This is a genomic window from Mammaliicoccus fleurettii (genome assembly GCF_003970575.1).
GTDB classification, from domain to species: Bacteria; Bacillota; Bacilli; order Staphylococcales; family Staphylococcaceae; genus Mammaliicoccus; species Mammaliicoccus fleurettii.
Window position 1 is genome coordinate 1 of sequence record NZ_RXWZ01000157.1, and the last position, 57671, is coordinate 57671.

52 protein-coding genes, 2 pseudogenes and 1 riboswitch (1 of these 55 running past the window's edge) are annotated in these 57671 nt (G+C 32.6%); of the genes and pseudogenes, 33 read left to right on the forward strand and 21 right to left on the reverse strand.

What is annotated here, in order from left to right; all coding sequences use genetic code 11:
- Positions 1-108 precede the first annotated feature (108 nt).
- Complete coding sequence (locus CD129_RS10775; RefSeq protein ID WP_107509753.1) at positions 109-1008, reverse strand: Mph(C) family macrolide 2'-phosphotransferase; 900 nt, start codon at positions 1006-1008, stop codon at positions 109-111.
- Between the two features lie 40 nt (positions 1009-1048).
- On the reverse strand, positions 1049-1651 hold the full coding sequence (locus CD129_RS10780) for a DJ-1/PfpI family protein (RefSeq protein WP_107509752.1): 603 nt from the start codon (positions 1649-1651) through the stop codon (positions 1049-1051).
- A gap of 241 nt (positions 1652-1892) precedes the next feature.
- On the opposite strand from CD129_RS10780, the gene CD129_RS10785 reads away from it, so the two are divergent.
- From CD129_RS10785 to CD129_RS10795, 3 genes are read left to right on the forward strand one after another with little or no spacing between them, the layout of a single operon-like run.
- On the forward strand, positions 1893-2264 hold the full coding sequence (locus CD129_RS10785) for a GntR family transcriptional regulator (RefSeq protein ID WP_115337780.1): 372 nt from the start codon (positions 1893-1895) through the stop codon (positions 2262-2264).
- Positions 2251-3132, forward strand: a complete 882-nt coding sequence (locus CD129_RS10790) for an ATP-binding cassette domain-containing protein (RefSeq protein ID WP_115337779.1) — start codon at positions 2251-2253, stop codon at positions 3130-3132. Before CD129_RS10785 ends, CD129_RS10790 begins: the two co-directional genes overlap by 14 nt.
- On the forward strand, positions 3125-3808 hold the full coding sequence (locus tag CD129_RS10795; protein ID WP_115337778.1) for a hypothetical protein: 684 nt from the start codon (positions 3125-3127) through the stop codon (positions 3806-3808). The genes CD129_RS10790 and CD129_RS10795 overlap by 8 nt, the downstream gene beginning before the upstream one ends.
- A 316-nt stretch (positions 3809-4124) precedes the next feature.
- Here the strand turns inward: CD129_RS10795 and CD129_RS10800 are convergent, their stop codons facing one another.
- Entirely contained in the window at positions 4125-4940 is an 816-nt protein-coding gene (locus tag CD129_RS10800) for a MerR family transcriptional regulator (RefSeq protein ID WP_107509748.1), read from the reverse strand.
- 153 nt (positions 4941-5093) lie between these two features.
- Here CD129_RS10800 and norA point away from each other — a divergent pair, with 153 nt between their 5' ends.
- Positions 5094-6242, forward strand: a complete 1149-nt coding sequence (norA, locus tag CD129_RS10805; RefSeq protein WP_107509747.1) for a multidrug efflux MFS transporter NorA — start codon at positions 5094-5096, stop codon at positions 6240-6242.
- Between the two features lie 437 nt (positions 6243-6679).
- Here the strand turns inward: norA and CD129_RS10810 are convergent, their stop codons facing one another.
- Both CD129_RS10810 and CD129_RS10815 read right to left on the reverse strand, forming a co-directional pair.
- A complete protein-coding gene (locus CD129_RS10810) occupies positions 6680-7822 on the reverse strand; it encodes an aminotransferase class I/II-fold pyridoxal phosphate-dependent enzyme (RefSeq protein WP_115337777.1) in 1143 nt (380 codons plus the stop codon).
- Between the two features lies 1 nt (position 7823).
- Positions 7824-8720 carry a PLP-dependent cysteine synthase family protein gene (locus tag CD129_RS10815; RefSeq protein ID WP_107509745.1) on the reverse strand — a complete coding sequence of 299 codons (897 nt, stop codon included), beginning with the start codon at positions 8718-8720 and terminating at the stop codon, positions 7824-7826.
- Positions 8721-9249: 529 nt separating this feature from the next.
- Between CD129_RS10815 and CD129_RS10820 the strand changes: the two genes are divergently transcribed.
- The 4 genes and pseudogenes from CD129_RS10820 to mhqD all read left to right on the forward strand — a co-directional run bounded on the left by CD129_RS10820 (position 9250) and on the right by mhqD (position 11968).
- Entirely contained in the window at positions 9250-9681 is a 432-nt protein-coding gene (locus CD129_RS10820; RefSeq protein ID WP_078358527.1) for a MarR family winged helix-turn-helix transcriptional regulator, read from the forward strand.
- An 84-nt stretch (positions 9682-9765) separates the two neighbouring features.
- Positions 9766-10725 (forward strand): ring-cleaving dioxygenase MhqE, encoded by a 960-nt coding sequence (gene mhqE, locus CD129_RS10825; RefSeq protein WP_115337776.1) that lies wholly within the window; start codon positions 9766-9768, stop codon positions 10723-10725.
- A gap of 26 nt (positions 10726-10751) precedes the next feature.
- Entirely contained in the window at positions 10752-11360 is a 609-nt protein-coding gene (locus tag CD129_RS10830) for a flavin reductase family protein (RefSeq protein ID WP_115337775.1), read from the forward strand.
- 17 nt (positions 11361-11377) lie between these two features.
- Positions 11378-11968: pseudogene (gene mhqD / locus CD129_RS10835) on the forward strand (methylhydroquinone degradation carboxylesterase MhqD).
- A 119-nt stretch (positions 11969-12087) separates the two neighbouring features.
- Here the strand turns inward: mhqD and CD129_RS10840 are convergent.
- Complete coding sequence (locus CD129_RS10840; protein WP_115337774.1) at positions 12088-13371, reverse strand: YhgE/Pip domain-containing protein; 1284 nt, start codon at positions 13369-13371, stop codon at positions 12088-12090.
- Positions 13372-13526: 155 nt separating this feature from the next.
- Between CD129_RS10840 and CD129_RS10845 the strand changes: the two genes are divergently transcribed.
- On the forward strand, positions 13527-14144 hold the full coding sequence (locus CD129_RS10845) for a TetR/AcrR family transcriptional regulator (protein ID WP_115337773.1): 618 nt from the start codon (positions 13527-13529) through the stop codon (positions 14142-14144).
- A gap of 261 nt (positions 14145-14405) precedes the next feature.
- Here the strand turns inward: CD129_RS10845 and merA are convergent, their stop codons facing one another.
- On the reverse strand, positions 14406-15728 hold the full coding sequence (gene merA / locus CD129_RS10850; protein WP_115337772.1) for a hypothiocyanous acid reductase MerA: 1323 nt from the start codon (positions 15726-15728) through the stop codon (positions 14406-14408).
- Between the two features lie 283 nt (positions 15729-16011).
- On the opposite strand from merA, the gene CD129_RS10855 reads away from it, so the two are divergent.
- Positions 16012-17430: an MFS transporter gene (locus CD129_RS10855; RefSeq protein WP_115337771.1), complete on the forward strand. Its 1419-nt coding sequence runs from the start codon at positions 16012-16014 to the stop codon at positions 17428-17430.
- Between the two features lie 458 nt (positions 17431-17888).
- Here CD129_RS10855 and CD129_RS10860 read toward each other — a convergent pair whose 3' ends face one another.
- The 4 genes from CD129_RS10860 to CD129_RS10875 form a co-directional block, all read right to left on the reverse strand.
- Positions 17889-19298 carry a DHA2 family efflux MFS transporter permease subunit gene (locus CD129_RS10860; RefSeq protein WP_115337770.1) on the reverse strand — a complete coding sequence of 470 codons (1410 nt, stop codon included), beginning with the start codon at positions 19296-19298 and terminating at the stop codon, positions 17889-17891.
- 308 nt (positions 19299-19606) lie between these two features.
- Complete coding sequence (locus CD129_RS10865) at positions 19607-20593, reverse strand: zinc-binding dehydrogenase (protein ID WP_107509738.1); 987 nt, start codon at positions 20591-20593, stop codon at positions 19607-19609.
- Between the two features lie 176 nt (positions 20594-20769).
- Positions 20770-21213, reverse strand: coding sequence for a MarR family winged helix-turn-helix transcriptional regulator (locus tag CD129_RS10870; RefSeq protein WP_115337769.1), 444 nt, complete (start codon positions 21211-21213; stop codon positions 20770-20772).
- 9 nt (positions 21214-21222) lie between these two features.
- Positions 21223-22008: an arylamine N-acetyltransferase family protein gene (locus CD129_RS10875; protein WP_107509736.1), complete on the reverse strand. Its 786-nt coding sequence runs from the start codon at positions 22006-22008 to the stop codon at positions 21223-21225.
- A gap of 111 nt (positions 22009-22119) precedes the next feature.
- Here CD129_RS10875 and CD129_RS10880 point away from each other — a divergent pair, with 111 nt between their 5' ends.
- The 4 genes from CD129_RS10880 (at position 22120) to CD129_RS10895 (ending at position 25399) form a co-directional block, all read left to right on the forward strand.
- Positions 22120-22935: a metallophosphoesterase gene (locus CD129_RS10880; protein ID WP_078358437.1), complete on the forward strand. Its 816-nt coding sequence runs from the start codon at positions 22120-22122 to the stop codon at positions 22933-22935.
- Positions 22936-22957: 22 nt separating this feature from the next.
- Positions 22958-23428 (forward strand): DUF3995 domain-containing protein, encoded by a 471-nt coding sequence (locus CD129_RS10885; RefSeq protein WP_238418539.1) that lies wholly within the window; start codon positions 22958-22960, stop codon positions 23426-23428.
- A 246-nt stretch (positions 23429-23674) separates the two neighbouring features.
- Positions 23675-24724 carry an ABC transporter permease gene (locus tag CD129_RS10890; RefSeq protein ID WP_115337768.1) on the forward strand — a complete coding sequence of 350 codons (1050 nt, stop codon included), beginning with the start codon at positions 23675-23677 and terminating at the stop codon, positions 24722-24724.
- A 12-nt stretch (positions 24725-24736) separates the two neighbouring features.
- Positions 24737-25399: an ABC transporter ATP-binding protein gene (locus CD129_RS10895; RefSeq protein ID WP_078358426.1), complete on the forward strand. Its 663-nt coding sequence runs from the start codon at positions 24737-24739 to the stop codon at positions 25397-25399.
- A gap of 68 nt (positions 25400-25467) precedes the next feature.
- On the opposite strand, the gene CD129_RS10900 is transcribed toward CD129_RS10895, so the two are convergent.
- A complete protein-coding gene (locus CD129_RS10900) occupies positions 25468-26409 on the reverse strand; it encodes a nucleoside hydrolase (protein WP_115337767.1) in 942 nt (313 codons plus the stop codon).
- Between the two features lie 180 nt (positions 26410-26589).
- Here CD129_RS10900 and adcA point away from each other — a divergent pair, with 180 nt between their 5' ends.
- Positions 26590-28131: a zinc ABC transporter substrate-binding lipoprotein AdcA gene (adcA, locus tag CD129_RS10905; RefSeq protein ID WP_115337766.1), complete on the forward strand. Its 1542-nt coding sequence runs from the start codon at positions 26590-26592 to the stop codon at positions 28129-28131.
- 84 nt (positions 28132-28215) lie between these two features.
- Here adcA and CD129_RS10910 read toward each other — a convergent pair whose 3' ends face one another.
- Positions 28216-29145 carry an ABC transporter substrate-binding protein gene (locus CD129_RS10910; protein WP_115337765.1) on the reverse strand — a complete coding sequence of 310 codons (930 nt, stop codon included), beginning with the start codon at positions 29143-29145 and terminating at the stop codon, positions 28216-28218.
- Between the two features lie 154 nt (positions 29146-29299).
- On the opposite strand from CD129_RS10910, the gene CD129_RS10915 reads away from it, so the two are divergent.
- From CD129_RS10915 to celB, 7 genes are all read left to right on the forward strand, one after another.
- Positions 29300-30214, forward strand: coding sequence for a DUF7916 family protein (locus CD129_RS10915; protein WP_115337764.1), 915 nt, complete (start codon positions 29300-29302; stop codon positions 30212-30214).
- Positions 30215-30720: 506 nt separating this feature from the next.
- The gene (locus CD129_RS10920; protein WP_115337763.1) at positions 30721-32151 is read left to right on the forward strand and encodes a 6-phospho-beta-glucosidase; all 1431 of its coding nucleotides are present in this window, start codon (positions 30721-30723) and stop codon (positions 32149-32151) included.
- Positions 32152-32169: 18 nt separating this feature from the next.
- On the forward strand, positions 32170-32496 hold the full coding sequence (locus CD129_RS10925; protein ID WP_115337762.1) for a PTS cellobiose transporter subunit IIB: 327 nt from the start codon (positions 32170-32172) through the stop codon (positions 32494-32496).
- A gap of 27 nt (positions 32497-32523) precedes the next feature.
- The gene (locus tag CD129_RS10930) at positions 32524-34512 is read left to right on the forward strand and encodes a BglG family transcription antiterminator (protein ID WP_078358433.1); all 1989 of its coding nucleotides are present in this window, start codon (positions 32524-32526) and stop codon (positions 34510-34512) included.
- 13 nt (positions 34513-34525) lie between these two features.
- Positions 34526-34849, forward strand: a complete 324-nt coding sequence (locus tag CD129_RS10935) for a PTS cellobiose transporter subunit IIA (RefSeq protein ID WP_115337761.1) — start codon at positions 34526-34528, stop codon at positions 34847-34849.
- 14 nt (positions 34850-34863) lie between these two features.
- Positions 34864-35367 (forward strand): hypothetical protein, encoded by a 504-nt coding sequence (locus CD129_RS10940; RefSeq protein WP_078358435.1) that lies wholly within the window; start codon positions 34864-34866, stop codon positions 35365-35367.
- Between the two features lie 22 nt (positions 35368-35389).
- Entirely contained in the window at positions 35390-36745 is a 1356-nt protein-coding gene (gene celB, locus CD129_RS10945) for a PTS cellobiose transporter subunit IIC (protein ID WP_115337760.1), read from the forward strand.
- Positions 36746-37157: 412 nt separating this feature from the next.
- On the opposite strand, the gene phnE (CD129_RS10950) is transcribed toward celB, so the two are convergent.
- The 4 genes from phnE (CD129_RS10950) to CD129_RS10965 form a co-directional block, all read right to left on the reverse strand.
- On the reverse strand, positions 37158-37967 hold the full coding sequence (gene phnE / locus CD129_RS10950) for a phosphonate ABC transporter, permease protein PhnE (protein ID WP_115337759.1): 810 nt from the start codon (positions 37965-37967) through the stop codon (positions 37158-37160).
- Entirely contained in the window at positions 37964-38761 is a 798-nt protein-coding gene (gene phnE / locus CD129_RS10955) for a phosphonate ABC transporter, permease protein PhnE (protein WP_107536725.1), read from the reverse strand. Before phnE (CD129_RS10955) ends, phnE (CD129_RS10950) begins: the two co-directional genes overlap by 4 nt.
- Positions 38761-39534, reverse strand: coding sequence for a phosphonate ABC transporter ATP-binding protein (phnC, locus tag CD129_RS10960; RefSeq protein WP_016913048.1), 774 nt, complete (start codon positions 39532-39534; stop codon positions 38761-38763). The genes phnE (CD129_RS10955) and phnC overlap by 1 nt, the downstream gene beginning before the upstream one ends.
- 83 nt (positions 39535-39617) lie before the next feature.
- Positions 39618-40574 (reverse strand): phosphate/phosphite/phosphonate ABC transporter substrate-binding protein, encoded by a 957-nt coding sequence (locus CD129_RS10965; RefSeq protein ID WP_107557374.1) that lies wholly within the window; start codon positions 40572-40574, stop codon positions 39618-39620.
- A 221-nt stretch (positions 40575-40795) separates the two neighbouring features.
- Between CD129_RS10965 and CD129_RS10970 the strand changes: the two genes are divergently transcribed.
- Positions 40796-42334, forward strand: a complete 1539-nt coding sequence (locus tag CD129_RS10970) for a DNA-binding protein (RefSeq protein ID WP_115337758.1) — start codon at positions 40796-40798, stop codon at positions 42332-42334.
- Positions 42335-42581: 247 nt separating this feature from the next.
- Here CD129_RS10970 and CD129_RS10975 read toward each other — a convergent pair whose 3' ends face one another.
- The 3 genes from CD129_RS10975 to CD129_RS10985 form a co-directional block, all read right to left on the reverse strand.
- Positions 42582-43478, reverse strand: a complete 897-nt coding sequence (locus tag CD129_RS10975) for an IS3 family transposase (RefSeq protein ID WP_115337757.1) — start codon at positions 43476-43478, stop codon at positions 42582-42584.
- The gene (locus CD129_RS10980) at positions 43454-43990 is read right to left on the reverse strand and encodes a helix-turn-helix domain-containing protein (RefSeq protein ID WP_103323507.1); all 537 of its coding nucleotides are present in this window, start codon (positions 43988-43990) and stop codon (positions 43454-43456) included. Before CD129_RS10980 ends, CD129_RS10975 begins: the two co-directional genes overlap by 25 nt.
- A 617-nt stretch (positions 43991-44607) precedes the next feature.
- Positions 44608-46146 (reverse strand): bifunctional metallophosphatase/5'-nucleotidase, encoded by a 1539-nt coding sequence (locus tag CD129_RS10985; RefSeq protein ID WP_107536723.1) that lies wholly within the window; start codon positions 46144-46146, stop codon positions 44608-44610.
- A gap of 243 nt (positions 46147-46389) precedes the next feature.
- Between CD129_RS10985 and CD129_RS10990 the strand changes: the two genes are divergently transcribed.
- From CD129_RS10990 to CD129_RS11000, 3 genes are all read left to right on the forward strand, one after another.
- Positions 46390-48114 carry an ABC transporter ATP-binding protein gene (locus tag CD129_RS10990; protein WP_169925668.1) on the forward strand — a complete coding sequence of 575 codons (1725 nt, stop codon included), beginning with the start codon at positions 46390-46392 and terminating at the stop codon, positions 48112-48114.
- Positions 48115-48247: 133 nt separating this feature from the next.
- Positions 48248-48628 carry an RrF2 family transcriptional regulator gene (locus CD129_RS10995; RefSeq protein WP_016912659.1) on the forward strand — a complete coding sequence of 127 codons (381 nt, stop codon included), beginning with the start codon at positions 48248-48250 and terminating at the stop codon, positions 48626-48628.
- A gap of 70 nt (positions 48629-48698) precedes the next feature.
- Positions 48699-49592, forward strand: a complete 894-nt coding sequence (locus CD129_RS11000; protein ID WP_103322168.1) for an NAD(P)/FAD-dependent oxidoreductase — start codon at positions 48699-48701, stop codon at positions 49590-49592.
- 127 nt (positions 49593-49719) lie between these two features.
- On the opposite strand, the gene CD129_RS11005 is transcribed toward CD129_RS11000, so the two are convergent.
- Positions 49720-49935: a hypothetical protein gene (locus CD129_RS11005; RefSeq protein ID WP_016912662.1), complete on the reverse strand. Its 216-nt coding sequence runs from the start codon at positions 49933-49935 to the stop codon at positions 49720-49722.
- 74 nt (positions 49936-50009) lie between these two features.
- Positions 50010-50109: riboswitch (SAM riboswitch) on the reverse strand.
- Positions 50110-50237: 128 nt separating this feature from the next.
- Between CD129_RS11005 and CD129_RS11010 the strand changes: the two genes are divergently transcribed.
- The 7 genes and pseudogenes from CD129_RS11010 to CD129_RS11040 all read left to right on the forward strand — a co-directional run.
- Positions 50238-50897 carry a PepSY domain-containing protein gene (locus tag CD129_RS11010; RefSeq protein ID WP_103322166.1) on the forward strand — a complete coding sequence of 220 codons (660 nt, stop codon included), beginning with the start codon at positions 50238-50240 and terminating at the stop codon, positions 50895-50897.
- 682 nt (positions 50898-51579) lie between these two features.
- Positions 51580-52431, forward strand: a pseudogene (efeO, locus tag CD129_RS11015) (iron uptake system protein EfeO).
- A gap of 6 nt (positions 52432-52437) precedes the next feature.
- Positions 52438-53676: an iron uptake transporter deferrochelatase/peroxidase subunit gene (gene efeB / locus CD129_RS11020; RefSeq protein WP_103323575.1), complete on the forward strand. Its 1239-nt coding sequence runs from the start codon at positions 52438-52440 to the stop codon at positions 53674-53676.
- A complete protein-coding gene (locus CD129_RS11025; RefSeq protein WP_115337756.1) occupies positions 53651-55354 on the forward strand; it encodes an FTR1 family iron permease in 1704 nt (567 codons plus the stop codon). Before efeB ends, CD129_RS11025 begins: the two co-directional genes overlap by 26 nt.
- 532 nt (positions 55355-55886) lie before the next feature.
- A complete protein-coding gene (locus CD129_RS11030) occupies positions 55887-56747 on the forward strand; it encodes an ABC transporter ATP-binding protein (RefSeq protein WP_115337755.1) in 861 nt (286 codons plus the stop codon).
- A 6-nt stretch (positions 56748-56753) separates the two neighbouring features.
- Positions 56754-57485, forward strand: a complete 732-nt coding sequence (locus CD129_RS11035) for an ABC transporter permease (protein WP_115337754.1) — start codon at positions 56754-56756, stop codon at positions 57483-57485.
- Positions 57485-57671, forward strand: the 5' portion of a protein-coding gene (locus CD129_RS11040; RefSeq protein WP_115337753.1) for a sensor histidine kinase. The gene runs 920 nt beyond the window's last position; 187 of the gene's 1107 nt are visible here — the first part of the coding sequence; its start codon is at positions 57485-57487; its stop codon lies beyond the right edge, outside the window. Before CD129_RS11035 ends, CD129_RS11040 begins: the two co-directional genes overlap by 1 nt.

Below are 57671 nucleotides of genomic sequence, written 5' to 3' on the forward strand. Positions count from 1 at the left end.
AAATGGCCGAATCCATAGCTTAGCTATGAATTCGACCAAAAATCCATTTTTATTATTTAGTTGTCTACTTGACAGGGTACAGTTCAGATAGGCTTTGTTTTTTTACCTTTATTCTTCCACACCTAATTCTTTCTTTGCCATACTTTCATAAGCCGCTTCTCCGGACTCTATTGCAAATTCTGCGATAAATAGTGGGAAGACTGCATTGAGTTCTATGACATGCTCTTTCATTCTTGGCCATGTGTTTCCTCCTGCTTTTTTATAAGCAGTTATGATTTGTTCTAAACCTTCTTCACCGAATACGCGATGATGTCCCATGAAATCCATTGATGGATCAGAATGGGTTGCTTCTGTCCAGTCTATAAGTCCTGTTACGTTTGCTTCGCTATCTACCATTATATGTCCTGGGTGTAAATCACCATGTATCATTGTTGCATGTTCTGGCCAGAGCTCGTCATTGTCTATCCATCTTTGCCACCTGTTCCATATTTCAATTGATACACCATACGTCTCTTTGACTTTATGCATTCTATTTTGAAAGTCTCTTTTTATTTCGTGTATAGTTTTTGTAGAGATGTGTTTATTAGTTATTATATCTTCTGGTATACCATGTAAATCAACAAGTATTTCAGCTAATGTGTTTACAAAATTATCGGGAATGGGTTTGTGCTCAATTTCCCAAACATAATTCTGTATTTCAGGATCGATTGTTGCTACGGGTATACCTTGAAGCATTGGATATGCGATAAGGTCTTCTTCATGTACTTTCCATTTTGGTACTTCAAATGATACATGTTCTTGTAGAAAGTCTACAATTTGTTTTTCAGAATGGGTACGTTTATATACATCTGCACGTCTTGGTATTCGCAATACCCATTTTTGTCCATGTTCGTCTTCACCAAAAGCAACTTGAAAATCTAACCCTGATTCATTCAAAGAAATTGTTTCTGATTGAATATTTAGACCGTATTGTTTTGAGATTTTCACAATATCATTTAGATGAGTCATATGATTAGCTCCTTTTATTTCCCTTACTCACTCCACAAATTTACCCAATTTCTCCGTATTTCAATTTATACGCTACATATCCTGATTTATAGAAGTATTTATTTTTTTCCGCTTCTCGCTCATCTAATAATCCTAATGCTTGAATGACATTAAATGCAAAGTCTACTGCGCTTGATCCGTTTGCTGTAACGAGATTCTTATCTATTACGCTGTCTTCATTTACGAAGTCTATTGAGTTTGTGTATTGTTTAAATTTATCGTCTGTTGTCCATGTGTTTAAGTCGTTTCCTGTATGCTTGAATCCTGAAAGTAGGCTATTTCTTGCTAAGAAGTCTACTGCGCCACATATTGCACCGACAACGATGCCTTTGTCTAATGATGTCTTAATGAGCTGTACAAGCTGCTCACTTTCTATTGATGGCCAACTGTTTCCGCCTATAACGATTAAAGCGTCATATGGTTCTGAAATTTGCTCAATTGTATAGTCAACGATGGTCTTAATTTGACCGATGGATGTTACTGTTGGTTCTTCTAACGATACAGTATCTATTTTAAACGAATGTGACATAGACAGTTCTGCTGCAACATAGCTTAATTCCCAATCTGCGTATTGTTCTGTAAGTAAGACTAATGCTCTTTTCATAATTTAGCCACCTTTTTTTATGATTAACTTTAGATTGCTACAAATGTTGTGGTTATGCAAATGATAACTATATATTTTTAATTTATAAAAATTTAATACGCTTAAAATACTGATATAATAGGTGTTATGACGTTATGAATAGGATAATTAACTCGAAGAAGTTTGACAAATAACATGAATAATATTATAGTTACTTACACAACTAATCAACCAATCGTGTTATAGGATAAGGAGAATGAATATGAAACCTACATTAAATGATGATACACCTATATTTTTGCAAATTGCAGATATGATTAAAGATGATTTAGTTGAAGGACTTTTGTCAGAAGGCGAACAAATACCTTCCACAACGGAACTTTCAAACTTTTACAATATTAATAGAGCGACGGCTCAAAAAGGTATTGCACTGTTGATGGATGAAGGCATCGTGACGAAGCGAAGAGGAATTGGTGTGTTTATAGCTGAAGATGCGCGCGACAAGCTTGTAAATACACGAATGCAAGATTTCTCAAACACTTATATCCAGAACATGGTTAAAGAAGCGAAGAGACTCAATATAAATAAAGAAGAATTAATAAGAAGGGTGGCTCAAGACTATGACAATCATTGATATTAGAAATATGTCGTTTAAGTACAAGGATGAATATGTACTGGAAGATTTAAATTTACAAGAAGACCAGCCTATGATTATAGGATTATGGGGACGTAATGGTTCAGGTAAGACGACGTTAATGAAACTCATGTCAGGTCAAGAAAAACAGAATTCAGGACAAGTGTCCATTTTAGATTTTAATCCATATAATAATGTAGCAGCTTCTAAGCAAATCACATATTTAAGGGAAAATCACTTTTTTGGTAAGACATGGAATGTAAATGATGCTATGAAATTTGCTTCAATGTTTAACGATAAGTGGAATCAACAAGAAGCAGATTATTTAATTGATTTATTCGAGTTACCAAGAAAGAAAAAAATTAAGACTTTTTCCAAAGGTATGCAATCTATGGTTCAGTCTGTAATTGGATTAGCAAGTCATGCACCAGTTACGATGTTAGATGAGCCAACAAACGGTTTAGATGCTTATATGAGAAAAGTATTTACTAAAGCACTTAGAGAATCATTTGAAGCAGATCCAAGATATATCTTGATTGCTACTCATCATATTAAAGAAATTGAAAAACTATGTGAAAAACTAGTTGTCATTTCTGAACATCATGTGAAATTAAACGAACCTATTGAATATTTTCAATCTAGAGGAGCAATATTGGTTGGTAAGTTAGAAGATATTCAGCAAGTTGTTTCTAATAATGAAGTAATTGAACAATCTACAATTATGAATCAGCATAAAATTATGGCAGATATACCATTAAACGAAGAATTGATTAAACAATGTAAAGCGTTGAATATTAAAGTAGATAAAGCAAGTATTCAAGATTACTTAGTCAATATAACGATGTCAAAGGAGGCTAATAATGGGTGATTTAAGAGGCTCGCTTTCTATAATAGGTAAAGAATTGAAATTACAATTTTATACATTTAGTATCGTACTTTTAGCATTAGCTGTAATTTATTTTATCATTGGCTTCTATATTGAACCAACTGAGTCTTTCAAACCTTTATTATCTGGACCAATATACGGTATATTAGGATTCTTAACATTTTTCTTGTATGGAGACCCTTTTAAATCAGCCGTTCAACTCGGTTCTACGAGAAAGCAATATATTTTCAGTTTGTGGTTAAGCTACTTTATATTTATTGTATGTTTGTTAGCAGTGCATGAAATCGTTAGCTACTTATTAGAACTTACTGCAAATATTGCAAATAGTAACGTTACATTAATGAGAGTTGGAGATTTCCTACAACATAACAATAGATTCGATAATATGTGGATAGATATCTTATCAGTTATTTTTATTGCTGGTGTTTGTTTCTTCATCGGTGCAATTATGTATCGTGTTGGTATCATTCCAACTTTAATAGGACTATTTTTAATAGGCGTAATAGTCTTTGTATGGTATGTACTTGGAGATTTCACACCATTGTTCAAATGGGTATATCATCATATATATGAAATGTTTCATATATTAGGTGCTATCGGAATTCTTTTAGCATTATTAATTTATCCAATACTCATAAATGTTAAATTAAAATTTTAATAATACAATCGAGTACAGGAAGTAAGCACGTTACTCGTGGTAGTATTATTTAAGAATGATATAACTTATAAATAAAGCACCTCGTTAATTTGATTTTTATTAATTAAATTAAATTAAACGAAAGTGCTTTATTTTTTTGTGAAAATAGATAGTGAGAACGATTTTGTGAAGTGATGACGCCTGAGGGAATAGTATGCGAGAGAGACTACAGGCTCGAACCATACCCTCTGGCAAATGCACGAACAAAATCGTAAGATTTTATAAAAAATAGATATTGGTAACAATTTTGTAAAATGCTGACGCCTGAGGGAAGATTTTATTCCACTTCAATCATTATTTTCGTTATATATTCATTTTCATTATTTTTAATAACTGAATCGAATACAAATTCTTCATAGACATATTTACCGATTTTTAAATCCATTTCTTCTATTTTTTGTATCAATTTTGAGTACGTTACTTCTATATTTTTATCTAATCCTAGGTGGTAAGCAATTAAGTACTGACCTTTTAACGTAATGGTATTTGTATAATGATTTTTAGAGTTAGGAATTTTAACATATAGGTAACTATAATTATTGTATTCTCCATTTAAAATATCTTTCATATTGGATATAATGCCAATCGGTTGGCTAGAGAATAGGCCATGTGATTTAAGTTCTACAATAAATTGATTAATAGATATTAAAAAATCAAGTTCTGAAGCATTTGCGATATTATCACTTATATAAAATGTTGTTTCTTCGATTTCTTGTAATGTAATGTCATCAAATGGTGTTTGTATAGCTTCTTTAATGAGCTGAATTTTATCGTTGATAATCATTTCATTATATTCTAAATGTTTCTTCTGTTCTTGAATCGTCTTTTTCTGTTGATACATTAAATTTAAAAAGTGTTCTGGTGATTTGTTTTGTGTATATTCTTTGATTTCTTTTAGTGGCATGCCTAATTCTTTTAGTAATGTGATCACACTAATCAGTTCAATTTGTTTTATAGAATAGTAGCGATAGCCAATTTCATTTTTATAATCAGGTTTGAAAAGATTGATTTTATCGTAGTAAATAAGCGTTTGACGACTAACATTTGTTAAGCTAGCAAACTCACTTATAGGTATTTGATTAATTTTTTGCATAAATTGTTCTCCTTCTATTGACTGTATAGTTACTATACACTATAAATTGTATATATTAAAGATTGCAAAACGTTATGAAAATCCAACTAAATGGATTAGAATATAGTGAAAATCAGATAAAATTTGTGAAAGTATTGAATAAGGAGGTCTAAAATGAAGAGTAAGTTAAATGTTTTATATTTTAATATATTTTTAATGTTTTTAGGAATTAGTATCGTAATTCCAGTTTTACCAACGTTTTTAAAGGATTTAGATTTGAATGGTACAGATTTGGGTGTACTTGTAGCAGTGTTCGCATTATTCCAAATGATTGCTTCACCATTTGGAGGACGATTTGCAGATAAATTTGGTAAAAAAATCATTATCATTATTGGCCTCCTATTATTCTCCATTTCAGAATTTATATTTGCGGTAGGTAATTCATTTTCAATACTTTTATTATCAAGAGTATTAGGTGGGATTAGTGCAGCGTTTGTCATGCCAGGTGTAAATGGTATGATCGGTGATTTATCAACACATGAGACTAGAGCGAAGAACTTTAGTTATATGTCAGCAGTAATAAATACAGGGTTTATAGTTGGACCAGGTGTAGGAGGATTCTTAGCAGAAATTTCGCATAGAATGCCTTTTTATTTTGCAGGTGGACTAGGCATAATAGCTTTATTATTCTCGATATTCTTATTAAAAGAAGCTAGTGATGAAGATGAAACACATGAGACACGTAAGAAAAAAGTTAAAGAACCATTTCCATATAAATTGTTTGTAGTACCTGTTATTATAATGCTCATACTTTCATATGGTTTAGCATCAACAGAAACCATGTTCTCATTATATACAGCAGAAAAAGTAGGTTTCGAACCGAAAGATATATCTATCGCCATTACAGGTGGCGCAATAGTAGGGGTTATATTCCAGCTGTTCTTATTTGAAAAGCTAGTAGGAAAAATAGGTGAAATTAAGTTAACATTATTCTCATTAATATATTCGATATTAGTTTTAGGAGCATTCTTAATGGCTTCAAAATATTTAACGGTAATGCTAGTAAGTTTCATTATATTTATTGGATTTGATTTAATCAGACCATCCATGACGAACTACTTTTCAAAATTAGCCGGTAATAATCAAGGTACAGCAGGTGGATTAAACTCGGCAGCAACAAGTGTCGGTAACTTAATCGGACCTTTAGTAGCCGGCGCAGCATTTGATATTAGTATAGATTTTCCATTGTATATAGCAATGGCATTCTTCCTAGTAGCATCAGTAATTATTGTATTTTACAGACCAGATAAATTGAAATTTTAAAAATTAGAGCTGAGACAAATAAATTGTCTCAGCTCTTTTGGTTGGAAAAGGGTATAAAGTAACTCGAATATATCAAGACAGGTCCAACATGATAAATAGGGTGGGTGAATGTTGCAAGACAGGGCAGACATGATAAATAGAGCCTGTGAATTTATCAAGACAGGTCCAACATGATAAATAGAGAGGCTGAACATTGCAAGACAGGTCCGACTAGCAACATAGAGAGTCTGAACATTGCAAGACAGGGTCGACTAGCAACATAGAGCAGCCGAACATTGCAAGACAGGTCCAACATGATAAATAGAGCTCGTGAACTTATCAAGACAAGCACAACATGATAAATAGCACGCCAATTGATACCGATTATTCCATTATAATTCCTACAAAAAAACCCTAGGACGCGTATCTTATCAACACGCGTCCTAGGGTTCTACATTTTATATTTGATTTAATGCGTTATTTAAGTCTGCTACTAAGTCTTCTGTATCTTCTATTCCTATAGATAGTCTGATCATACCGTCTGCGATGCCTTCTTTATGTCTAATTTCAGCTGGTATGGATGCATGTGTCATTAAACTTGGTACTGAAATCAAGCTTTCTACTGCACCTAAACTTTCTGCTAAAGTGAATAGTTTAGTATGTTTTATAACTTCTTTTGCTTTTTCTACGTCTGCTACTTCAAAAGAAATGATACCTGGATATCCTGATGCTTGTTCAAAATGTACATCACGGTTAACATGGTCTTCGTTTAATGGGTGGATAGTTTTAACAACGTTGTCGTGATTTTTCAATAATTCAACAACTTCTTTAACGTTACGGTTAATTTGTTCTAGTCTTAAACCTAGTGTTTTAATACCTCGTGTTAATAAGTAGCTATCTTGTGGTCCAAGTATACCTCCAGTAGAGTTCTGGATGAAACCAATTCTTTCTCCAAGACTTTCATTTGCAGTAACAACGAGTCCTGAAACAACATCACTATGACCGCCTAAATATTTTGTTGCAGAATGAAGTACGATATCTGCTCCTAAATCTAAAGGATTTTGATAATAAGGTGTCATAAATGTATTATCAACAACAGTTAAGATGTTATGCTTTTTAGCAACATTGCTTGCTGCTTTAATATCCGTAACTTGTAATAAAGGATTTGAAGGTGTTTCTACGAATAACATTTTAGTTTCTTCTTTAATAGAAGATTCGATATTTTCGATGTTAGTTGTACTGATAAAATCAAAAGTAATGCCAAAGCGTGTGAACACTTTAGTTAAGGCACGGTAAGTACCACCGTAAACATCTGAGTTTATTAAAATGTGGTCACCTTTATCTAATAATATAATAACAGCAGATATAGCTGCCATTCCTGAGCCAAATGCATAACCATTCGTACCATGTTCTAAATCAGCAATTAAAGTTTCCAATGCTGTACGAGTAGGGTTAGCAGTTCTAGAATATTCATATCCTTGTCTTAATTCACCAATAGCATCTTGTTCGTATGTACTCGTTTGGTATATTGGTGTTGTTACAGCTCCAGTATATGCGTCAGTTGTTTTTCCACCATGTATAAGTAAAGTTTTTTTATTCATTTTATTTTCCTCCGTAGTTAAATATATTTTTAGACATATAACGATCGCTACTATCTGGAAAGACAACAACGATATGTCCTTGTTCTATTTCTTTGGAAACTTGTATTGCTGCTTCCAGTGCTGCACCAGATGAGCTACCAGCAAGAATACCTTCATTTAATGCAAGTCCAGACACATTGTTAAATGCATCTTGATCACTAATGACTTTAATGTCATGAATTAAAGAACGATCTAGAAAAATCGGCCACTTTTCAACACCAATGCCTTCAGTATCATGAGAATGTTCTGCTCCACCAGCTAGAATGCTGCCTTCAGGTTCTACAATGATATTATGGACATCATGTTGTTTCATTACTGAAGCGGTTCCTGCAAAAGTACCTCCTGAACCAGCACCAGCAACAAAGTATTTGATGTCAGGACATTGTTCAAGTATTTCTGATGCTAATGTATTTACATAAGCTTGTGGATTTTCTTTGTTTCCAAATTGATTAATGTAATAAGCATTATGATCTTGAGCGAATTTCTTAGCATATTGTTGAGCACCAATCATGCCTTCAGAACGAGGTGTTCTTCTAACATCAGCACCTAAAGCTTTCATTATACTCATTTTTTCTTCAGAAAATCCTTCAGGTGCATAGATAACACAGTTGATATTGTAATGATTAGCTACAATAGAAAGTCCAATACCAGTATTACCAGCAGTAGCTTCTACTATTGTATCCCCAGATTTAAGTTCACCTTGAGCAATTGCTTGTTCAATTAAATGCTTAGCCAATCTATCTTTGATGCTTCCGCCTATGTTATAGCTTTCTAGTTTGGCATATATTTTTACTTTGTCAGTACTGTAATGTTCTAATAGTACGAGCGGTGTATTTCCAATTAAATCAAAAGCCTTCATCCCATTACCCCAATATTAATTATTATAAAACATAGTATTTCAATAAGGATTATATGTGATTAGTTTTTAAAAAGCAAATAAATTAAATTTATTAGAATATTGAAAAAATAGAACGCCCGAACTTATCAAGACAGGTCCAACATGATAAATAGAGCCCTTGAATTTATCAAGACTGGCACAACATGATAAATAGAGTCCGAGAATTTATCAAGACAGGTCCAACATGATAAATAGGACGGCTGAATATTGCAAGACAGGGCCGACTAGCAACATAGAGTGGTTGAATATTGCAAGACAGAGTCGACTAGCAACATAGAATGTCTGAATATTGCAAGACTGGTCCAACATGATAAATAGAGCCCGTGAATTTATCAAGACTGGCACAACATGATAAATAGAGCCCCTAAAATATCCCGATATCACCATATTTTCAAATTAGTATAATTTTTATACTCAAAACTGTTGACTTTTATTTTTAGCCGCGTTATAGTTATCTCGAAATCGAAATAATATACAGGTAGGTGATGACATGGACCGAACAGAGGAATCATTAAAAGCTTTAGTAGGTATAAAGCGTACGAATGACACGTTAGACCGTATTGTGAAGCAAGATATGAAGAACTATGGTTTGAATATTACTGAATTTGCTGTGATGGAACTTTTGTATCATAAAGGTGATCAGCCTATTCAAAAGGTTAAACAACGTATTCTAATAGCAAGTAGTAGTACAACTTATGTTATTGACCAATTAGTTAAGAAAGCTTATGTAACGCGTCGACAAGATACTGAAGATAAACGTATTACGTATGCGGTACTTACTGAAAAAGGGCATGCGCTCATGGAACAGATTTTTCCACAACATGCTGAAACGATAGAGAAAGCATTCTCTATATTAGATGACGAAGAACTTGCTATATTTCGCAGAGCACTCAAAAAGATAAGCGCATTTTCTACTGAGTAGGATTGGCGCATAATTTTTTACATCAAATTATTTCGAAATCGAAATAAAATCAAATGTAAAAATAAAAGAGAGAAGGAATTTATAATGAATAACAATGAACTTTTAGGAATCCACCACGTAACAGCAATGACAAATGATGCAGAAAGAAACTATAAATTTTTCACAGAAATTTTAGGTATGCGTTTAGTTAAGAAAACAGTAAACCAAGATGATATTTATACGTATCATACATTTTTCGCAGATGATCAAGGTTCACCAGGAACAGACATGACATTCTTTGATTTTCCAAACAACCCTCAAGGTAGCAGAGGTACAAACTCAATTAGCCGTGCAGCATTCAGAGTACCTAATGATGCAGCACTAGAATATTACTTGAATCGTTTTGAAGAATTTGGCGTAAAACATGACGGTATACAAGATTTATTTGGTAAAAAAGTATTACCTTTTGAAGAAGAAGATGGTCAAAGATACCAATTAATTTCTGACGAATTAAATAATGGTGTTAAACCAGGTATTCCTTGGAAAAATGGTCCAGTACCTGAAGATAAAGCAATCTATGGTTTAGGCCCAATTGAGATTACAGTAAGTTATTATGATGACTTTAAATCTGTAATGAAACAAGTCTTCGGTATGACACCAATTATGGAAGAAGATGATGTAACACTTCTTGAAGTTGGAGAAGGCGGTAACGGTGGTCAAGTGATTTTAAGAAAAGATGACCAAAGTACAGAAGCAAGACAAGGTTACGGAGAAGTTCACCACGTATCATTTAGATTGAAAGACCATGATGCAATTAAAGCATGGGAAGAAAAATATAATGAATTACGTATTGGTAACTCAGGTAATGTTGATCGTTTCTATTTTGAAGCTTTATATGCAAGAATTGGACATATATTAATAGAAGTTTCTACAGATGGACCAGGATTTATGGGAGACGAACCTTATGAAACATTAGGTGAAAGCCTAGCATTACCACCATTCTTAGAAGCAAAACGTGACTTCATTGAATCTGAAGTTAAACCATTTGATACTAGCAGAAAATAATAATGACATTAAAAGGAGAGGTTCTAATGAAGAAGTTACGACCTGAAGAACTCACACAAAAAGAAAACTATAAATTATTAATTGGTTCGGTCATTCCACGACCGATAGCACTTGTTACAACACAATCTGACAGTGGATTGTTGAATATAGCACCATTTAGCTTTTTCAACATTGTATCTTCGAACCCTCCAATATTGTCTATAGCAGTACAAAGAGTGAACGGTGAACCGAAAGATACAGCACGTAATATTTTACAGAATAAAGAAGCGGTTGTGCACATCGTTGATACAGATAATGTAGAAGATGCGAACCAAACGGCAGCGTTATTAGGTCCGGATGAAAGTGAAATGGATCGCACTGAATTTGAAACTGTAGATTCTGTTGAAGTTTCAGTTCCAGGTTTAAAACAAAGTAAAGTACGATTTGAAGCTGTGTTAAAAGAAGATGTCGTCATTAAAAATGGTGATCAACCTGTATCAGACTTACTACTTTTAGAAATAAAATATTATCATTTCGATGAAGCGATTTATGATAATGGTTATATTATTAAAGATGAATTAGGCGCGGTAAGCAGACTTGCAGGCAATGATTATGCTGAAATCGGTAAAACATTTACAATCGAAAGACCACAATAATGATGGAGATGAAAAGAATGAATCATATATTTAAACAAGGTGAGCAAGGGGAGCCAGTATTCTTGTTATTACACGGTACAGGTGGAGACGAAAGAGATTTGTTGCCATTAGCAGAAATGTTAGACCCTACTTATAGTGTATTAAGTGTTAAAGGTGAAGTATCTGAAAACGGTATGGCAAGATATTTTAGAAGATTAGCTGAAGGTGAATAAGACGTAGAAGATTTAGAATATAGAGGGAAAGAACTATATCAATTTATAGAAGAATCTGCAAAAGAATATGAATTTAACTTAGAAGACGTTATACCAGTAGGCTTTTCAAACGGATCGAATATCGCAATCAACATTATTTTAAGAGAAGAAACACCTTTCAAAAAAGCATTACTATTCGCACCATTATATCCAGTAGATTTACAAAATAACAATAAAGATCTATCAGACTTTAATGTCTTTTTATCAATGGGTGAAAGAGACCCAATCGTAACAAAAGAACAAAGCGAACGCGTAATACAAATATTTAAAGAACGTAACGCAACAGTGAGTGAAACGTGGGTAAATAGCCATGAACTCACTCAAGAAGCGGTATTAGCAGCACGCGAAATATTATAGTTAGGAAATTGTAAGACTAACCCTAAGACCGCGCCCCTTTAATAAACGATACACAATAAAAAAAGACCCGCCCATCCGAAAGTAAGTTTATCGGATTGGGAGAGGTCTTTTTATTTTTATTAAGATGGTACTTCCGTTCTTTTTGGATTGTGCTTTCTTATGATTGCAGCTGAGATTGTGGAAATGCCTCCGAAGATAATAAATCCGATGTACATCCACATTGTGCTATTAAGTTCTATACTATGATTTAAATACAATAGTTCTCTTAAAGTGTCTGCGTAATGTCTAAATGGATTCCAGCCTATCATATAATCTTGGTAGAACTGAGGTAACATTTGTTTTGGTAGCATGATGAGTTGCATACTAAAGAATAACAACACCATAAATAATGGTACTACTTTTATACCTAGCCATGTCATAAATCCAAGTATTAAACTAATGAATGACAATATTGCTATGGATATATATAGTGCGATTCGATTAGGATGATCAATTGTTACGTCTAGTATACCGGTTAAGAAATAAATATATCCGAATCCACCAACTAATGCTGTGGCAATGGCAACGCCTAATTGTCCTAATGAAGCAATTATGCGATTTTTCACTGTAATACTATTACTCGTTCTAAATGAGAAGAATAGTAACACAGATCCAACTAATGATGCTAGCCAAACTGGTGTGAACATGAGGAATGGCATATTTCCATTTCCTTGATGTGATTTTACTTTGTTTATATTATTTTTATCAACTTTTACAGGATTTGTTATCTCTTGAATGTCAGAAGGTGCAACGTCTACGCTCATTTTTTCTAAAGTTTGTATGCTTTGTTTAGAGATTTGTGTGTTAAGCTGGTCACCAATTGTTGTAAGCATAGTTGTAGCTAATTGTGATCCTTGCATACTTGCACCTTCGTTCACAATGATTTCAACTTGTCCTTGTTTAACTTTTACAGGCTCAACTTTGCTTTGACTTTGCATTTTTTTAGCTTGTTCTGGTGGGATTTCACCACTTTTAATTTTGTCTGTCATTTCTTTCGTTTTTGCATCTTGAACAGTTTTTTGTACTTTACTCATTGAATCTTTTGAAAAATTCTTATCTAAAATTAATGCGCCGTAATATTTATTGTCTTTAAAACCTTGTTCTAAATTTTTTTTATTATCGACTGCTATCCATTTCACTTTTTCAGAAAGATCTTTATTGTCTTTAATTTTTTCAGAAAAAGATTCTCCGATATTCAATTGCTTATCTTGCATGGTTGTACCTTTATCTTGATTTACAATCGCAATTGGTACAGATTTAGGTTCTGGATTGTATGCTGGAATAAATGCGATTGCTAAAAGTATAAGAATCGTGATTGCAATAATAGGTGTTAGCCAAAATAATTTCTTTTTAAAAATATTCATAATTTATCTCCTTTTAATGAACATGGTGTTGATTATTAATAACATTGTTTATTATAATGGAATTCAACATATACACAATGGTCAATTATTAACAATACGTCTATTAATGAACAAAACTTTAATATATGTTCATTTAAAAAGGAGATTTTAAAATTATGGCAGAAGATCGACGAGTTAGAAAAAGTAAAAAAGCTATTAAAAATGCATTTATACAGTTATTAAAAGAAAAAAATATCGAATATATTACAATACAACAAATATCAGATTTAGCTGATGTAAATAGAGGAACATTTTACTTAAATTATGAAGATAAATATGCGCTGCTTGAAGAAATGGAAGACGAACAAATTGAAAAAATAAAGAGCTTTGTAGATTTTAGAAAATTAGATATAAATAATCAAAATGCTGTAACCTTTATCGAAGACTTTTCAGAAAAAATTATAAAAAATGTCGTTAGGCATATAAGTGAAAATCTAGAATTTTATCAAATTATATTTAATTTAGAGAGAAAAAGTAAGATTGAAGAACAAATAGCGGACATAGTGAGAAGTAACTTAATGCATTTAATAGGAAATAAAGAAGATGTCTTCGGTATACCAGTCAATTATTATTTAAGTTATGTAATCGGGTCTATGATGTCGATGATAAAATATTGGGTCTCAGACCATGAACAAGTCTCGATAGATGAATTTGTACAATATATTTCAACAATTGCTTCAACCGGACCATTATCCATAATGAAGAGATTAGTAGATGAGAAAAGGGAGAAATAACACTCGGATTTATCAAGACAGTGTCGACATGATAAATAGAGAGCCCGAATTTATCAAGACAGGCCCAACATGATAAATAGGACGGCTGAATATTGCAAGACAGGTCCAACATGATAAATAGAGCGTCTGAATATTGCAAGACAGGCCCAACTAGCAACATAGAACGTCTGAATTTATCAAGACTTGCCCGACAAGCTAAATAGACTTCCAACAAATAAGAAACTGAGACAAATTAATTTGTCTCAGTTTCTTTCCAATATTCTATATATTAAATAAATCGTTAAATGATTCTACCATTGTAGGGTGTGTGTATATATTATCTCTTAATGTTGTATATGGTACTTCTTGGTCCATCGCAAGTTTAATCAAATTAATAATTTCTTCTGATTCTTTACCATATAAACTAGCACCTAATATCAGATTAGTATCTGCGTCTACTACTACTTTAAATAATCCTCTATCGTCATTATTCACTTTATGGCGTGGAATATTTTTAACTTCAAGTTGTCCTTCTTTAATATTATAGCCTTCTTTTTTAGCTTTACTTGCAGTATATCCAATACGTGAAAGTGGTGGGTCTAAAAATACTGTGTATGGAACGTGTCCTCTATTTTCAGTAGTACGTTGTTTGTCACCTGTTAAATGATCTTTTACAATTCGGTAATCATCTAATGAAATATAAGTGAACTGTGCGCCGCCTTTAACATCACCAACTGCATATATATGGTCTACTGTAGTTTGTAAGTATTTATTTACTTTAATTTCACCATGATCTCCAAGTTCTATATCAGTATTTTCTAAAGCAAGGTCTGTATTTGGAACACGACCAGTAGCAAGTAATACTGCATCTCCTACAACTTTACCTTGAGATGTGTGCACAACTGGACGATTATCTTCAGTTGAAAATTCTGTAACCTCAGCTTCGTCTATAAATTCAATGCCACTATTTATAAACTCTTCATATATTTTAGATGCTACATCTTTATCTTCAGTAACTAATACGTGTTTATTGTTATTAATCACTTTTACTTTACTACCTAGATTTGTAAAAATAGTCGCGAACTCTAAGGCAATATACCCAGCTCCAACTATTACAAGTTCTTCTGGTAAGTTATCTAGTGACATTATGCCTTTAGAATCATAAATATTTTCAGTAGATTTAATTCCTTTAATGTCTGGTATATTTGAACGATTACCAGTATTAATTATAATATTAGTCGCTTGAATAGTTTCAACAGTTTTATCATTTTTATCTATAAGAATGACTGTTTCATTGTCTTTGAACTGAGCTTTATACGTATATACATCAATGTTGTCATCTGAATCAAGATTATTGAAATTCTTCTTGTTTAAAGCAGATACAACATCTTTTTTACGATTCATCGCTTCTGAAAATGAATGATGCTCAGTACCTTCATGTAATAAAGTTTTACTAGGTATACAACCTACGTTAATACAAGTACCTCCGTACATATTAGAATCTTGTTCAACAACTGCAATTTGTTGACCTTGTCCCGCTAAAAATTTAGCAAGTGTTTTACCAGCTTTCCCAAAACCAATGATTAAAGTATCATAATGTTTCATGAATTTAACCTCCATTTATAGATAAATTGTTATTACCATTATAATCTAATTTTAAGCGTCTGACTATTTTCTTGCACTGTGTGTTGAGAGGAATTTTTTCGAAAAATTCAAGAAAAAAGAGAAATTTTACAAAATTGGTTGACCACTTATAAGGCTAATAAGCTTGTATGTTTGTGGTGCTTTTCACAAGTGATGACCTTTTACAAAAGTGTATTATTACAGTTGTTTTAATTTTTCAATCTGTTAACATACATAACTATATTGAAAGGGAGTTTACTAACACATGAAATTCAACAAAAATAAAATCAATGTTGTAGATATGAATCAAACTAAGAAAAGTGTTTATGCAACAGGTATTGGTAATGCTATGGAATGGTTTGACTTTGGTCTTTATTCTTATTTAGCAATTATCATCAGTAAAAATTTCTTCACATCTGTTGAAAATGATGAATTGAAATTAGTATTTACTTTCGCTACATTTGCGATTGCATTTCTAATGAGACCACTCGGTGGTATTATATTTGGTCGAATTGGGGACAAACTCGGTAGAAAAACAGTCCTCACCACAACGATCGTTTTAATGGCAGCTTCAACTTTATTAATTGGTCTATTACCAACATACGATCAAATTGGTATTTGGGCGCCAGTACTATTATTAATCGCTAGAATTATTCAAGGCTTCTCAACAGGTGGAGAGTACGCTGGCGCAATGGTATATATTGCTGAATCTTCTCCAGATAACAGAAGAAGCGTTTTAGGTAGTGGCTTAGAAATAGGTACTTTAGCAGGATACATACTCGCATCATTATTAGCTAGTGGTTTATTTATTGGATTATCAGATGCACAAATGCAAGCATGGGGTTGGAGAATTCCATTTATTTTAGGAGCACCACTTGGTTTAGTAGGTTTATACTTAAGAAAAAACTTAGACGAAACACCAATTTTTGAAAATGAAATATCAGATAATGAAGAAAAACCAGAATCATTCGGTTCAATTATTCAAAATCATAAAAAAGATATTTTCGTATGCTTTATCACAGTAGCATTCTTTAATATTACAAATTATATGCTACTTTCATATATGCCATCATATTTAGATGAAGTAATTGGTATTTCTTCTACAGTGAGTACAGTATTAATTACAAGCGTAATGGTCGTAATGGTACCACTAGCATTCTTCTTCGGACGCTTAAGTGACAAAGTAGGCAACAAAAAAGTCGTACTACTCGGTACATTTGGTTTAACAGCATTTTCATTATTGTCATTCTATTTAATGGGACTTAACCAATTAATGTTCGTATCATTAGGTATATTCATACTTGGATTCTTCTTATCAACATATGAAGGCGCAATGCCAAGTTTATTACCAAGCATATTCTATACAGACGTTCGTTACCGTACATTAGCCGTTACATTTAATGTGTCTGTTTCAATATTTGGTGGTACAACACCGTTAGTTTCAACATGGTTAGTACACGCAACACAAAATCCATTAGCACCAGCATATTATTTAACAGCTGTAAGTATAATAGGATTTTCAACAATACTAGTACTATTTGAGACAACTTCAGGAAAAGCATTAAAAGGATCATATCCGACAGTATCATCTGAAAAAGAATTTGACCATGCCGTGAAAAATCCAAAAGATGCATTATGGTGGAACGAGCAAGAATTACAAGACAATAAAGTAAAAGTAGACTAAGATATAGAAGGTCATATATAGAAATAGAACACCAATCCGTTAATTACGATTAACAGATTGGTGTTTTTTTAGTGTGGGGATAGAGAGGTAAGAGATTTATGAAGGAATGAGCGTTACGTAGCGTGGCGATGCTAAGTAAGAAGGGGACTGTAAGGTGCTGTAAGGGACAAAATTCTGAGAAATGTCCGTAAGAACTAGTGTCTAAGGAGCACAATTCAGAATTATGCCAGTAAGAACAATCTAAGGAGCACAATTCGTAATTCTGCCAGTTAGGGCTTTCTAAGGAGCATAATCCAGAATTCTGCCAGTTAGCGCATGACCTACGCTGACCAAGCCCCGAACCCAAGACCGGCAATCAACCCCAAACCCAAGCCCCGCACCCAGCACCTAACACCCACCTCCACTTCCTCCATACAAAAAAAGAGCTGGGACAATTTATCTGTCCCAGCTCTTAACCCTTATTTACTGAAATCTGGCTTTTTCACAAATAATGATGTGATAAGTCCTAATGCACCTACGACACTTATAAAGTAAAATACAAATCTTACTCCGTGTGCGATGATTTCTCGTTCGCCTAAATCACTAGACCCTCCAGTGACTTGTTGTTGGCCGATTGTGTATAGTGTAATTGCTAATGCTGTACCGGCTGAACCTGCTACTTGCATTAATGTGTTCATTGCTGCTGATCCATCTGCATATAACTGAGGTGGAAGTTGATTTAAGCCGTTTGTTTGTGCTGGCATCATTACCATTGTTACGCCTATAAATAATACGATGAATAAACATAGAATGATCCAAACGGGTGTTGTTGCTGAAATGACGATTGTAAATCCTACACTTGCAATTAGTATTGCTAAAAATCCAGCTATACCAAAGTATTTTGCACCGTATTTATCGAATAGTGATCCTATTACTGGTGATAATGCGAAGTTTGTAGCATTACCTGGTAATAACACTAGACCTGCTAATGCTGCTGATAATAGTAAACTTCCTTTTAAATAAATAGGTAATAAAATGGCAGTTGATAAAATAACAAGCATTAATAAGAAAATCATAATAATACCTAATGTAAACATCGGGTGTTTAAATACTGTTAAATTTATCATTGGTTCTTTCATTTTCGTTTGTCGTGTACTGAACAGAATTAAAGCTATTATAGCTATAAGTAATGGTAACCATACAATTGGAGAAGTGATAGATATTTCTGCCATTGTACTTAAAGCATATATTAAACCTGCGAAACTGATTGTTGATAAAGCGATTGAGATAAAGTCAATTTTTGGTTTCGTGATTTCCGATACATTGCTTATGTTAATGAATGCAATGATTGCTAAAATAACATAAAATATTGCGCTAAACCAAAAAATGAAATGCCAACTTAATGTTGTAATAATAATACCTGATAAAGTTGGACCAATAGCTGGTGCTAAAGTAATGACTAATCCCATAATTCCCATAACAACACCACGTTTGTTTATTGGAAAAATGTTAAGCATAACTGTCATCATAACAGGTAAGATAATACCCGTTCCTACAGCTTGTATCACACGACCAAGCATTAATACAGCAAATATTGGTGAAAATGCTGCAAATAATGTACCAATAAATGAAATAATAAATCCACCTAATACAAGTTGTCTCGTTGTAAACCAACGTGTTAAATAGGCTGAGATTGGTACGAGTATAGCAAGGACTAATAAATAACCAGTCGTTAACCATTGAGCAGTTGGTGCATTTATATCAAAATCTTGCATTACGTTCGTTAAACCCATGTTTAATGCTGTTTCTCCAAATAAACCAATAAAAGCACCTAACATTAATATTAGGGCCATCGTTTTTGGATTTTTGACTTGTACTTCTGCTATCATAATAAAATCTTTAATCTCCTTTTACTAGTGAATACACAATTGTTGTGTATTAATATTTTGCTGAGAGCATATGCAACTAGCAAAAGCATAGTGATATTAGTATTTGTATATATTTCTGTAACACTTGTTTTCAAAAATAACAACTTACTTACTTTAGCAGAATAACGCGTATATTGTCAACCAAGTTTACGAAAATAAAATGTTTAAAATAAGTTCATTAACAATCTAGTCATTAACTGCCAATATCATAACAGGCTGAGACAATTAATTTGTCCCAGCCTGTTAAAATTATTTATTAAAGTAAACTTTTATGATTGCATATTAACGATTATTTTCCCTCTAACATGACGTTTTTTTAATTCTTTTAGACCAGCAGGTAAATCGTCTTTTGAAAGTATTTTACTAACCATTGGATCAAGAAAACCTTGTGCAACTTTTTGTAACATTTCATTAGTCATGAAAGATAAGTTTTGTTTAGCTTTTAACGTACCTGCTGAATAAGCTGCTCCTAATGCAACTTCGTGTATTGAAGGCGAAAGAGAAAATGGTTTGACATTAGTTAAGTCAGGTGCACCCGCGATATATGCTAGTTGTCCTGAAAAAGCTAATCTATCTAAATCTTTTGTCGCTTCATCTTTACTTATAGTATTAAATATTAAATCTACACCATTTCCATCTGTTTCTTCTTTAATGCGTTCTGTAACACTTTCAGTTTTATAATCAATTACTACATCTGCACCTAGTTCTTTTAACCAAGCATGATTATTCTGTGAAGCAGTAGTTATGACTTTTAAACCTAATTCTTTCGCCAGTTGAATAGCGAAACCGCCAACTCCGCCAGCTCCACCATGAATCAATATATTTTTCTTTTGAAAAGTATTTAATTTTTGATAAATAGTTTGGTATGCAGTTAAACCCGCACACAATATTGCAGCAGCTTGATCAAAAGAAACATTTTCAGGTATTTTAGCTGCAGTATTAGCGTCCACAGCAGTGTATTCTGTGAAGCTTCCTTTTTTATTTAAATCCATGTGACAAGCAATAGCATCACCAATTTTAAAGTTTGTAACGTTATCGCCAACTTCAGTAACTACTCCAGCTACGTCAACGCCAGCGTAGTGAGGGTAAGACCAATTTTTGTTTCCAGAAGACTCAATTACCTGATAATCAACAGGATTAAGTGCTGTACTCATTACTTTAATTACGATTTGTCCATTTTCAGCATGAACATCTGGGATATCACCCCAAAACATTTTATCTATGTCTCCGGCTGATTCTATTAACCATGCTTTCATAAATTAATTCCCTCCAATTTAATAATCATCTTGTGAATAAGTAAGTTCATAATTATCGTAGCACCAAATAAAAATATTAAGAAGTAGGCACTTTTAGGTAACTAAGTAGACATTTGAAACAATAATATAGTCATTTATATAAGCTGCCGTCTTTTTAGTTTCTGCAAATACTAGGCTTAAGAATTCTCTATATCCCAATCCATCTTCAATATGTCTCTTAATTTATCTACGTTTTCTTTGCCAATTGCTGTGTTGAGCTGCTCTTCTATTATTTTTTTGTGTTGTTTACTTTCTAAGAAGCATGATTCACCGAGCGCTGTTAGTTGGATGGATTTTTCTTTTTTATTACCGTCTACGTCTTGAATATCGACGAGTCCTTTTTGGTTTAATTGTTTCACGAATTTGTGTACGGCTTGTCTTGATATTGTTACATGTTGAGTGATGTAAGCTATGTTTCGTTTATGTTTATATATTTTAGCCATAATATACCATTCTGAACTAGAGATGTGTATGTCGTGTGTCTCATTCCACATTTTTTCGATATGTGTACGGACTATGCCATGGCGTTCACTCAATACATCAAATAAATCTAAGTCTTGTAATTCATTATTAGATATCAAATTTGTTCCTCAACTTTCTAATATAGTGATCTTCTCATCTATTCCAAAATATTTTTTTAATAGAAATTTATAATTATCATGTGTGACGGCTTCTTTTTGTTTATCATTTTGGGTCGTGATTGTTAAATGTTCGTTAGACATACTTACTCTACCATATTGTTTAGGAATTGTAATAATTAACTTTTGAACAAATATCGAATTTGGATTATGTTCGTTAAAGTCTAAATGCTCAATGAAAAAGTCCCATTCTCTAGGTATATCATTTGTCTTGTATGAAGTACGCCAATGGTTTTGAGCTATTTGTTTTTGAAGATGTATAACGCCTGAATCATCTAAAATGGCACAATAATTTCCGTTAGTGTCATTAATAATATGCACGTCATCTTGACTTGAAACAGGGATAGCTTCGGTTGGTAAATCTCCAAACCCGACATCTGCTATATAAGATTTATCTAAATGAACGAGTGTAGTCATATGTGAACCATCTCTACTCCAACTATCATCTGGTGTATGGACTGTACCTGATATTCGATCTAATTCAAAGCCTTTTTCTGTTAAATAATGTTGAAATAGGGTGTTCATTTCATAACAAAAGCCACCACGATGTTGATGGACTATTTTGTTGAATAAATCATTAATATCTACAGAAATAGGTGTTTCATTCTGTACACTTATATTTTCAAAGGGAACGGTGTACATAAATCTTTTAATATAATGGTTTAAACTTTCGAGATTTATTTTATTAAACTTATTAGTATCTATTTTTAAATAATTTTCAAATTGTTGAATGTCCAAAGTAGTACCTCCATTAAATTTGTCAATTCTATTATAAGGGATATATGCATAGAATATGTTAATATAAAATTGATATTATACGGTTACATTATAGAAAGCTAGGTAATGCATATGAGAATTGGTGCTATTTCAGATTTGCATATAGATAGAAGTAAAGATTATTATCCGCAAGATTTTGAATACATTTTAACGAACGAAATTAAACGTCTGAATTTGGATATGTTACTCATTGCGGGAGATGTTTCAAATCATTATTTACAAACGGTTCAATTTGTTCAAAATGTAAAACACCATTCAAATATAGATGTCTTGTTTATCCCTGGTAATCATGATTATTGGAAAAGTGAACAAGATGATAAATCTTCTTATGAAATTTTTGAACATTATAAGTCGCAACCTGAGAGTATTATTGGTAATCCATATATTATCAATGATGATTGGGCAATTGTAGGCCATAGTGGTTGGTACGATTATAGCTTTGCAGACCATGAAAAGTTTAGTCTAGAAAGATTAGAACGAAGAAAATATTATGGCTCAACGTGGTTAGATAAAGAACATATAGATTGGGGAAAATCTGATCTAGAAATGTCTAAGTTAGCAGCAACCTCTGTTAAAAATGATTTAGAACAAGTAAAAGATAAAAATATTATTTTGATGACACATATCGTTACACATAAAAGATTTGCAGTACCAATGCCACATAGAATATTTGATTATTTTAATGCGTTTATAGGCACTTCTGACTTTGACCAATTTTATGAAACATATCCAATCAAGTATAGTATTATGGGGCACGTTCATTTTCGAAGTATAATAGAAGAAAGTGGCGTTCAGTATATATGTCCATGTTTAGGATATCAAAGAGAGTGGAGAACACAAGATTTGGAAACAGAGATGAAGCATACTATACAAATTATTGAAATATAAAAACATACTTCAAAGAATTTAAATGATTAAAATAGGTGATAAGATGAAAAAGTATATATCATTATTTGTCATAGCAGGAATTGTACATTCACTGTTCTCGTTATATTGGGGATTTGGTGGAGAAGCAGGGTTAACAACAGTAGGTACTTGGGTATTTACATTAAGTGCAAATTACGGAATTTGGATAAATATAGCGTTATTAATCGTTGCAGTAGTTAAATTTTTAGCAACAATCATGCCACTGACCTTAACAAATCATTTCGATAAAAGAATATATTACGTATCTTTAGTCGGTAGTGTAGTACTTATATTGTATGGCGGTTTAAATACATTAATAGGTTGGCTAAAAATGTTTAAAATAATAGAAATTCATAACTATTACACAGCATTTGGACAAGCATTCGTCTGGGACCCATTGTTCTTATTATGGGGAATAGGGTTGTTTGGATATGTGAAGATGCTAAAAAAGAGCAAAAGGAATAATGTTGTATGAAGCGGTTAGTCAGATAGTTTGAATCAGGAACATATTGGTAAATACTTAGATTAAACGCACGAAGACTTTCGAGATATCGTGCGATTCGGCTCGTAAAACAGCAAACTACAATATCTCAATTATACTTACTAGCACCCTCAATCTGGATTTTTTCGGATTGAGGGTGTTTTATTTATTTTTTTTATAGTGCTATAATTAGCAAGACTAAAATTAGTTGATTATTGTCTTATAGAAAGGAATGGATATATGTTCTTAGCTTGGAATGAAATGAGAAGAAATAAGATAAAGTTCGGGCTTATTATTGGCGTTCTGATTATGATTAGCTACCTGCTGTTCTTATTATCAGGGCTGGCAAATGGCTTGATGAATATGAATAGGGAAGCGATTGATATTTGGAAGGCAGATGCAATTGTCTTAAATAAAGATGCCAATCAAACGGTTGCGCAATCTTCTGTTAATACTGACGATATCAATGGAAAATTCGATAAAAGTGAAGGTTTAAAACAAACAGCTGTTATTGCAACTGATGGGAAATTAAAAGAAAATGCTACTGTATTTGGAATTGATGCTAAAGGTTTCCTTATGCCTAAGCTAGAAGATGGAAAATTTTTCAAGAAAAATAATGAAGTAGTAGCAGATCATACTTTGAAGACAAAAGGTTTCAAAATAGGAGATGAATTATCACTTTCGAATAGTGATGAGAAATTAAAAATAGTAGGATTCTCAGAAAGTTCTAAATTTAATGCATCACCTGTATTGTTTACGAATGATGAAACAATTAGCAAATTAAATCCCATGTTTAAAGGGGATAAAATCAATGCACTTGTAGTTAAAGATAAAAATTGGAAAGATGCGCAATTAAATAAAGATTTAGAAGTGATTGAAATAGAAGATTTTGTTACTAAATTACCTGGTTATCAAGCTCAGAATTTAACGTTAACATTTATGATTGTCTTTCTATTTGCTATATCCGCAATGGTTATAGGTATTTTCTTGTACATAATTACATTACAAAAGAGAAACTTATTTGGCGTATTAAAAGCACAAGGATTAACGAATGGCTTCTTAGCAAAATCGGTTATGAGTCAAACAATTATTATTGCTTTAATAGGTACATTGATAGGCTTTGGCTTAACAGTTTTAACGGGTGCCTTTTTACCTGAAGCAGTGCCGATTAAATTTGATTATTTAACGATGTCTATATACGGAATTGTATTAATATTAGTAGCAATTTTAGGAAGTTTATTCTCGGTATTAAGTATTAGAAAAGTAGAACCACTGAAGGTAATAGGTTAGGAGGAGCTTGTCATGTTAACATTTGAAAATGTAAGTAAATCATTTAAAGACGGTAATAGAACAATTGAAGCTGTAAAAGCGACAAATTTTAATTTAGAAAAAGGCGAGCTCGTAGCTATTATTGGGCCATCAGGTTCTGGAAAGAGTACACTTTTAACGATGGCTGGCGCATTACAATTACCATCAGAAGGCATGATATCGTTAAATGGACAAGAAATTAATCAATTTAATGAAAAACAACTTTCTAAACTGAGATTAAAAGAAATCGGTTTTATATTACAAACTAGCAATTTAATCCCTTTTCTAACTGTACAACAACAATTTGAGTTACTTAAAAAAGTAAAAAAAGATGTGATGAATAAAGAAGAGCATTCAAGGCTATTAAAACAACTTGGACTAGATAACATATTAACGCAATTACCAAATGAAATATCAGGTGGACAAAAACAAAGAGTAGCCATTGCAAAAGCGTTATATACCAATCCTTCAATTATACTCGCAGACGAACCAACAGCTTCATTAGATACGGAAAATGCAATAGAAGTAATGGAAATATTAAAAAAAGAAACTAAAGAACTTAATAAATTGTGTATTATTGTGACACATGATCAAAGATTAACAACATATTGTGATAAAGTCTTTAAAATGGTCGATGGAGAATTAAAAGAACAATAATAAAAGCAGTAGAAGAATGTTGGACAAGTTTGTTGTCTTTGCATCTTCTACTGCTTTTAATTTTATGATTATTGATAGCTTCGTAATGCTTGTTCCATAATGTCCCATGCTAAATCAACATCTACTTCTGTAGCGAATTTTGCATTAGGTTCTTTTTGATACGTATTATTCAAATCGACTGACATTGTTCCATATGTTAACGCACTATCTGTTTCGATTTGGATATATGTGTTTTGTAATGTAAATATTTCTGGATTTAATAAATATAATATTGTACAAGCGTCATGAATAGGACCGCCATCCATATCGAATTGTTCTTTGTACGTTGATTTGAAGAATTTCAATAATTCCACGACAAAATCTGATACTTTATTATCTATTTTGTTAAAGCGATTGATTACAGCATCGTCTGCTAATAACTGGTGCGTTACATCTAAACTAAAGACTACAACTGGAATGCCACTTTTAAATACTTTTTTAGCGGATTCTGCATCTACCCAAACATTAAATTCTGCAGTTGGTGTCCAATTTCCGAATGTACCACCACCCATAATAACAATTTCTTGTATATTGTCTGCTATTTTAGGTTCTTGAATCAGTGCCATTGCAATATTTGTTAGTGGACCTGTTGCTACTAAAGTAATAGGTTCATTACTTTGCAATACTTGATCAATTATAACGTTTACGCCATGCTCGTTTGTTTCTTTTAAATTTGGCACTTTCGGTAATTGAGGACCATCTAAACCACTTTCTCCATGAATACTTTCTGCAAATGCTGCTTCCTTGATTAAAGGTCTATCAGCTCCTGTTGAAACAGGTATATCCCCTCGATTTATAATATCTAACACATTTAATGCATTTCTTGTATTTTTATCAACTGATTGATTTCCTGCAACAGTTGTAACAGCTAATATATCTAATGAGCTTGACTTGGCACCAGCTATTATTAATGCAATCGCATCGTCGTGACCTGGATCACAATCCATGATGATTTTTCTATTTTGTACCATTCAACCACGTCCTTTTTTAATAATTTCATCTTATTCATTATACTAAAGCGGTTTCATGTTAACAAAATAAACGCGTTATAGAATAATGTAGGCTAATTAAAAATAAGTCTTGTCTTTTAATAAATTAGAGTATATAATTTTAAATCGTAACAGTTACTATTTATAAAAGGAGTGTACAAGATGAAAAAATGGACAGGAATACTATCAATTGTCTTTGTTCTTACAATGGTGTTGGCCGCGTGTAGCCAAACTGGCAACAAAGGTAATGATTCAGATAAATTAAAGGTTAAAACGACAGTTTACCCACTAAAATCTTTCATAGAACAGATTGGTGGCAAACACGTAGAAGTTGAATCAATTTATCCAGCAGGTACAGATTTACATAGTTATGAACCAACTCAAAAAGATATTTTAAATGCGAGTAAAGCGGATTTATTTGTATATACTGGTGACGATTTAGATGCTGTAGCTAAGAAAATAGCATCAACTATTAAAAAAGATGATAAAAAACTATCTCTTCAAAATAGTATCGATCAATCAGCATTATTAACTGATCAACATGAACACGGTGATGAAAAAGAACACGACCATGATCACGAACATGAAGGGCATCATCACGGTGGATATGACCCACACGTTTGGTTAGACCCTAAACTTAACCAAGAAATGATTAAAGGTATTAAAGATGAATTAGTTAAAAAAGACCCTGATAATAAAAAATATTATGAGAAAAACTTTAAGAAATTAAATAAAGATTTAACTGATATTGATAAAGAAATTAAAGATATTACGAAAGGTCACCAAGGTCATACAGTATTTATTTCACATGAGTCTATTGGATATTTAGCGAATCGTTATGGATTTGTTCAAAAAGGTGTCCAAAGTATGAATGCAGAAGATCCTTCTCAAAAAGAATTAACTAAAATCGTAAAAGAAATTAAAGATACAGATGCAAAATATATTCTTTATGAAAACAATATTTCATCTAAAATAACTGACACGATTAGAAAAGAAACAGATGCTAAGCCACTTTCATTTAGCAATATGGAATCATTAACGAAAGAACAATTAAATGAAAAAGACCTTTCTTATCAGAAACTGATGAAAGAAAATATTAAAAGCATCGAAAAATCACTAAACGATAAAATTAAAACTAACGATGATAAAAAAGATTCAGCACATGATAAAGCAATTGAACAAGGTTATTTTAAAGACAAGCAAGTTAAAGACCGTGAACTTACAGATTATGAAGGAGACTGGCAATCCGTTTATCCATATTTAAAAGACGGCACACTTGATGAAGTATTTGAACATAAAGCTGAAGATGGTGACATGTCAGCAAAAGAATTTAAAGAATACTACGATAAAGGTTATAAAACAGATATAGAAAAGATAAAAATAGCAGACAACAAGATCAGTTTCACTAAAAATGGCCATACAACAACTGGAGAATACGAATATGATGGACATGACATTCTAAAGTATGAAAAAGGTAATAGAGGCGTGAGATATAGCTTTAAATTAAAAGGCGAATCAAGCGAGGATTTACCAAAATATGTACAATTTAGCGATCATAACATTTATCCTAAAAAAGCAGTTCATTTCCATATATTTGCAGGAGATGACAAAGATAAAGTACTTAAAGAGCTAGACAACTGGCCGACATATTACCCTTCAAAACTTTCTAAGGATGAAGTAAAAGAAGAAATGTTGGCACATTAAATAAAGAAGAACCTAGACATTAATTTGTCTCAGGTTCTTTTTTAGCATTTATTTCATTTTTTATAATTGATATATTTTCAGCATTTATTTCATTTTTTTTAATTGTTTCAATATTACTTCTCTTTGTTTTTCAAGAGAAATTGGATCATTATATTGAGTTTGTTGTAAGTCTAATTTTATGACATGATTATTCTTGACTGCATCAAGGTTTTTCCAGTTAGTTGTTTGAGTAAATTGTGGAGTTTCACCCATTGTTGCTAGGATAATGTAATCGCCTGTATAATCAGAAAGTACTTCTTCAGATAATGTTGTCATATAAGCATTTTTAGTTTCTTTTTCTAATTTTTTAGGTTGAGTCATACCATAACCACCGTAAACAATTTCTGTTCCGCGTCCATAGTTTTTACCGAAAGCTGTAAGACCTTTTGGCGTTGATTGAAGGACTGTAATTGTTTTTTCGTCTACTTTATAGCCTAATGTTTTTTTATCTTTTTCTAGTTTATTTTCCCATTCTTTAATCCATTTTTTCGCTTTATCTTGTTCATTCACAATTTCTCCAAGCTCTTTAGTAGCAGATTTGTAATCTGATTTCATTGCGTCCATCTGTACAGTTGGCGCAATTTTTTTTAATTTATTGATGTTTTTATCTTCTTTAGTTGTGATGATCAAATCTGGCTTTGTTTTAGCAACATCTTCTACATTATTTTGGCCTAACATTTTAGCCCCTTTAGTCGCTTCAGCTAAAGTTTGATTTTGTTTAACAAAATCAATAACTCCTACTGGTTTATGACCAAACTCAACTAAAGCACCGATGTAGGTAGGGTGTAATACAACGATTCTTTTTGGATTTTTAGGTATATTAATTTTTTCACCATCATCTTGTTTAAATACTTTTGTTTTTGATGATGAATCTGATTTTGTTTCTGCTTCTGGCGATTTTTCTTTAGTATCTATACTGTTACAAGCAGCCAAGAATAATAATAAACATAAACAAAATGTTATCAATCTTTTCATAATATAAACCTCCTATTTAATTGATAATGATAATTAATATCAATTAAATTATATCAAGCAATCTTCAAAATTCAATACCTTATTTATATATATTTGACTTTGATTCGATATATCTATATCTTTACCTTGTATATAAATAAAAGGGGTGAAGAATTTGGTTAAACGATTAATTAGTGCAAATGCTTCAGATATTTCGGGATTTTCTACAGAAGAATTAAAACAAAGTATTAAAGCGAGTGAAGGTAGAACAGTATTGAGTGAAAATGTTGTTGTACATATGCCAGCTTTAGTACAAGATATAACAAATGCAGAAATGGCATCTGCTTTCGGAGCAGATATGATACTGTTGAATGCTTTAGATGTTATAGAACCAGATATACAAGGGTTATATAATGAAGAATATAAAGGGACTGGAAATGCTGTTCAAGATTTGAAACATCTTGTAGGTAGACCAATCGGGGTTAACTTGGAACCAGTTGACGATAAAGCAAAAATGGCCGAAGTGAAACTAGATATATCTTCTGGTAGAAAAGCGACAAAAGAAACTTTTGAACAAGCTAAAAAATTAGGCTTTGATTTTGTATGTTTAACTGGTAATCCAGCAACTGGTGTAACAAACGAACATATTTTAGAAGCGGTTAAAATTGGGAAAACACATTTTGATGGATTAATTATTGCAGGAAAAATGCATGGTTCAGGTGTAGATGAGCCAGTTGTTAATTTAGAGGCAATTAAACAATTTGTGGAAGTTGGTGCAGACATTATATTAGTACCTGCTGTAGGAACTGTCTGGGGTGTAAGTGAAGACGAAGTGCGTGAGGCAGTTCAAGTAGCACATCGTAGTGGAGCCCTCGTAATGAGCGCAATCGGAACATCACAAGAAGGATCAGATGAAGCTACAATAAGAGAAATCGCAATTAAAAATAAAACACTCGGTGTGGATATACAACATATCGGTGATGCCGGTTATGGCGGCTTAGCACCAGTAGAAAATATATATGCAATGAGTAAAGCCATAAGAGGTCAGCGACATACAGTATCTAGAATATCAAGATCTATAAATAGATAATATGAAAAATCCAACTGCAGAGGCAGTTGGATTTTTTTCATTTATTGAAAGATATGTATTTTCTGGACCGATAAAAAAAATTACAGGTCCAGAAACGCAAAATACGGACCGATAAAAAAAATTACCGGTCCAGAAATGAGAAATACGGACCGATAAAAAAATTACCGGTCCAGAAACGAGAAATGCGGACCGATAAAAATAATTAGCGGTCCAGAAACGAGAAATACGGACCGATAAAAAAATTTAGCGACCCGAAAACGCAAAATACAGGCCGATAAAAATAAATAGCGACCCGAAAACCCGAAATACAGGCCGATAAATAAAATTATCGACCCGAAAACCCGAACCCCGAAAACCCCCTAAACCAATATCCAAATTCAAAACAGTTCTACTTAAATATCATGCATTTCCGTAATACTACGGAACTTTTCAAGATGCTACTCTATAATGAAAGCGTTTACAATATAAGTGTATTAAGAAAAGTTTGGTTAAAGGAGGAATATTGAATGTCAAAACTACCGAATGATTTTCTATGGGGAGGCGCTGTTGCAGCACACCAACTTGAAGGGGCATGGCAAGAAGGTGGTAAAGGTATAAGTGTTGCTGATGTAATGACAGCAGCATCTCATGGGAAACATAGAGAAATAACGGATGGGGTTATAGAAGGTAAAAATTATCCGAACCATGAAGCGATTGATTTTTATCATCGATACAAAGAAGATATTAAGCTTTTTCATGAGATGGGCTTTAAATGTTTCCGAACTTCAATTGCTTGGTCAAGAATATTTCCAAATGGAGATGATCAAGAACCAAATGAAAAAGGGCTGAAATTCTATGATGACTTATTTGATGAATGTCTTAAATATGGAATTGAACCAGTCGTAACATTGTCACACTTTGAATTACCATATCACTTAGTAACTGAATATGGAGGATTTCGTAATAGAAAGGTCGTTGATTTCTTTGTTCGATTTGCGACTGTCTGTTTTGAAAGATATCAAGACAAAGTAAAGTATTGGATGACTTTTAACGAAATTAACAATCAAGCAAATTATGATGAAGATTTCGCACCATTTACAAATTCAGGTGTGAAATACGAAGCCGGTGAAAATAGAGAACAAATTATGTATCAAGCTGCACACTATGAACTTGTAGCAAGTGCTCAAGCTACTAAAATTGGTCATCAAATTAATTCAAACTTTGAAATTGGTTGCATGATTGCGATGTGTCCAATTTATCCTGCAACTTGTAATCCTAAAGATGTGCTCATGGCTCAAAAAGCGATGCAAAAAAGATATTATTTCACAGATGTTCATGTTCACGGTGAATATCCTGGATATATGAAAAAATACTTTAAGTCTAAAAGTTTTGATTTAGATATTACGGATCAAGATGTAGAAGATTTAAAAAATGGCACAGTTGATTATATAGGATTTAGTTATTATATGTCATTTGCTATTTCACATGATAAATCCAATGAACAATATGATTATGTTGAGACACGTGATTTAGTAAAAAATGATTTTGTAAAAACTTCTGATTGGGGATGGCAAATCGACCCTGAAGGCTTACGATATGCAATGAATTGGTTTACAGATATGTATCATCTGCCTTTGTTTATTGTTGAAAATGGATTTGGTGCAATTGATGAATTATGTAAAGATGGTATTGTTCACGATGATTATAGAATCGAATATTTAAAAACACATATCGAACAATTTATAAAAGCAGTTGATGAAGATGGCGTTCAATTAATGGGTTATACACCTTGGGGATGCATTGATTTAGTATCTGCTGGTACAGGCGAAATGAAGAAAAGATACGGATTTATATATGTGGATAAAGATAATGAAGGCAATGGAACGCTTGATCGATCTAAAAAAGATTCATTCCATTGGTATAAAAATGTCATTGCTACTAATGGCGAAAAATTATAAAACACGGAGGTTTTTATTATGAAAAAAGCTTTAATTATATGTGCAGCAGGGATGTCATCATCTTTAATGGCTAAAAAAACAACAAATTATTTAAAAGAACAAGGACATGATATTGAAGTAGATGCAATTTCAGCAAATGAAGGTGCAAGAATGATTGAAAAACAATCTTTCGATTTATATTTAGTAAGTCCACAAACAAAAATGTATTTCAAAAAATTAAAAGAAGCTGGTGATAAAGTGAATAAGCCAGTCGTTAATATACCGCCACAAGCTTATGTTCCGATTCCAATGGGCATTGAAAAATTGGCGAGTGTAATTTTGCAAGGGATGGAAGAAACGGTATAATACTCTCTATGAAATGAGGGGAAGCTTATGCTAAGTCAAAGAGAAATAGAGATACTCAGTTATTTATCACAACGACGCAACGAATTTGTTAAAAGTTCAGAAATTGCGACTATGCTACAACTCTCAGATAGAACGATTAGAAAATATGTCAAAACATTAAAGCCTGAAGTAGAAAAAAATGGTGCAACGCTCATTGCTAAGCAAGGGTATGGATACCAACTCAAAATAGACTTAATGATAGAATTTGAAAATTTTTTAAAACGTTATTTATCTAAAAATGGTCCAGAGCAAGAAAATATCAATGATTCTAAAGATAGACAGTATTACATTTTAAACTTGTTACTTTTTAATAAGGTAAGTATTACGATTGAGCAACTAAGTGAGCAATTATATATTTCAAGGTCTACAGTTTCTCAAGATATTGCATCTATTAAAAATATTATTGCTCAGTATAATCTAGGGATTGTGAGCAAGCAACAGCATGGTATAGCGATTGAAGGGGATGAAAGAGATAAACGTCATTTTATAATGGATTATTTCTTAGGAAATCATTTCTTTCATTCTATTAATAAATATTTTCAAGAAACACCACTTTTACTACAAATCAATATGGAAGAATTGGCGATCATTGTAGTTGATGAGACGAGAGAATCTAAAGTATACCTTTCAGATTATATACTTCAAAATCTAGTGTTACATCTTGGGCTCATGATTAGACGATTATTAGATGGTTATAGTTTGAAGACAATCACTTCAAATGAAGAAGTGCTAACTGAAAATGAATTATCAGTTGCAAGAAAAATTCTAAATCGTGTTGAACGAATTTATAAAATATCATTTCCAGAAGAAGAAGCTAAATACATCAGCTTGCACATTATGACTAAGGGTTCTCAACTTCAAAATCAAGATGCTCAGAGTGACTTATCACAGAGAGTGTCAAAAATATTAAATAAAATAGAAAAAGATTTAGGGTTTCCGATGTCGTCTGATAGTCAACTTTTATATGGTTTAGTTACACATTTAGAACCATTAATAAAGCGCATTCAGAATAAATTTCATTTAGAAAATCCAATATTACATGATATTAAAGCGCAAAATGAATCATCACTTACTATGACTAAGACATATTTTGGAGAGTTAGAAGAACTGAAAAATCAAGAAGTGAGTGATGGAGAATGGGCATACTTAACTTTACATTTACTAGCAGCAATTGAAAAATATTACCAGCGTGAAAAGTTAAATGTGCTAGTGATTTGTGCGACAGGCTATGGAAGTGCTCAAATGCTCAAAGTCAGAGCTGAAAGAGAATTTAGTTTACAAATGAATATAGTCGATGTAATTAGCTACTATGAAATAACCGATGAAAAATTAGAACATATTGATTTAATTATTTCATCTATTGATCTATCTACAATTGTGTTTAAAGTACCAGTTATTCAAGTGAATGTGTTACTTAACGAACAAGATATTAAAAAAATAAATACATTTATTCATCATCATGATAATAAATTTTCATATAATGATGCATTAGAAGAAAATGTTGCAACAGAACAATATAGCTTGTTCTTTAACCAATATTGTAATGAAAGTTCATTTAATTATATTGAAGAGGCGATAACGAAAGAGGCGCTTTTTGACCTTTTAATTAAACAATTGAGTTTAAAAGAAGAGCAAGATTTTGAAGATAAATTGCGAAGACAACTCAATTTTAGAGAAGAATTGAGTACGGTTGTATTTAGTGATGATGTAGCTGTTCCTCATACTGCACAACCAGTAGGCGATTATTCAAGCATAGCTGTAGCGCTCGTACCTAATGGTGTGTATTGGGACGAACAACATCAACAAATCAAACTTGTCATTATGTTATCCCCTTCAAAATATAATGACAATGAGCTCAAAACGATTATTGATATTATCGTTAATTTAATTGATTCTGATGAAAAAATAGCAGAAATCATGAATTGCAAAGATTATAACAGCTTTAAAAATTATATGGTCGGTCAATATCATAAATAAAGGGGTTTAGCTTATGGAACAAGAAGAAATTCAAGTTGTTGCGTTTGAAATTATTTTACATAGTGGTACTGCGCGTACAAATATACATGATGCTTTTAAAAATATGCGCGAGGATAACTATGAGCTAGCTGAGCAAATATTAGATGAAGCAAATCAAGAAATAACTTTAGCGCATCAATCTCAAACTGATTTATTACAAAAATATGCATCAGGTGAATCCATTAATATGGAAATTATTATGGTTCATGCTCAGGATCATCTTATGACTACAATGACTTTAAGAGAGGTAGCTATCGAGATGCTTCACTTATATAAAAAAGTAAATGATGCACTTTAAAAGAGGGATAAAAAATGGATAAAAAAACAAAAGTGGAATTTGAAAAAAATAGAAAAGAAACAAGTCTTAAAGCAATGTACTTTAATCGATTTTTATTAATCAGATATATGTCAGCTTTGTTCTTTTTCTCAAATCTATATTGGTTTTTTACACTTGTGATGAGTCGCTCATTAACTTTGGTCATACCACTTGTACTAATGATCATCATTTTAATAAGTGTTGCAGAGCAAGTGCGAATGTATGGTAATCATTCGAACAATGTTAAATATACACAGTCTTGCTTTTTAAGTTTATTCGCGGTCAATGTAGCATTAATACCAATAATATTATTAACACCTTTATTTCAATATTTATATCCATTTATAGTCGACCAAACGAGTTCAAGGTTAATTGTAGCTGGTGTACTTGTCGGAGGATTAGCCGTTAGTGGTTTCATTTTGTTTAGATTATATAATATTCGACATAACAAAGATTGGCATTATAAACGATTACAAAGGTTTGAAAATGCAATGAACTAAACAAAGAAAAGGGGTCTAGGTTATGGAATCAGAAAATAAAGTTTTTGCTTTTTTAGAGAAGTATTTAATGGGTCCAATGGGGAAAATAGCTTCATTTAGAATTGTAAGAGCAATCATGGCTGCTGGTATGGCTTGTATACCATTTACAATTGTTGGTTCGATGTTTTTAGTATTAAATGTTATACCGCAAACCTTTACGTTTTTAGAAGGATTTTGGAATAGTACCTTTTTAAAAATTGGTGACTTATACATGTTAGCCAATAAGGCAACAATGGGCATATTAGCATTGTATTTCTGTTTAGTTATCGGTTATGAATACACAAAAATTTATGCTGATGAAGAAGATTTAGAAGTTAATCCGCTTAACGGTGCATTATTATCTATGTTTGCATTTTTCATGGCAATACCACAATTAATAATGGAAGACGGTAAGATGGTTCTTGTGAACATCATGAAAAAAGATGTCAACATATTTAATGGCTGGGAGATGTCAGGGGATGGTGTAAGTAGGCTTGGCACGACTGGGATATTTACAGCTATTATAATGTCCATCATCGCTGTACAATTATATAGATTATGTGTGAAACGCCAATGGATTATTAAGATGCCAGAAGCAGTTCCTGAAGGTGTTTCCAGATCCTTCACAGCTTTAATTCCAGCATTCTTAGTTGCTTTTGTCATACTAACTTTCACAGGTATTTTAGTAGCATTTAATACGGATATCTTTAAAATAATTGCAGTACCATTTGGATTTGTAGTGTACTTGACGAGTAGTTGGTTAGGAATTTTAGTTATATACTTCTTAATACATGCACTTTGGATAGTAGGTATTCACGGCGCAAATATCATCAGTGCATTTATTACACCAATCGTACTTACAAATATGCAGCTAAATATAGAAGGCGCAAACATCCCATTTGCAGGAGAATTCCAAAATTCATTCGTTGTAATGGGAGGTTCAGGTGCAACATTAGGGTTATGTATCTTTATAGCTTTCTTAGCTAAATCAGAACAATTAAAAGTATTAGGTAAAGCTTCATTAGTACCAGGTTTATTCAATATCAATGAACCACTCGTATTCGGTTTGCCAATCGTTTATAATCCATTCTTAGCAATACCATTCTTCTTAGCACCAATGGTATCAGCTTCAATAGGTTACTGGACAATCAAATTAGAACTTGTACAACCAATCATCGCACAAGTACCATGGCCATCACCTATAGGATTTGGCGCATTTATTGGTACAGCAGGTAGTCTAATGGCCGTATTAGTATCACTTATTTGTGGATTTGTAGTATTCTTAATATGGTTCCCATTCATTAAAATATATGATAAAAAACTAGTAGAACAAGAAAAAGGTAATGACGCTTTAATATAAGGGGAAATAAATGGCTGAGACAAATTTGTCTCAGCCATTTTGTATTTGATGTGGTATTTCGGGTTTCTGGACCGATAAAATAAATTAGCGGTCCAGAAATGAGAAATACGGACCGATAAAAATAATTAGCGGTCCAGAAATGAGAAATACGGACCGATAAAAAAATTAGCGGTCCAGAAACGAGAAATACGGACCGATAAAAATAATTAGCGGTCCAGAAATGAGAAATACGGACCGATAAAAATAAATATCGACCCGGAAACGTGAAATACGGACCGATAAAAATAAATATCGACCCGGAAACGTGAAATACAGGCCGATAAAAATAAATAGCGACCCGAAAACGCGAAATACAGGCCGATAAAAATAAATATCGACCCGAAAACCAAGAATTTTCGGGTCGCTTCCACTGTTAAACTAATTTTTTTCTAATTTTACCTGAGATGATGTCTATCACAGCTACCATAATGATTAATCCAATAAGTATGATACCAACACGATCCCATGTTCTTGTTTGTAGTGCAAATATTAATGGTGTTCCGATTCCGCCTGCACCTATTAATCCTAAAATTGATGCTGATCGTAAATTGAGTTCAAATCTATATAATACTAATGAGATGTACGATGGTAATATTTGTGGTACTACTGCAAACATTAATGTTTTAATGGAGTTTGCACCACTGGCTACTAATGATTCAGTAGGACTTAAATCTAAATTTTCGAGGTCTTCTGCAAATAATTTACCCATCATACCGATTGAGTGAATACCTAATGCGAGCACACCTGAAAATGACCCTGGTCCGACTGCTTTTATAAAAATGATTGCCATAACGATTTCTGGGAATACACGGATGACGCTTAAAATAAATTTACTTGTGCTGGAAACGGCTTTGGATTTGACCATGTTTTTTGCAGCTATAAAAGCTAATGGTATACAGAATATTGCTGATAAAAATGTACTAATGACTGCGATTGCGAATGTTTCTAAAAGTCCGCGTAATAAATCCTCACCTTCAGGTATGTATACATAAGACCAATCTGGATGGATCAAACCATCTAAAATTGAACGCATAATTGTTCCGGATTGCTCCTTTATTTCAAATGCAGGGATACCTAAGAATGCCCAAATTAATAAGATGAAGACGATAATGGATGATAACCAGCGATATAATATATTGTTTTTTTGAGTAGGGGACTGAAGTCGATTTGCTTTGTTTGTCATACGAGTTTCTCCCTCACTTTCGTGCTAATGATATCTATAATGACTACGATAATAAGCGTTACGAGAATGATTGTGAACGTCTTTTGATATTGGAATAAACCTAATGTTTGATCGTAATACAAACCAATACCACCAGCACCAACTAAACCAAGTACGGCTGCTGCTCTTATGTTGATTTCAAATGCGTATAATACATAAGACATATATGGTGCGATTGCTTGTGGAATAACAGCATATGTAATCCATTTGAGCTTGTTTGCACCTACTGCTGTCATCGCTTCTAAAGGACCGTCATCAATGCTTTCTAAAGATTCATACATCAGTTTAGAAATAATGCTGATAGATAAAATGATAATGGCTAAAATACCTGGAATTTGACCAATACCAAAAATAGCTACAAAGACGGCTGCCAATAATAAATCAGGGATTGTTCTCACAATGTTTAAAATAAATCGACATGGAACAGAGATCCAGGTTGATTTGATAACATTGTTTGCACATAGCATAGAAATAGGAATGGATATAATCGCCCCGATAAAAGTACCGACAATGGCCATACGAATTGTGTCTAACATTGGCTTTGTAATATTTGATAAATAACTTATATCTGGTGGGAACATGTTTTTAAAGAGTTCCAACATTTGAGGAATGCCATACATTAAGTCACCTAAGCTAAATTTCGTATATAAAAAGCTCCATATAACTAAAACGGCTACTATTACTATTGCAAATAAGTGTTTTAGGGAAGGTTTACGTTCCAAATAAGGTTCTAAATGATCTTGTTCCTTATCCATTATTTCACCCCTAACTTTTCATCACTTTTAATATGACGTCCATATATTTCTGCGAATGTGTCGTCGTTTGCTTCAGAAGTAGGGCCATCAAACACTAATTCTCCAGCACGTAATCCGATTATGCGAGAACCGTATTCACGGGCTAAATCTACAAAATGTAGATTAATAATAATCGTGATACCAAGCTCTTCATTGATGCGCTTTAAATCGTCCATAACTTGTTTAGTAGTGAGTGGATCCAATGAAGCAACTGGTTCATCAGCGAGTATAATAGATGATTCTTGGCAAAGGGCACGTGCAATAGAAATTCTTTGTTGCTGACCACCAGATAATTCATCTGATCGACTAAAAGCTTTTTCTAAAATGTTGACTCTATCTAATGCTTCTAATGCTTTACGCTTATCCTCTTTAGGAAACATGCCAAGTACCATTTTCCAAGTGGGGTGATAGCCTACGCGACCACTTAGGACATTTCTAATGACAGAAGAACGTTTCACTAAATTGAAATGTTGGAAAATCATGCCGATATTACGTCTCATCGCTAATAAATTTTTACCAGTAGCTTTCGTAATAGATTTACCTTCGATGATGATTTCTCCATCTGTAATATCATGAAGTCGATTGATTGATCGAAGGAGGGTGGATTTACCTGCACCAGACAAACCTACAATGACTGCAAAATCACCTTTTTCTATATTTAAATTAATGTTATCGAGGCCTTTATGACCATTTTTATATACTTTTGTAACGTTTTTAAATTCTATTTGACTCATACGAATCACCTTTCATGTAAATAAAGAGCCCAACTCGCTAAATAGGAGCTGAGCCTTTATATTAGAATATTTATGCTTAAATCTTATTTTTCGTTATCATTAACTTTTTTACCGTAGTCACGCACGATATCAAATTTAGAGTCTTTACTATCTACGTAACCTTCATGGCTATAAACTTCACTTACAATATCATGGCCTTTGTCTGTTTTTGCGATATCTTTAAATGCTTTGTTTAATTTATCGCGCCATTTATTATCCATATCACTGCGAACTGAGATCGTGTCGTTTGGAATAGGTTCTGTTAATTTAACAATTTCAGTATCTTTAAATACGTTAGGTTGGTCTTTCTTTAAAATGTTTCGTGCATCTTGGAATGTGACGGCTACGTCAACATCTCCATTTAATAATGCGATAATTGCTTGGTCATGACCTTTCATATTGGTAATATCCATATCATTCATTGGGTCAATACCTGCATCTATTAATTCAGCTACAGGATACGTGTAACCAGCAGTTGATGAAACATCTTGTAATGCTATTTTCTTACCTTTCATATCTTTTAAAGATTTAATGTCTGATCCTTTTTTTACAATGAATTGTGATTTATACTCATCGACTAATTCATCGCTGTTTGAACCATCTTTTTTAACGCCATAACGTTGTGCTTGTAATAACACATCCGCTGCTTTTTGATCATGTGCTAAAGTATATGCTGTTGGTGGTAAAAACCCTACATCTACCTTTTTAGATTTCATGGCTTCTACAATAGTATTGTAATTTGTTGATACAGATACTTTGACTGGAATGCCCAATTCATCTGATAGTAATTTCTCTAATGGTTTCGCTTTAGCTTCTAACGTATCTGCATTTTGAGAAGGTACGAATTGTACTGTTAATTCTTTAGGCTTGTAGTCTCCACCTTTTTTGTTACCCGATGTCTTTGATTCGATGCTAGATTCCCCATTGCCGCATGCCGCTAATACAAATATTGCGCCTAGTAAAAAGATGAATAGGCGACTCACATACTTCTTTTCCCTCATAAAATTCCGCCTCCGAATATGTATTCTAATGTCCTACATATGAAATGCTATCATACTAAAAATACATATTTTGTTTGAAATTGGTAAACTATGTAAAAGTTCTGTTATGTATATGAAGTACAATAAAGTTATATGTATTTTGATGTAAAATATAGTTAATTTTCATTTATTTTAATTTTTTTAAACTAAAATGGAATTATCAAAGATAAAGGAGTGTCACAATGTCTTATTTTAAAAAGTTAGCTTTAATCGGTATGGTTTCTATTGCAACATTATCAACTGAAGTCGCGTATGCGGGTGAAGCGCCAGTTATTGGTGATGATAATAGTAAAGGGCAAGTTCTAGTAGATAATACGCACGGGCAAACTGCTGGAGCTGCTGATTGGGTGATAGATGGCGCATTCTCAGATTATGCCAATTCAATTGCTAATCAAGGTTACCAAGTTAAAGAATTACGAGATCAATCAGGTATTACAGCGGATAGTTTAATCGAGACGTCTATACTTGTCATACCTGAAGCAAACATTCCATTTAAATCAACTGAACAGCAAGCCATTTTAGATTACGTTAAAAATGGAGGAAGTGTCATATTCATTTCCGATCATTATAATGCAGACCGTAACTATAACAGAATTGATTCATCTGAAATCATGAACGGTTACAGACGAGGCGCGTATGATGACATAACTAAAAATATGACTGAAGCTGAAAAAAATTCAGAAGCGATGCAAGGCGTTACTAATTCTGACTGGTTATCAGAAAATTTTGGTGTAAGATTTAGATATAATGCATTAAATAACGTTAAAGCAACGGATATCGTGCAAGGTGAAGAAGGATTAGGTCTTGGCGAAGGTGTTCAATCCGTATCGATGCATGCAGGTTCAACATTAGCGGTTACCAATCCTAAAATTGCAAAAGGTATCGCATACTTACCAGATAATTTAACGGAAGCAGATAAATGGGGTCATGCGGTAGATCAAGGTGTATATAATGGTGGCGGTAAAGAAGAAGGAGCATACATAGCTGTTTCTAAAGTAGGTAAAGGTAAAGCAGCATTTATAGGGGATTCTTCAATGGTTGAAGATATTACACCTAAATATAAAAGAGAAGATAATGGTAGTACAAAGAAAACATATGACGGATTTAAAGAAGAAGATAATGGTAAGTTACTTAATAATTTAACAACTTGGTTAGGTAAAAAAGAAGATTATACAACATTTGAAGCATTAGGCATTACATTAGATCAAGAAACGACATTACTAGACTCAGAAATACCAGAGAACAGTAAAGAAACACAAGCTGAACCATGGTCTCAACCGAAAGACGGTTACGAATGGTTTAATAGTGAAACCTTTGCACCGGGAAGTTATGGAGGCCCAGAAAATGCTGGTGGTGACGATGATAACCCGGGAAATAATCAAGGTACAGCTACTTTAGAGTATCCTGAGTCAGTAGTAAGCGGTGAAACTTTCAAAGTGACAACAACATTAAATGGGTACGATATTAATAGTACAATTAATGATTTGAAGCTAGGAATGTATACTGAAGGTGGTCAACAAATAGGTAAGATTAGTCTATACGGACAACAAGCGAGTAATTATGGTTATAGTCAGCCAACAGCAGTCAAAACTGATGGTGAAGGCAATGCTCAAGTTACATTCACAGTTGAAGTTAAAGAGGGCGTATCTGGAAACGCTAACATTAGGTTGAAACAAGGCAGTACAAATGTAGTGACAAAACCAGTAACAGTTCAACCATAAGTGATGGGGTTTGTGAAGAGATTGGGATTGTAGTGGGGCCGGGGGTCTGGATTGGGGTCTGAATGTTGCAAGTTTGGTGAGTCTTGCAACATAGATCATGTATTTAAAAGAAAAAAATGAAAAATGGTAGCTCCTAGAGCTACCATTTCAGATCGTGGACAAACCAAGCGTATTCAAACGTTTGGTTTGTTTTTTTGTCTTTTTTACATGTTTCATTCAAATATTTTACTAAAAAAGTTCAACTTTTTTAGTATGATATTTGAAAGGTTTGTTTCCTGAATTTTTTAGGAGATAAGCCTTTTAATTTTGATTTAATTCTTTCATTATTATAAAAATGAATATAACGATGTATAGCTTGTTCTAGTTGCTGAAAATCTTCGAATTCTTGACCATAATACATCTCTTGTTTAAGTAGTCCGAAAAAGTTTTCCATAACTGAGTTATCTAAACAATTACCTTTTCTAGACATACTTTGAAATACTTTATTTGCTTTTAATAATTTAGTGTATTGCGAATGTTGATAATGCCAACCTTGATCTGAGTGTATCGTTAAACGATAGCTTAAATCTGGACGCATAGCTATCATTTCTTTTAGTGGATTGATGACAATCTCTAACGAAGGACGTTTTGAAATTTCAAAACTAATAACCTCCGAACTATATAAGTCCATAAAAGGAGATAAATATAATTTTTGGCCATTCTTCAACTTGAATTCTGTAATATCTGTCACTATTTTTTGAAAAGGGACATGTGTTTTAAATCTACGATTTATTATATTTTTAGCGACCTTACCAACTTTACCTTTGAATGATCGATATTTACGCCCTCTATGCGTGAATTTCGAACATGATAGCCCTAATTCTTTCATTAATCTTCTTACTTTTTTATGATTTACATTGATACCTCTATTACTTAAATCTTGTGTAACTCTTCGATAACCATAGGTATAATTAGATTCCTTACATATTTCTTTTATTACTTTAATCAGTTCATCATCTTTATTAGGTTTAATGAACTGATTTATCCAATAATAATATACAGATTTAGCTAATTTAGCGACTTTGAATAAAATACTCAATTTTATATTAAGTGTTTCGTGTAGTTCCGTAATGATCTTTACTATTTCTGATTTTTGCTTCCGTATATGTCGGTCAAGGCTTGTAACTTTTTTTGATAAGCAATACCTGCCTTTAACGTTTCAACTTCATTGCGAAGTCTTTCGAGTTCTTCACGTTCATTTTCATTTAGAGATGAATTTTTATTATCAGTTTCCGAATATTTTTTATCCATATTGATAGACCGTCCCTTTTGTTTATTAGCTAGATCAAGACGACACTTTTCATCAAATTGATGTTGCCAATTGGCAACCATTATAGGATTAATAATCTTAAAATGATTAGCTGTTTCTCGATAAGACAACATATTTTCTTGTCTAAATTTTATAACAGATAATTTAAATTCGCTAGTATAAACAGTGTTTCTTCTTTTTTCTTGTAAGCCATCTTCTCCAAACTCTTTATATTGATTGACCCATATTTGAATGACAGATGAACTGGAAATGTCATGTTTTAAGGTAAGTGCTTTATAACCTGATTGACCATCTAAGTACTCTTTTACTAATTTTAATTTAAAGTTAAAATCATATTTTTTTCTCATAAATAATGCACCCCTATAAGCTAGATTTGAGGTTCAACTTTTGGGGTGCACATCAGTCGTGAGTTAAGTCCAGAGTTAATCCAAGAAATTGCCTAAGTCATGAGTTAAGTCCAAAGTTAATCCAAGAAAATGTCCAAGTCGTGAGTTAAGTCCAAAGTTAATCCAAGAAAAAGCCGAAGTCGTGAGTTAAGTCCAGAGTTAATCCAAGAGATAGTCGAAGTCGTGAGTTAAGTCCAAAGTTAATCCAAGAAATTGCCCAAGTCGTGAGTTAAGTCCAGAGTTAATCCAAGAAATTGCCCAAGTCGTGAGTTAAGTCCAGAGTTAATCCAAGAAAATGCTCAAGTCGTGAGTTAATTCCGGAGTTAATCCAAGAAATTGCCTAAGTCGTGAGTTAAGTCCGAAGTTAATCCAAGACATCGCCCAAGTCGTGAGTTAAGTATTGAGTTAATCCAAGACATCGCCGAAGTCGTGAGTTAAGTCCGAAGTAAATCCAAGACATCGCCCAAGTCGTGAGTTAATTCCAGAGTTAATCCAAGACATTTTTGTACATACTTAGATTGTCGTTTTTGTACATATTTAAATTAGCATTTATACCAAGACATTGACCAATTCCTGAGTTAATACACCACTTCAAAATCCAAAACATTTGGTATGGATTCAACCGAGTGATTTTGTAAATATTGAATGATTAATGCTGCACCTTCTTGTTGTATTTCTTTTACAATTTGATTGGCATTAAACATATGGTAACCGCCGCCACCAACTGATCTATAGTTGTTGATGACTATTTTGTATGTTGATTTTATATCTAAAGGTTTACCTTTAACTAAAATGTTTTGAGCGCGTTCTCCTATAGGTTGTCTAATATTTAATGTATAAGATAACCCGCCAAACATATCGTAGTTGAAGTGTTGTGGTTTTGGTTCTAGAAATGCTGGGTTAACGGTCAGTTCATTATTTGAAATCTCGAAATATGATGCAGAGCGTTCTAAAGCTAGCTTTAAATCGTACCCAGTTACTTCAAGTACATTGAATGTGTTTGGGAACGGATAATTGTTTATAATATCTCTCATTGTGACGTCATTTCCGAAACCTGTTGCCGAATCAAATAAAGCTGTTGCTGAAATATCTGCGCCGCTTGCTTCCATCTGTACATAATTTAATAAATTGATTAAAGGATGTGGTTTCGTCCTTGCTGTAAAATGATCTTCAACATACATTGGAGTTGAAAAATGGGTGATGTTTTGGTCTAACCATTCATTAACTTCATCATTTATTTTTAATACTTTATCTTCAACATTAATGCTAGGTTCTTCCTCTTTAACATATAAAATTTCACTATGAGATGAGGAAATTTGATGTGTTGTTTCGTCGATTGTTAAAGTGATTTTGCCGAGACAATCTCCTTTTGAACCTGGTTGTATAATTTCGGTTTGGTTTATTTTTTCAGCAATTTCGCGGTGTTGATGGCCAGTAATTAAGACATCTATTCCTTCTACTTCATTAAGTAAATCATAACCTTCATTCTCTCCAGTGATTAATTCAGTTGGTTCGCCAGTTTGAATGTCTTTCTCAAATCCGCCGTGATAGCATACAACAACTATATCCGATAGATCTCGAACTTCTTGTATGAGTTTAGACGCTGTTTCCTTAGCTGGTTGAAAAGATAATGCTTCGATTGTTTCGGGTTTTTCCCAATTAGGTATGTATTGCGTCGTTAACCCTATAACGCCAATTGTTATATCGCTTTTATCAATATAAATAACGTCATGACCTGTAAATGGTTGGTTATCTTTTAAAATATTTGCGGATAAAACAGGGAAATTAAATGAATTGAGCGTGTCATACAAATAAGGTAAACCATAATTAAATTCATGATTGCCAATTACAGCAAAATCAAAGCCGACTTTGTTATATATATCACTTAAATCTTTACTTGAATGCAATTGAGAATATAAATATGAACATAGCGGCGAACCTTGTAAAAAGTCGCCATTATCCATCACAATTACATGTTCATGCTTGTTTTTAATATTATCTATCATGGTTTTTATTTTTAATAGACCTTTCGGTAAATCTTGATGAGATGCTTGATAATCTGTTGGAAAGATATAACCATGGATATCACTAACTGTTAGTATTACGACTTCTTTCATTTTTAATGCCTCCAATTTTGGATATTACCTCCATTATATCGATTAAATGTCATCGTATTATGAATGTCATACTAAGAAACTGTAAAAATAAGATAAGTGAAGAATTTCTGAATTGATAAAGGTTGCCTAATTAACCATTTATTTCGGTTACAAAAATAATTTTTTGCGATTTACTAAATGTTGAAGTATTAATTTTTTTCTATAGTATAATGTTATTTAGTCGAAATTTTACATAGGAGGTAAATTATGAAGGTGTTCTTCCAATATTATAAACCCTATAAAGGATTGTTTTTCTTAGATTTTGGTTCTGCTGTCTTAGTAGGTATTCTTGAATTAGCTTTTCCGCTAGTTACGAGTATATTTATTGATCAGTTGTTGCCAACTAAGAATTGGAGTTGGATTGTCATTTTTGTATTTCTGTTATTATTCATATACGCTGTTGAATCTGTCTTAAAATTCATAGTGACGTATTGGGGGCATAAACTGGGGACTAATATTGAAAGAGATATTCGTAATGAACTTTATGAACATATTCAAAAAATGAATTTTGGTTTCTTTGATAACCAAAAATCTGGTAAAATCATTGGTCGCTTAACAAATGATTTAATGGATATAGGTGAAGTAGCACATCATGGACCAGAAGATGTCTTTGTTGCGATTATGACACTGGTAGGCTCGTTTATTATTATGCTTACAATAGATGTGAAACTTGCGCTCATTACTTTCTGTGTAGTGCCAATAATTTTTGTGTTAACGATATACTTTAATCAAAAAATGTCTGGTGCTTTTAAAAATTTATTTAGTAATGTTTCAAGGTTTAATGAATTAATAGCTGATAATGTTGGTGGAATGAGACTTGTACAAGCTTTCACGAATGAAGGACATGAATTAGCAAGATTTAAAAAAGTAAATGATAATTTCAGAGAGACTAAGTTAAAAGCTTACTCATATATGTCTTGGAACTTATCTATTAGTCATATTGCTCAAAAATTAACATTAATTTTCGTTTTAATTTTAGGAAGTTACTTTGTATTAAATGATTCCTTAACATACGGTGGTTTTGTGGCATTTATTATGATTACGAATTTATTATTTAAACCTTTAGAGTCGATTAATATGGTTATTGAATTATTCCCTAAAGGTATAGCAGGTTTCAAAAATTTTAAAGAAATTGTGAATATGGATCCTGAAATTAAAGATGATGAAGATGCCATCGAGTTTATAGAGGAACCTGATACTATCGAATATGAAAATGTATCTTTCAAGTATTCTGATAAGTTAATTTTAAATCAGTTATCCATTAAAATTGAGCAAGGCGAAAAAGTAGCATTAGTAGGACCAAGCGGGGGAGGTAAAACAACGATTTGTTCGTTATTACCAAGGTTCTATGACCCGTTACAAGGAAAAATTAAAATTAATGATAAAGATATTAAATCTTATACATTAGAATCATTAAGAAAACAAATTGGTGTTGTTCAACAAGATGTATTTCTGTTCGGTGGAACATTAAGAGATAACATCATTTATGGTAACTTGGACGCAACTGAACAAGAAGTTCATTATGCAGTCGATCAAGCGCAGTTAAGAACTTTTGTAGATGAATTACCGGAAGGATTAGATACTGTCGTAGGGGAACGCGGTACAAAATTATCAGGTGGACAAAAGCAGCGTATTTCAATTGCGAGAATGTTCTTGAAGAATCCACCAATTATTATTCTAGATGAAGCGACGAGTGCATTAGATGTTGAAACTGAAAATAAAATTCAATCAGCATTTAAAAACTTATCACAAGGAAGAACATCACTGATCATTGCGCACAGATTAAGTACGATTAGACATGTCGATCGAATTGTATATGTCGAAAAGGGTCAAATTCAAGAAATGGGTAGCCATGATGAATTGATGAATAAAGGTGGCAAATATAAAGATTTATATATGTCACAGTTTGAACAAATCGATGAATTTTAAATAATAAGTGGGACAGTAATCTAATTTTAAAAAAGATTCTGTCCTACTTTTTTGCCTTTTTAAACAAAAGAATAGACAAAATTTAAATAAGTGCTATTATAGAGTTGTAATATCTATGATTAAGAGGTGTCGTATGAAAATTTCAAAAGGTACAGACTATGGTCTACATGCATTGGCATATTTAATTGCTAAAAGAGAGCAACAACCGATCAATGTTAAAAGTTTATCTGAAGTATTAAATATATCTGTAACATATTTATCTAAAATATTAACGCAATTAGTAAAAGCAGGCGTTATTAAATCAGCATCTGGTGCTAAAGGTGGCTATTATTTAGTGAATAATTGGGAACAAATTTCTGTTTACGATATTATAACAGCGATTGATGGACATCAAAGCACACTTGAAGATAGCTTTAACCACGGCCCTGAATGTAAAATTCAAGCTATTTTATTATCAGCAGAAGATGAAATGACGAATGCTCTAAAAAATAAAACTTTAAAAGATTTAATGTAAGTTAAATCTTTTTTTAAACTAATCGTAGATATTATAACTCTATAATAGATGAGAAAAGGTGGCGTATAAAATGTTTGATTGTATCGTAATAGGTGGAGGTCCAGCAGGATTGGCAAGTGCTTTAACTTTAGGAAGAGCATTGAAGAAAACGTTAGTCATAGATAATAATAATGCCAGAAATAAAGTGACACAAAAATCACATGCATTTTTAACACAAGATGGTGTAACGCCAGAAGAATTAAGAGCAAAAGCAGAACATGATGTAGATCAATACGAAGATGTTACACGTGTGAATGATACTGTGGCAAACATTATTAAAGAAAATAATCACTTTATAGTTGAAACAAAGCAGGGAAAATATATAGCAAAAAAAGTTATGATTTGTACTGGATTGAGAGAAACATTACCGGAAATTAAAGGATTAAAAGAGAGTTATGGGAAGTCAGTGTTTTATTGTCCATGGTGTGACGGCTATGAATTAAGAAATAAACCATTGCTCGTTGCAGTCCAACCGGGACAAGTGAAACATATGGCCGTACTTATAAGTAACTGGTCAGATGATATCGTCATAAGTAGTCGTGATTTATCATTGTTAACTGCTGAAGATAAAGCATATATGGACAAAAAGAACATACAATTAATAGAAAGTGAAGTAACTGAATTTAAGCACATAGATGGTGTAATTAATGAAGTTTTATTTGAAAATGGCACACACATTTCAAGAAGCGGTGCGATAATTGGCGTTAAATGGGATACAGAATTTGAATTTTTAAGTGGGTTAAACATAGAAAGAGATGAAAATGGAAAAATTAAAATACAACAACTAGGAGAAACTTCAGTACCCGGTTTATTTGTAGCTGGTGAAACTAAAGATCTCATGGCATCACAGTTAATAGATGCAGCAGCAAACGGTAATCAAATCGCGAAATTTGTAGCAATGCAAATTATTATGGAATCAGAGTGAAATGGTGACTAGCCTTAAAAAAGTATGATGTTGCTGTTGCTAATATAATTTGAGGCTGAGACAAATGATTGTCTCAGCCTCTTAGCAAGTCACCTTATTTATAAAGTGTGGTTTCTTTATTTAGTGATTATTTTTTAGTAATACTAATATTAATTTCTAAGTTATCAAATTGAAACTTATGCTGATTGGATTCATTGCGAAAATGTTCTTCTGTTTCAATTCTGCCTAATTCTGACATGAGTTGATTTTTTTGAGCTGTTTTCAACATTGAACCTGAATAACTTTTTGCCGGATGTGCTTTTAACTCTGCTAATTCTGATAAAATATCTTCTCTTGTTCTCATATTTATTGCCTCCTAAAGTTTTAGTTACAATAAAACAGCTCATCTTAAGATTAAGAAGAGCTGTTTAGAGAATCTTCTTATCTTTCAAGTTACACTTGTTGGATTTAGCACAGTACACACGCCTGTTGCTGAGGTTTCATCGGGCCAATTCCCTCCGCCTACTCTTAATAAGACTTACGAGCTATTTTATTGTTCTTTTATAATAACGAATAATTTCAATTTTGTCTAATTTTATAATGAAATGTTTGAAAAATTTAGGAATGTCTATATATTAAGAGAATGTAAAGTTGAGGAGGAATATTATGAAATTTAAAATATTTTCACTTTTATTAGCGTCAGGACTTATTTTAGCAGCGTGTGGTAATGATGATAGCGATGATAAAAAAGACAATAAAGGCGCAGAAAAAACTGAACAAAAAACACAAGATGACAACAAAGATGATATGGATGACAGCAATAACGATAAAGATTCAAATGATGATCAAACTAGCGATGATCAAAATGCAAATAAATCGACAACTAATACTGTGAAATGGAATGACGTTAAAGTCTTTCCGGAAGAAGCAGTAAAAGAAGCTCAAAATGAAGCAAAAGGTGAATTGAAAGATTTATCTTTTGAAAAAGAAGCAGGAGACTGGAGCTACAAAGTAGAATTAGTAGATGGTAGTAATGAGAACAAAGTGCTGATTAATGCAGATGATAAATCCGTTGCTAACGTAGAAAATGAAACAGAAGATGACGATGATAATGATCAAACGTTTAAATTGTCTGATGTAGCAAAATTTGAAGACGTATTAAAAGTAGCCCAAGATAAAGCAAAAGGTGACTTAAAAGAATGGTCACTAAGTGAAGATGATGGCAAACTCGTTTATTCTATTGATTTGAAAGAAGGAAATAAAGATACTACAGAATTTAAGATTGATGCTAAATCAAAAGAAATACTTGAACAAGAACAAGACTAAATTGTTATATAAGAGCGCAAATTCTTTCAAGAAAAGAATTTGCGTTTTTTTTATGATGTTTTTTGAGACTTCGTGCGATTTGGCCATATTTTAAAACATACAGTCTTTCTATGTTGCTTGTTTGGTCAGTCTTGCAACATTCAGTGCTTTTATGTTGCTTGTTTGGCTAGTCTTGCAACATTCAAGCCTTCTATGTTGCTTGTTTGGTAAGTCTTGCAACATTCAAGCCTTCTATGTTGCTTGTTTGGTAAGTCTTGCAACATAGAGCATGTACTTAAAAGAAAAAAAGAAAAAATATTATAGAAATGAATATTTCTCCACGATTTTGCAAAGTGCTGACGCCCGGGGGAATAGTATGCGTGAGAGACTACAGGCTCGAGCCATACCCCCAGGCAAGCATGCACTTTCAAAATCGTAAGATTTTAATATAAAAAGAGCTATTTATCTCTCAGATTTTTTTGAGTCTCATCAAGAACAAAATATACATACATTTTCAAGTGATTATCATTGTCAATTAAGAGTAACAAGACATTTTACAAAATAAAATAGTCAATTAACACCTTATCTAAGCCTTATATTTTATGTTTTTTTAAAATTCTATAAATTTTTTATTGACTATTACGCATTATAGGAATAAATTAAAGATGATAATGATAATCAATTAGATAGGAAGTGTGTATTAATGAAGAAGTTAATGACAACATTTTTAGCGAGTGCTTTAATTTTAACAGCATGTGGCAACAATGCTGACAAAAAGGCATCTGATGACAAAAAAGAGACGAAAGAAACAACAAAAGTTGATTTTTCTAAAGAAACTAAAGCATATAAAGCATTCACTGCTGAACAGCTAGACAAATTCTTAACAGATACTGAGAAATTTGTTGATGCAGTGAAAGCTAATGATATAGAGAAAGCTAAAGAAATTTATCCTAAAGCACGTATGTATTATGAAAGATCAGAACCTGTAGCTGAAAGTTTTGGAGACTTAGATCCGAAAATTGATGCGCGTTTAGCTGATATGAAAGAAGAAAATAAAGAAAAAGAATGGTCTGGTTATCATAAAATTGAAAAAGCATTATGGGAAGACAATACGACTGAAAATATGGAACCTGTAGCTGATCAATTATTAAAGGATGCTAAAGAATGAAGAGCTAAAGTTGATACTGTCGATGTAACACCTAAATTAATGTTACAAGGTTCAATTGATTTATTAAATGAAGTATCAAGCTCAAAAATAACAGGTGAAGAAGAAATTTATTCTCATACTGACTTATATGATTTCAAAGCAAACATTGAAGGGGCAGAAAAAATATTCGAAATCTTTAAAGACAAAGTTTCTGATAAAGATAAAAAGCTTGCTCAGACTACTCAAGAAAGATTTGATAATGTGAACAAACTATTAGCACAACATGAAACTCAAAATGGTGGATATGAAGATTATACAAAATTATCTAAAGATGAAACGAAAAAACTTTCAGAAGCTGTTGATAAATTAGGTGAATCATTAAGTCAAATGGCAGTTATTACGGAGTGATTAAGCATGTCTAATGAAGACAATTATATAGCCAGAAGAGATTTCCTTAAACTTGCTGGTGTTGGGGGAGCAGGATTATTAATAGGTTCTACTGGAGTTGGAGGAACTTTATTAGCTTCCCAATACTTTGCTAAAGACAAAACAAATGTGAAAAACAAAGTCAATTTTTATGGGAAATATCAGTCTGGTATAACGACAGAAGTACAAAAACATGTTTATTTTGTAGTTCTCACAATTAACAAGATGTCAGTTTCTGAAGTTAAAGAAATGTTTAAAATTTGGACGAACTATAGTGTTCATCTAATGAATGGTGAATTTGTAAAAGAGCTCGGTAAAAATAAAATGTTGCCGAGTCCTGATACAGGAGAAACAATCGGTTTAGATGCTAACCGTTTATCGCTTACTTTTGGAATTAGTCCTTCATTTTTTGAAAAAGTAGGTTTGAATAAGCGTAAACCAGAACTTTTAAAAGACTTGCCTCATTTTCCTAAAGATCAATTAGATAAAGCTTATACAGGTGGCGATATTTGTATTCAAGCTTGTTCAGATGATCCTCAAGTTAATTTTCATGCGATTAGAAATTTAATTCGAGTTGCTAAAGGTGAAGTGTCAATGAAGTGGAGTCAAACAGGTTTCAATTCATTTAAAGAGAAAGATGGAAAAATAGAAACGCCTAGAAATTTATTTTCTTTTAAGGATGGAACAGGAAATCCTGATGTCCATAATCAGTCTGAATTAGATAAGTATGTGTTTATTCAAGAGGGATGGGCTAAAAATGGCGCTTACTTAGTGGTGAGAAGAATTCAAATGTTGTTAGAAACATGGGACCGTACAGCTTTAGGAGAACAAGAAGCAACATTTGGTAGATATCGTCACTCTGGTGCACCTATAGGAAAAGAACATGAATTTGATACGTTTGATCCAAATATTAAAGATAAAAATGGCGATAAGTTGATTGAAAAAGAGTCGCACGTAAGTTTAGCAAAAGCATCGAAGACGAATATATTAAGAAGGTCATATTCTTATTCAGATGGTATTCATTCACAAACAGGAACATTCGATGCAGGTTTATTATTTTTATCTTTTCAAAAATCTCCTGAACAATTTATTAAAATCCAAAATAAAATGGGTGCAGTTGATAAATTGAATGAATATATAACACATCGAGGTTCAGGTATTTTCTTATGTTTACCTGGTGTCCGAGAAGGAGGATATTTAGGTGAAACGTTATTTAACCATTTTTAGTATTGTGATGTTCATTTGTTTGATTGCACCTTTAACGATTAAAGCCACAACAAGTTTAAGTGAAATTTATATTAGTGTGACGGATGCTAAGACAGCGATACAAGAGAAAGACAAACAAGCATTTAAACAACATTTTAAAGAAATTAAAGACAACTGGCAAAAAGTGAATCAAAATGATCATAAACTTGTTCAAACGATAAATGAAGATATTCATAAAGTCGAAGAAAGTAAGTCGCCAGAAGATAAAGAGAAAGCGTTAAATAAACTTACTTCAGATTTAATTGATTATGAAAAAGTGTTGAACCCTGTTGATAAACAAAAGAAAAGAGATCAATTGCAAAAAGAAATGCAACCGCTCATCCAAGAAATTTCTAAAGCTATAACAGATAAAGACTTTGAACAAGCGCAAGCAATCAATAATCAATTAAATGCAACTTGGACTAAAAATGAAGCAATTGTTCGTGAAGAAGATATAGGAAGATATGGTCAAATTGAAACAAGATTGATGTTTATAAGAATAGCGTTAACTAAAGATAAAGTAGATGCTGCAAGCGCACAAATAGAAGTGGAACAATTAAAGAAAGCATTAGATGAATATTATGCAGGTAAGAAGTCAGATGTGAAAACGGGTGACCAAGATGTGAATATTTTAAATAAACATCTTGATCAGGCGATTCGTAATATAAAAAATAATGATTTAGCTAAAGCTAAACAAGATTTACAACAGTTTATCATTGCGTGGCCAAACGTAGAAAGTGAAATCAGCACTAAAAACGGTGCGCTATATACTAAAATAGAACAACAAATCCCACAATTTGCAGGACAACTTGAGCAAGATAATAAAGACGATATTCAAGCTCACTTAGAAAGCATTAATCATGAAATTAAATCAACCATATCTAAGACGAGTTATACATTTTGGGATGCAGCATTAATTTTGTTACGTGAAGGCGTAGAAGCGTTGCTGATTGTGATGGCTTTATTAACAGTTACACGTAAATCAGAACAAAGAAAAGCATCAAAATGGATTGTTATAGGCAGTATGAGCGGTATCGCGCTAAGTATCGTTTTAGCATTTATATTTAAATCAATATTTGATAACTTAGGTGAAACAAGAGAGTTAACAGAAGGTATCGTAGGTATAGGGTCAGTCGTCTTGATGATTATCGTAGGAATATGGCTGCACTCTAAATCAAGTTTGGATTCATGGCAAAGCTTCATTAATAAAAATATGGATATAGCCATGTCCACAGGCAGTATCATAACATTTGGATTAGTAGCATTCTTATCCGTATTTAGAGAAGGTGCTGAAACAATCATTTTCTATTTAGGAATCGTAGGAAAGATATCAACATGGTCATTTGTTTTAGGTATTGTTGTCGCGTCAGTTATATTAGTGTTAATCGCGATATTCTTTAATCAAATAACAAAATGGATTCCAATACATCGATTATTCTTTATAATGTCATTATTCATATTTATATTGGCATTTAAAATATTAGGCGTAAGTATTCATACATTACAAATATTGAATATCGTGTCACAACACGCTATCAATAAATTACCTTTTATAGACATTGTAGGATTTTATCCAACATACGAAACACTCATACCACAACTTGCGCTAGTTATTATTGTAGTTGTTTATTATATGATGAGTAAGAAGAAAGGCACTTAATAAATTTAAGTGTCTCAGAGTGTCGACAAAGTCTTTTTTAGACTTTGTCGGCATTTTTTATGCGCATGCTTTCCGCGGGCATGTTCTCAGCCTGTAGTCTTCGAATCATGCTGTTCCCGCAGGAGTCAGCGCTAAACAAACACCAAATATTAACAAACTATTTTATAATATAGATGAAATTTTATTTAGGGGTTAATTCTATGTTAAATTTTATTTTGAATTTATCAAGTCAGGGTCCACATGATAAATAGAGCTGTTGAATTTATCAAGTCAAGGTCCACATGATAAATAGAGCTGTTGAATTTATCAAGTCAGGGTCCACATGATAAATAGAGGCGTTGAATTTATCAAGTCAGGCTCCACATGATAAATAGAGCCGTTGAATTTATCAAGTCAAGCTCCACATGATAAATAGAACCGTTGAATTTATCATTCATGACATTTGTCATATCATATTCGTGACAGTTTGTACTTATAACGCATCGTGCTGTTATTTATACTTAAGTTAAATGAATAAAGGACGGTGATTGCTGTGATTGATGTTCAACAAGTAACGAAGATTTATCATGATAAAAAAGTTGTGAATGGTGTGTCTTTTCAAATTAATGAAGGGGAATGTACGGCTTTGATTGGCCCTAATGGTGCAGGTAAATCGACATTGATTGATATGATTATTGGCGATAGACATCCGAATGATGGACAAATTGTAAGTGATGACCATCAATTGGATAAGAAGCGGATGGGCATTTTGTTCCAAACGACTGCGTTTCCTGATGTGATAAAAGTTAAAGAGTTATTTAAACTTTATAAGTCGTTTTATAAAGATACGATTTCGATTGAAGATTTCAAAGAAATTACGAGATTCCGTGATGATAAATTAGAACAATTTGCGTCTAAGTTATCTGGTGGTGAACGTAGAATTTTAGATTTTGCGTTTGCGATTATCGGTAAGCCTGAATTTCTGATTTTAGATGAGCCTACTAGCGCGATGGATACTGAAATGAGAAAGCATTTTTGGAAAGTGATTGAACAAATGAAGCAAGAAGGTAAGACGATTTTTTATACTTCTCATTATATTGAAGAAGTTGAGCGTATGGCTGATCGTGTCGTTGTACTTAACAAAGGTGAACTTGTCATGGATAGTACACCTAGAGCGATTCGTCACAGTGAACATAAGACGCATATTCAAATTCCTTTATCGAGTAAACATATCATTGAATATCTTGAAAATGTTTCGGTGGAAGAAACGAAAGATGTATTAATCATTACTACACAAGATATTAATCCCGTTATGAAGACTTTTATGAAACATAATATGGATTTTAATGAAATAGAAATTTCAAAAGAGTCATTAATGGATACGATATTTTCAAAAAATGAAGAAAGGATTTGATGAGATATGTTATGGGCTTATTTTAAATCAGAATTATTGTTAATTTCTCGAAAAAAATCATATTTAATACTTTCAATCATGTTACCTCTTGTATTGTATTTAATTTTTACGGCAATGCTTGATTTGCCAAAAGAATATGAAACAAAATTTTATAAAGAGTACATGTTTAGCATGGCAACTTTCAGTTTAAGTAGTTTCTGTATTATGACATTTCCGCTAGAGATGATTGAAGATAAGAAAATAGGTTGGGCTAAAAATTTGTTTAAAACACCTTTATCGCCAAGCTATTATTATGCAGGCAAAGTGATGAAATTAATGTGCATGTTCTGTATAGCGATCATTGCGTTATTTTTAGTTGGAGGATTATATAGAGGTGTCGAAATGTCAGTTGGTGAATGGATTGGTTCTGGCATCTTATTATGGTTAGGCGCTAGTATGTTTTTATCAATAGGCATACTCATTTCACAAATGAAAGACTTACAGAAGGCAAGTGCAGCGGCAAATATATTATATTTAGGACTTGCTATAGTAGGTGGTTTATGGTTTCCGACTGATCAGTTTCCCGATTGGTTAAAAGAAGTTTCATATGTAACACCGACTTATAATTTAAAAGAACTGTCTCTTTCATTTACTACAAACGGCGGTATTAACTTTGAATCGTTACTCATCTTAGCTGTTTATTGTATACTATTTATAAGTATCGCATTACTTATACGTAAAAAAACGGAAGTGATTTAATGTCTATATTAGAAAAAGTGAAAGCAAACCCGATAGGCACTTCAAATTTGATATATTTAATTTTTCCTGTGCTAAGTTTATCAGTGCTTGGACATAAAGGACCATTGTGGAGCGGTATACTCATCACCGTTCTATTTACTGTAAGTTATTTAATTATGATTTATGATGACTTATCTAATAAAATCA

Excerpts from the sequence above, each read along its gene's own strand:
- CD129_RS10780 (WP_107509752.1), bottom strand. The coding sequence starts at position 1,651 with ATGAAAAGAGCATTAGTCTTACTTACAGAACAATACGCAGATTGGGAA.
- celB (WP_115337760.1), top strand. The coding sequence starts at position 35,390 with ATGGAATCAGAAAATAAAGTTTTTGCTTTTTTAGAGAAGTATTTAATG.
- CD129_RS10900 (WP_115337767.1), bottom strand. The coding sequence starts at position 26,409 with ATGGTACAAAATAGAAAAATCATCATGGATTGTGATCCAGGTCACGAC.
- CD129_RS10860 (WP_115337770.1), bottom strand. The coding sequence starts at position 19,298 with ATGATAGCAGAAGTACAAGTCAAAAATCCAAAAACGATGGCCCTAATA.
- CD129_RS11010 (WP_103322166.1), top strand. The coding sequence starts at position 50,238 with ATGAAATTTAAAATATTTTCACTTTTATTAGCGTCAGGACTTATTTTA.
- CD129_RS10970 (WP_115337758.1), top strand. The coding sequence starts at position 40,796 with ATGTCTTATTTTAAAAAGTTAGCTTTAATCGGTATGGTTTCTATTGCA.
- CD129_RS10815 (WP_107509745.1), bottom strand. The coding sequence starts at position 8,720 with ATGAAGGCTTTTGATTTAATTGGAAATACACCGCTCGTACTATTAGAA.
- CD129_RS10980 (WP_103323507.1), bottom strand. The coding sequence starts at position 43,990 with ATGAGAAAAAAATATGATTTTAACTTTAAATTAAAATTAGTAAAAGAG.
- CD129_RS10885 (WP_238418539.1), top strand. The coding sequence starts at position 22,958 with ATGATTAAAATAGGTGATAAGATGAAAAAGTATATATCATTATTTGTC.
- CD129_RS10790 (WP_115337779.1), top strand. The coding sequence starts at position 2,251 with ATGACAATCATTGATATTAGAAATATGTCGTTTAAGTACAAGGATGAA.
- CD129_RS10775 (WP_107509753.1), bottom strand. The coding sequence starts at position 1,008 with ATGACTCATCTAAATGATATTGTGAAAATCTCAAAACAATACGGTCTA.
- norA (WP_107509747.1), top strand. The coding sequence starts at position 5,094 with ATGAAGAGTAAGTTAAATGTTTTATATTTTAATATATTTTTAATGTTT.
- CD129_RS10895 (WP_078358426.1), top strand. The coding sequence starts at position 24,737 with ATGTTAACATTTGAAAATGTAAGTAAATCATTTAAAGACGGTAATAGA.
- phnC (WP_016913048.1), bottom strand. The coding sequence starts at position 39,534 with ATGAGTCAAATAGAATTTAAAAACGTTACAAAAGTATATAAAAATGGT.
- CD129_RS10925 (WP_115337762.1), top strand. The coding sequence starts at position 32,170 with ATGAAAAAAGCTTTAATTATATGTGCAGCAGGGATGTCATCATCTTTA.
- CD129_RS10845 (WP_115337773.1), top strand. The coding sequence starts at position 13,527 with ATGGCAGAAGATCGACGAGTTAGAAAAAGTAAAAAAGCTATTAAAAAT.
- phnE (WP_107536725.1), bottom strand. The coding sequence starts at position 38,761 with ATGGATAAGGAACAAGATCATTTAGAACCTTATTTGGAACGTAAACCT.
- CD129_RS10910 (WP_115337765.1), bottom strand. The coding sequence starts at position 29,145 with ATGAAAAGATTGATAACATTTTGTTTATGTTTATTATTATTCTTGGCT.
- CD129_RS10935 (WP_115337761.1), top strand. The coding sequence starts at position 34,526 with ATGGAACAAGAAGAAATTCAAGTTGTTGCGTTTGAAATTATTTTACAT.
- CD129_RS10995 (WP_016912659.1), top strand. The coding sequence starts at position 48,248 with ATGAAAATTTCAAAAGGTACAGACTATGGTCTACATGCATTGGCATAT.
- efeB (WP_103323575.1), top strand. The coding sequence starts at position 52,438 with ATGTCTAATGAAGACAATTATATAGCCAGAAGAGATTTCCTTAAACTT.
- CD129_RS10810 (WP_115337777.1), bottom strand. The coding sequence starts at position 7,822 with ATGAATAAAAAAACTTTACTTATACATGGTGGAAAAACAACTGACGCA.
- adcA (WP_115337766.1), top strand. The coding sequence starts at position 26,590 with ATGAAAAAATGGACAGGAATACTATCAATTGTCTTTGTTCTTACAATG.
- CD129_RS10840 (WP_115337774.1), bottom strand. The coding sequence starts at position 13,371 with ATGAATATTTTTAAAAAGAAATTATTTTGGCTAACACCTATTATTGCA.
- phnE (WP_115337759.1), bottom strand. The coding sequence starts at position 37,967 with ATGACAAACAAAGCAAATCGACTTCAGTCCCCTACTCAAAAAAACAAT.
- CD129_RS10865 (WP_107509738.1), bottom strand. The coding sequence starts at position 20,593 with ATGAAAGCATGGTTAATAGAATCAGCCGGAGACATAGATAAAATGTTT.
- CD129_RS10855 (WP_115337771.1), top strand. The coding sequence starts at position 16,012 with ATGAAATTCAACAAAAATAAAATCAATGTTGTAGATATGAATCAAACT.
- CD129_RS10880 (WP_078358437.1), top strand. The coding sequence starts at position 22,120 with ATGAGAATTGGTGCTATTTCAGATTTGCATATAGATAGAAGTAAAGAT.
- mhqE (WP_115337776.1), top strand. The coding sequence starts at position 9,766 with ATGAATAACAATGAACTTTTAGGAATCCACCACGTAACAGCAATGACA.
- CD129_RS10890 (WP_115337768.1), top strand. The coding sequence starts at position 23,675 with ATGTTCTTAGCTTGGAATGAAATGAGAAGAAATAAGATAAAGTTCGGG.
- CD129_RS11005 (WP_016912662.1), bottom strand. The coding sequence starts at position 49,935 with ATGAGAACAAGAGAAGATATTTTATCAGAATTAGCAGAGTTAAAAGCA.
- CD129_RS10820 (WP_078358527.1), top strand. The coding sequence starts at position 9,250 with ATGGACCGAACAGAGGAATCATTAAAAGCTTTAGTAGGTATAAAGCGT.
- merA (WP_115337772.1), bottom strand. The coding sequence starts at position 15,728 with ATGAAACATTATGATACTTTAATCATTGGTTTTGGGAAAGCTGGTAAA.
- CD129_RS10940 (WP_078358435.1), top strand. The coding sequence starts at position 34,864 with ATGGATAAAAAAACAAAAGTGGAATTTGAAAAAAATAGAAAAGAAACA.
- CD129_RS10830 (WP_115337775.1), top strand. The coding sequence starts at position 10,752 with ATGAAGAAGTTACGACCTGAAGAACTCACACAAAAAGAAAACTATAAA.
- CD129_RS11000 (WP_103322168.1), top strand. The coding sequence starts at position 48,699 with ATGTTTGATTGTATCGTAATAGGTGGAGGTCCAGCAGGATTGGCAAGT.
- CD129_RS11035 (WP_115337754.1), top strand. The coding sequence starts at position 56,754 with ATGTTATGGGCTTATTTTAAATCAGAATTATTGTTAATTTCTCGAAAA.
- CD129_RS10920 (WP_115337763.1), top strand. The coding sequence starts at position 30,721 with ATGTCAAAACTACCGAATGATTTTCTATGGGGAGGCGCTGTTGCAGCA.
- CD129_RS10785 (WP_115337780.1), top strand. The coding sequence starts at position 1,893 with ATGAAACCTACATTAAATGATGATACACCTATATTTTTGCAAATTGCA.
- CD129_RS10930 (WP_078358433.1), top strand. The coding sequence starts at position 32,524 with ATGCTAAGTCAAAGAGAAATAGAGATACTCAGTTATTTATCACAACGA.
- CD129_RS10795 (WP_115337778.1), top strand. The coding sequence starts at position 3,125 with ATGGGTGATTTAAGAGGCTCGCTTTCTATAATAGGTAAAGAATTGAAA.
- CD129_RS10800 (WP_107509748.1), bottom strand. The coding sequence starts at position 4,940 with ATGCAAAAAATTAATCAAATACCTATAAGTGAGTTTGCTAGCTTAACA.
- CD129_RS10985 (WP_107536723.1), bottom strand. The coding sequence starts at position 46,146 with ATGAAAGAAGTCGTAATACTAACAGTTAGTGATATCCATGGTTATATC.
- CD129_RS10965 (WP_107557374.1), bottom strand. The coding sequence starts at position 40,574 with ATGAGGGAAAAGAAGTATGTGAGTCGCCTATTCATCTTTTTACTAGGC.